Origin of the sequence: Streptomyces fulvoviolaceus (assembly GCF_000718165.1) — a bacterium.
GTDB lineage: Bacteria > Actinomycetota > Actinomycetes > Streptomycetales > Streptomycetaceae > Streptomyces > Streptomyces fulvoviolaceus.
In genome coordinates this window covers 1-51,059 of the sequence record NZ_JOEY01000058.1, presented here as the reverse complement: position 1 = coordinate 51,059, position 51,059 = coordinate 1, and the positions used below count along the sequence as shown (strand labels likewise).

The 51,059-nt window shown below is 70.1% G+C and carries 46 protein-coding genes and 2 pseudogenes; 26 read left to right on the top strand and 22 right to left on the bottom strand.

Features of this window, described 5'->3' with window-relative positions; translation table 11 throughout:
- Positions 1-155, top strand: a pseudogene (locus IG08_RS61845) (transposase); the annotation flags it as partial.
- A gap of 125 nt (positions 156-280) precedes the next feature.
- Here IG08_RS61845 and IG08_RS0144180 read toward each other — a convergent pair.
- The 3 genes from IG08_RS0144180 to IG08_RS0144170 form a co-directional block, all read right to left on the bottom strand.
- Entirely contained in the window at positions 281-1,645 is a 1,365-nt protein-coding gene (locus IG08_RS0144180) for an FAD-dependent oxidoreductase (RefSeq protein ID WP_030617261.1), read from the bottom strand.
- 182 nt (positions 1,646-1,827) lie between these two features.
- On the bottom strand, positions 1,828-4,614 hold the full coding sequence (locus IG08_RS0144175) for a SpoIIE family protein phosphatase (protein ID WP_199821046.1): 2,787 nt from the start codon (positions 4,612-4,614) through the stop codon (positions 1,828-1,830).
- An 88-nt stretch (positions 4,615-4,702) separates the two neighbouring features.
- Complete coding sequence (locus tag IG08_RS0144170; RefSeq protein WP_030617256.1) at positions 4,703-7,222, bottom strand: SpoIIE family protein phosphatase; 2,520 nt, start codon at positions 7,220-7,222, stop codon at positions 4,703-4,705.
- 469 nt (positions 7,223-7,691) lie between these two features.
- Here IG08_RS0144170 and IG08_RS0144165 point away from each other — a divergent pair, with 469 nt between their 5' ends.
- From IG08_RS0144165 to IG08_RS0144150, 4 genes are all read left to right on the top strand, one after another.
- On the top strand, positions 7,692-9,119 hold the full coding sequence (locus tag IG08_RS0144165) for an alkaline phosphatase family protein (RefSeq protein WP_030617253.1): 1,428 nt from the start codon (positions 7,692-7,694) through the stop codon (positions 9,117-9,119).
- A gap of 99 nt (positions 9,120-9,218) precedes the next feature.
- Positions 9,219-9,581 carry an ArsR/SmtB family transcription factor gene (locus IG08_RS0144160; RefSeq protein WP_043456655.1) on the top strand — a complete coding sequence of 121 codons (363 nt, stop codon included), beginning with the start codon at positions 9,219-9,221 and terminating at the stop codon, positions 9,579-9,581.
- The gene (locus tag IG08_RS0144155) at positions 9,574-10,206 is read left to right on the top strand and encodes an SRPBCC family protein (protein ID WP_030617247.1); all 633 of its coding nucleotides are present in this window, start codon (positions 9,574-9,576) and stop codon (positions 10,204-10,206) included. The genes IG08_RS0144160 and IG08_RS0144155 overlap by 8 nt, the downstream gene beginning before the upstream one ends.
- Positions 10,207-10,463: 257 nt before the next feature.
- Entirely contained in the window at positions 10,464-11,792 is a 1,329-nt protein-coding gene (locus tag IG08_RS0144150; RefSeq protein WP_030617244.1) for a glycoside hydrolase family 10 protein, read from the top strand.
- Between the two features lie 53 nt (positions 11,793-11,845).
- Here the strand turns inward: IG08_RS0144150 and IG08_RS0144145 are convergent, their stop codons facing one another.
- Positions 11,846-12,526, bottom strand: coding sequence for a lipoprotein (locus IG08_RS0144145; RefSeq protein WP_030617242.1), 681 nt, complete (start codon positions 12,524-12,526; stop codon positions 11,846-11,848).
- Between the two features lie 63 nt (positions 12,527-12,589).
- Entirely contained in the window at positions 12,590-13,030 is a 441-nt protein-coding gene (locus tag IG08_RS0144140) for an NUDIX hydrolase (protein ID WP_030617239.1), read from the bottom strand.
- 275 nt (positions 13,031-13,305) lie between these two features.
- On the opposite strand from IG08_RS0144140, the gene IG08_RS0144135 reads away from it, so the two are divergent.
- Both IG08_RS0144135 and IG08_RS0144130 read left to right on the top strand, forming a co-directional pair.
- A complete protein-coding gene (locus IG08_RS0144135) occupies positions 13,306-15,216 on the top strand; it encodes a DUF1996 domain-containing protein (protein WP_030617235.1) in 1,911 nt (636 codons plus the stop codon).
- A 121-nt stretch (positions 15,217-15,337) separates the two neighbouring features.
- Positions 15,338-16,519, top strand: a complete 1,182-nt coding sequence (locus IG08_RS0144130) for a serine hydrolase domain-containing protein (protein ID WP_030617232.1) — start codon at positions 15,338-15,340, stop codon at positions 16,517-16,519.
- 13 nt (positions 16,520-16,532) lie between these two features.
- Here IG08_RS0144130 and IG08_RS0144125 read toward each other — a convergent pair whose 3' ends face one another.
- A complete protein-coding gene (locus tag IG08_RS0144125; RefSeq protein WP_030617229.1) occupies positions 16,533-17,459 on the bottom strand; it encodes a GNAT family N-acetyltransferase in 927 nt (308 codons plus the stop codon).
- A gap of 107 nt (positions 17,460-17,566) precedes the next feature.
- The gene (locus IG08_RS60360; RefSeq protein ID WP_158812343.1) at positions 17,567-17,740 is read right to left on the bottom strand and encodes a hypothetical protein; all 174 of its coding nucleotides are present in this window, start codon (positions 17,738-17,740) and stop codon (positions 17,567-17,569) included.
- Between the two features lie 231 nt (positions 17,741-17,971).
- On the opposite strand from IG08_RS60360, the gene IG08_RS0144115 reads away from it, so the two are divergent.
- Both IG08_RS0144115 and IG08_RS0144110 read left to right on the top strand, forming a co-directional pair.
- On the top strand, positions 17,972-19,663 hold the full coding sequence (locus tag IG08_RS0144115) for a tetratricopeptide repeat protein (protein ID WP_030617227.1): 1,692 nt from the start codon (positions 17,972-17,974) through the stop codon (positions 19,661-19,663).
- A gap of 116 nt (positions 19,664-19,779) precedes the next feature.
- Positions 19,780-20,553, top strand: coding sequence for a class I SAM-dependent methyltransferase (locus tag IG08_RS0144110; protein WP_158812342.1), 774 nt, complete (start codon positions 19,780-19,782; stop codon positions 20,551-20,553).
- A 48-nt stretch (positions 20,554-20,601) separates the two neighbouring features.
- On the opposite strand, the gene IG08_RS0144105 is transcribed toward IG08_RS0144110, so the two are convergent.
- Positions 20,602-21,354 (bottom strand): metallophosphoesterase, encoded by a 753-nt coding sequence (locus IG08_RS0144105; protein WP_234343126.1) that lies wholly within the window; start codon positions 21,352-21,354, stop codon positions 20,602-20,604.
- A 233-nt stretch (positions 21,355-21,587) separates the two neighbouring features.
- On the opposite strand from IG08_RS0144105, the gene IG08_RS0144100 reads away from it, so the two are divergent.
- On the top strand, positions 21,588-22,565 hold the full coding sequence (locus IG08_RS0144100; RefSeq protein WP_030617217.1) for an ABC transporter substrate-binding protein: 978 nt from the start codon (positions 21,588-21,590) through the stop codon (positions 22,563-22,565).
- Positions 22,566-22,570: 5 nt separating this feature from the next.
- Here IG08_RS0144100 and IG08_RS0144095 read toward each other — a convergent pair whose 3' ends face one another.
- A complete protein-coding gene (locus IG08_RS0144095) occupies positions 22,571-23,551 on the bottom strand; it encodes a phosphotransferase enzyme family protein (RefSeq protein ID WP_030617215.1) in 981 nt (326 codons plus the stop codon).
- Between the two features lie 162 nt (positions 23,552-23,713).
- Here IG08_RS0144095 and IG08_RS0144090 point away from each other — a divergent pair, with 162 nt between their 5' ends.
- The gene (locus IG08_RS0144090) at positions 23,714-24,289 is read left to right on the top strand and encodes an ATP/GTP-binding protein (RefSeq protein ID WP_030617208.1); all 576 of its coding nucleotides are present in this window, start codon (positions 23,714-23,716) and stop codon (positions 24,287-24,289) included.
- Here IG08_RS0144090 and IG08_RS0144085 read toward each other — a convergent pair.
- The gene (locus tag IG08_RS0144085; RefSeq protein ID WP_052425131.1) at positions 24,282-24,680 is read right to left on the bottom strand and encodes a cytochrome P450; all 399 of its coding nucleotides are present in this window, start codon (positions 24,678-24,680) and stop codon (positions 24,282-24,284) included. The two genes, IG08_RS0144090 and IG08_RS0144085, sit on opposite strands and share 8 nt — an antisense overlap.
- A gap of 392 nt (positions 24,681-25,072) precedes the next feature.
- Positions 25,073-26,308, bottom strand: coding sequence for an epoxide hydrolase family protein (locus IG08_RS0144080; RefSeq protein WP_030617203.1), 1,236 nt, complete (start codon positions 26,306-26,308; stop codon positions 25,073-25,075).
- 277 nt (positions 26,309-26,585) lie between these two features.
- Between IG08_RS0144080 and IG08_RS63210 the strand changes: the two genes are divergently transcribed.
- Together IG08_RS63210 and IG08_RS61840 are read left to right on the top strand one after the other, a co-directional pair.
- Complete coding sequence (locus IG08_RS63210; RefSeq protein WP_420823316.1) at positions 26,586-26,897, top strand: hypothetical protein; 312 nt, start codon at positions 26,586-26,588, stop codon at positions 26,895-26,897.
- Positions 26,827-27,537, top strand: coding sequence for a recombinase family protein (locus IG08_RS61840; protein ID WP_078655978.1), 711 nt, complete (start codon positions 26,827-26,829; stop codon positions 27,535-27,537). The genes IG08_RS63210 and IG08_RS61840 overlap by 71 nt, the downstream gene beginning before the upstream one ends.
- Positions 27,538-27,544: 7 nt before the next feature.
- On the opposite strand, the gene IG08_RS0144065 is transcribed toward IG08_RS61840, so the two are convergent.
- The 3 genes from IG08_RS0144065 to IG08_RS0144055 all read right to left on the bottom strand — a co-directional run bounded on the left by IG08_RS0144065 (position 27,545) and on the right by IG08_RS0144055 (position 30,299).
- Positions 27,545-27,871 (bottom strand): hypothetical protein, encoded by a 327-nt coding sequence (locus IG08_RS0144065; protein WP_030617199.1) that lies wholly within the window; start codon positions 27,869-27,871, stop codon positions 27,545-27,547.
- 95 nt (positions 27,872-27,966) lie between these two features.
- Positions 27,967-28,155 carry a YbdD/YjiX family protein gene (locus IG08_RS0144060; protein WP_030617196.1) on the bottom strand — a complete coding sequence of 63 codons (189 nt, stop codon included), beginning with the start codon at positions 28,153-28,155 and terminating at the stop codon, positions 27,967-27,969.
- Positions 28,152-30,299: a carbon starvation CstA family protein gene (locus IG08_RS0144055; protein WP_030617193.1), complete on the bottom strand. Its 2,148-nt coding sequence runs from the start codon at positions 30,297-30,299 to the stop codon at positions 28,152-28,154. The genes IG08_RS0144060 and IG08_RS0144055 overlap by 4 nt, the downstream gene beginning before the upstream one ends.
- A 299-nt stretch (positions 30,300-30,598) precedes the next feature.
- Here IG08_RS0144055 and IG08_RS0144050 point away from each other — a divergent pair, with 299 nt between their 5' ends.
- The 10 genes from IG08_RS0144050 to IG08_RS58000 all read left to right on the top strand — a co-directional run bounded on the left by IG08_RS0144050 (position 30,599) and on the right by IG08_RS58000 (position 38,802).
- A complete protein-coding gene (locus tag IG08_RS0144050; protein WP_030617191.1) occupies positions 30,599-32,161 on the top strand; it encodes a sodium:solute symporter family protein in 1,563 nt (520 codons plus the stop codon).
- 35 nt (positions 32,162-32,196) lie between these two features.
- Complete coding sequence (locus IG08_RS0144045) at positions 32,197-32,745, top strand: SigE family RNA polymerase sigma factor (protein ID WP_234343127.1); 549 nt, start codon at positions 32,197-32,199, stop codon at positions 32,743-32,745.
- Between the two features lie 65 nt (positions 32,746-32,810).
- The gene (locus tag IG08_RS0144040; RefSeq protein ID WP_390898684.1) at positions 32,811-33,128 is read left to right on the top strand and encodes a hypothetical protein; all 318 of its coding nucleotides are present in this window, start codon (positions 32,811-32,813) and stop codon (positions 33,126-33,128) included.
- A 111-nt stretch (positions 33,129-33,239) separates the two neighbouring features.
- Complete coding sequence (locus tag IG08_RS0144035; protein ID WP_030617185.1) at positions 33,240-33,962, top strand: VOC family protein; 723 nt, start codon at positions 33,240-33,242, stop codon at positions 33,960-33,962.
- A gap of 29 nt (positions 33,963-33,991) precedes the next feature.
- Positions 33,992-34,534, top strand: coding sequence for a TOPRIM nucleotidyl transferase/hydrolase domain-containing protein (locus tag IG08_RS0144030; RefSeq protein ID WP_030617183.1), 543 nt, complete (start codon positions 33,992-33,994; stop codon positions 34,532-34,534).
- 157 nt (positions 34,535-34,691) lie between these two features.
- A complete protein-coding gene (locus tag IG08_RS0144025) occupies positions 34,692-35,099 on the top strand; it encodes a YciI family protein (protein WP_030617180.1) in 408 nt (135 codons plus the stop codon).
- Between the two features lie 8 nt (positions 35,100-35,107).
- Positions 35,108-36,253 carry an RNA polymerase sigma factor gene (locus IG08_RS0144020; RefSeq protein ID WP_030617178.1) on the top strand — a complete coding sequence of 382 codons (1,146 nt, stop codon included), beginning with the start codon at positions 35,108-35,110 and terminating at the stop codon, positions 36,251-36,253.
- A gap of 58 nt (positions 36,254-36,311) precedes the next feature.
- Positions 36,312-37,097 carry a hypothetical protein gene (locus IG08_RS0144015; protein WP_030617173.1) on the top strand — a complete coding sequence of 262 codons (786 nt, stop codon included), beginning with the start codon at positions 36,312-36,314 and terminating at the stop codon, positions 37,095-37,097.
- Entirely contained in the window at positions 37,094-38,449 is a 1,356-nt protein-coding gene (locus IG08_RS0144010) for an alpha/beta hydrolase (RefSeq protein WP_030617171.1), read from the top strand. The genes IG08_RS0144015 and IG08_RS0144010 overlap by 4 nt, the downstream gene beginning before the upstream one ends.
- Before the next feature lie 125 nt (positions 38,450-38,574).
- Complete coding sequence (locus IG08_RS58000) at positions 38,575-38,802, top strand: hypothetical protein (protein WP_420823315.1); 228 nt, start codon at positions 38,575-38,577, stop codon at positions 38,800-38,802.
- Between the two features lie 55 nt (positions 38,803-38,857).
- Here IG08_RS58000 and IG08_RS0144005 read toward each other — a convergent pair whose 3' ends face one another.
- The 6 genes from IG08_RS0144005 to IG08_RS0143980 all read right to left on the bottom strand — a co-directional run bounded on the left by IG08_RS0144005 (position 38,858) and on the right by IG08_RS0143980 (position 47,951).
- A complete protein-coding gene (locus IG08_RS0144005) occupies positions 38,858-44,068 on the bottom strand; it encodes a family 43 glycosylhydrolase (protein ID WP_030617167.1) in 5,211 nt (1,736 codons plus the stop codon).
- 264 nt (positions 44,069-44,332) lie between these two features.
- Positions 44,333-45,241 carry a squalene/phytoene synthase family protein gene (locus IG08_RS0144000; RefSeq protein ID WP_030617164.1) on the bottom strand — a complete coding sequence of 303 codons (909 nt, stop codon included), beginning with the start codon at positions 45,239-45,241 and terminating at the stop codon, positions 44,333-44,335.
- 24 nt (positions 45,242-45,265) lie between these two features.
- On the bottom strand, positions 45,266-45,895 hold the full coding sequence (locus tag IG08_RS0143995) for a DUF6629 family protein (protein ID WP_043456651.1): 630 nt from the start codon (positions 45,893-45,895) through the stop codon (positions 45,266-45,268).
- 159 nt (positions 45,896-46,054) lie between these two features.
- Entirely contained in the window at positions 46,055-46,201 is a 147-nt protein-coding gene (locus tag IG08_RS60870; protein ID WP_199821041.1) for a hypothetical protein, read from the bottom strand.
- Positions 46,202-46,265: 64 nt separating this feature from the next.
- Complete coding sequence (locus IG08_RS0143985; RefSeq protein ID WP_030617155.1) at positions 46,266-46,913, bottom strand: hypothetical protein; 648 nt, start codon at positions 46,911-46,913, stop codon at positions 46,266-46,268.
- A gap of 159 nt (positions 46,914-47,072) precedes the next feature.
- Entirely contained in the window at positions 47,073-47,951 is an 879-nt protein-coding gene (locus IG08_RS0143980; protein WP_052425129.1) for a fructosamine kinase family protein, read from the bottom strand.
- A gap of 135 nt (positions 47,952-48,086) precedes the next feature.
- Here IG08_RS0143980 and IG08_RS0143975 point away from each other — a divergent pair, with 135 nt between their 5' ends.
- Positions 48,087-48,572, top strand: a complete 486-nt coding sequence (locus IG08_RS0143975; RefSeq protein WP_030617142.1) for a MarR family winged helix-turn-helix transcriptional regulator — start codon at positions 48,087-48,089, stop codon at positions 48,570-48,572.
- A gap of 63 nt (positions 48,573-48,635) precedes the next feature.
- On the opposite strand, the gene IG08_RS0143970 is transcribed toward IG08_RS0143975, so the two are convergent.
- On the bottom strand, positions 48,636-49,286 hold the full coding sequence (locus tag IG08_RS0143970; protein ID WP_030617140.1) for an FMN-dependent NADH-azoreductase: 651 nt from the start codon (positions 49,284-49,286) through the stop codon (positions 48,636-48,638).
- 147 nt (positions 49,287-49,433) lie between these two features.
- On the opposite strand from IG08_RS0143970, the gene IG08_RS0143965 reads away from it, so the two are divergent.
- Positions 49,434-50,099, top strand: coding sequence for a nitroreductase (locus IG08_RS0143965; protein WP_030617137.1), 666 nt, complete (start codon positions 49,434-49,436; stop codon positions 50,097-50,099).
- 29 nt (positions 50,100-50,128) lie between these two features.
- Positions 50,129-50,857 carry an SDR family oxidoreductase gene (locus tag IG08_RS0143960; protein WP_030617134.1) on the top strand — a complete coding sequence of 243 codons (729 nt, stop codon included), beginning with the start codon at positions 50,129-50,131 and terminating at the stop codon, positions 50,855-50,857.
- A gap of 16 nt (positions 50,858-50,873) precedes the next feature.
- On the opposite strand, the pseudogene IG08_RS61835 reads toward IG08_RS0143960, so the two are convergent.
- Positions 50,874-51,059, bottom strand: a pseudogene (locus IG08_RS61835) (IS200/IS605 family accessory protein TnpB-related protein); the annotation flags it as partial.

The window sequence follows — 51,059 nt, the reverse complement described above, 5'->3', positions numbered from 1 at the left end:
GTGAGGGACCCCGCCCTCCCGTTCCCGGACCACGGACACGATCCGTGCCGCCGGACCGTGGAGCGAACGCGGGCAACCAGAACGCCCAACACCGTTCGGGGCGTTCGGCTGAGCATGACTCCTGGCAACAGGACTCACCCCCGCTCAGTCTTTAGGAACGGTTCCACGGACCGGCGGAGGTACCTGCCGTCGCGCAAGCCCGCCCCGCCGCTCCCGCGGACACAGAACGCCGGCCGTACCGCGCAGCCTCGGCGGCGCGGCACGACCGGCGTCCGTTACGTCAGGCGCCGCTCTCGCGGAGCATGTCCTCACGCTCGACGAGCTTCACGCGCTCACGGCCCTGCGGCTCGCCCAGCGCCTTCTCGGCGGCGTCCAGCTTGTACCAGCCCTCCCAGGTGGTGAAGCGGACGTCCCGCTCGGCGAGGAACGCGTCCACGGCCTCGGGTTCGGGCGAGGCGGGGGTCTGCAGACGGCCGTTCGCGTGGTCGTTCAGCAGGTTCGAGACCGTCTCGTTGGCGTCGCCCTTGGTGTGGCCGATGAGGCCCACGGGGCCGCGCCGGATCCAGCCGGTGACGTACGTCGACTGCAGGTGCTCGCCGCTCTCCTGGATGACCCGGCCGCCCTCGTCCGGGACCGTGCCCGAGTCGATGTCCCAGGGCAGCTTGGGGAGCTTGTCGGAGAGGTAGCCGACCGCGCGGTAGATCCCGGTGACGTCCCAGTCCTTGAACTCGCCGGTGCCCTTGACGTTGCCGGTGCCGTCGAGGGCGGTGCGCTCGGTGCGCAGGCCGACCACCTTGCCGTCCTCGCCGAGGATCTCGGTGGGCGACTCGAAGAAGTGCAGGTACAGCTTGTGCGGGCGGTCGCCGACGTCGCGGATCGCCCAGTTCTCCAGGGTCTTGGCGACCATGTCGGCCTGCTTGTTGCCGCGCCGGGTCTCGATCGAGCCCTCGTCGTAGTCGATGTCCTCGGGGTCGACGATGACCTCGATGTTGGGGGAGTGGTCCAGCTCCCGCAGCTCCATCGGGGAGAACTTCGCCTGCGCCGGGCCACGGCGGCCGAACACGTGGACCTCCAGGGCCTTGTTGGCCTTGAGCCCCTCGTGGACGTTCGGCGGGATCTCCGTCGGGAGCAGCTCGTCGGCGGTCTTGGCGAGGATGCGCGCCACGTCGAGTGCGACGTTGCCGACGCCGAGGACGGCGACCTTCTCGGCCTCCAGAGGCCAGGTGCGCGGCACGTCCGGGTGACCGTCGTACCAGGAGACGAAGTCCGCCGCGCCGTACGAGCCGTCGAGCTCGATGCCCGGGATCCGCAGTTCGCGGTCGGCCGTCGCGCCCGTGGAGAAGACCACGGCGTCGTAGAACGCGCGCAGGTCGTCCAGGTTGATGTCGGTCGGGTAGTCGACATTGCCGAAGAGGCGTATCTGCGGCTTGTCGAGCACCTGGTGGAGGGCTGTGATGATGCCCTTGATCCGGGGGTGGTCCGGGGCCACGCCGTAACGGATCAGTCCGAACGGGGCCGGCATCCGCTCGAAGAGGTCGATGGAGACACCGGGTTCGGTGGCCACATCGGACTTGAGCAGCGCGTCGGCGGCGTAGATCCCGGCGGGGCCGGCTCCGACGATGGCTACCCGCAGGGGGCGGGGCATGATCAGGTTCCCTTCGAGTGGCGATAGATCGACTCGACGGAAGCCTAAACTAAGGCAGCCCTAAGTCAGTACGCGGGTCCGATCAATGACCTCATAAACCGAGCTTATGACTTGTGCCCCGTCGGCCGGGCACACCGATCTTCGGCCGGGCGCACCGAGCCGAGGCAGGGACTGCTCCGCGACTACGGCAGGTTCTGCTCCGCCCAGATCACCTTGCCCGCCGGTGTGTACCGGGTGCCCCAGCGCTCGGCGAGCTGGGCGACGAGGAACAGGCCGCGTCCGCCCTCGTCCGTCATCGCCGCGTACCGCAGATGTGGCGAGGTGCTGCTGCTGTCGAAGACCTCGCAGATCAGGCTGCGGCCGTACAGGACACGGACGTGGATGGGGTCCCCGCCGTACCGGATCGCGTTGGTGACGAGCTCGCTGAGGATCAGCTCGGTCGTGAACGAGAGGTCGTCCAGCTCCCATTGGGCCAGCTGCCGGGTCACCCGGGCGCGCACCTCCGCGACGGCGGCCGGATCGGCGGGCACCTGCCACTCGGCGAACCGGTCGGGGGCCAGCGCCCGGGTGTGGGCCACGATCAGCGCGATGTCGTCGGTGGCCCGGGCCGGAAGCCGGGCGTCGAGTACGGCCTGGCAGGTGTCCTCGGGAGACCGGCCGGCCCCCTCCAGCGCCGAGCGCAGCATTTCGAGGCCGACGTCGATGTCCCGTTCCCGGTCCTCGACGAGCCCGTCGGTGTAGAGGACGAGACGGCTGCCCTCGGCGAGTTCGAGGTCGGCCGTCTCGAACGGCAGGCCGCCCAGGCCCAGCGGGGGACCGGCGGGCACGTCGGGGAACTCGACGCTGCCGTCGGGGTGGACGAGGGCGGGCGGCGGATGCCCGGCGCGGGCGATCGTGCACAGCCGCGACACCGGGTCGTAGATCGCGTACAGGCAGGTCGCGCCGGTGACGGGTGCGTTGCCGTCGTCCTCCGTCTCGTCCTGGTCGATGCGTGCGACCAACTCGTCGAGCAGGGAGAGGAGTTCGTCGGGCGGCAGGTCGAGGGCGGAGAAGTTGTGCACCGCGGTGCGCAGTCGTCCCATGGTGGCGGCGGCGTGCAGGCCGTGGCCGACGACGTCGCCGACCACGAGGGCGACGCGGGCGCCGGACAGTGGCAGTACGTCGAACCAGTCGCCGCCCACGCCGGCCTGTGCGGGCAGGTAGCGGTAGGCGATGTCCAGGGCGTCCTGCTCGGGCAGGTTGCGGGGCAGCAGACTGCGCTGCAGCGTCACCGCCATGGTGTGTTCGCGGGTGTAGCGGCGGGCGTTGTCGATGGAGACCGCGGCGCGGGCGACCAGTTCCTCGGCGAGGGCCACCTCGTCCGTGTCGAAGGGGTTCGGCTTCTCGGAGCGCCAGAAGTTGACCACGCCGAGGACCAGGCTGCCCGCGCGCAGCGGCACGGCGATCAGCGAGTGGATGCCGTACTCCACGATCTGCGCGGAGCGCTCGAGGTCCTGGGCGCGCCAGCCGCGGGCCTCGGTGAGGTGTGGCTCGACGACCGCCTGGCCGCTGCTGAGGCTGCGGGCCTGCGGAGTGGAGTCGACCAGGCGGATCTGCTCGCCGACCTGGTAGAGCGGGGCGTCCTTGCGGATCCCGCTGAACGCGGCACGGCGCAGGGTGGTCGCCGCCTCGGGCTGTCCGCCGCTGAGCACGGCGTCGAAGAGGTCGACGGTGGCGAAGTCCGCGAACCGCGGAACGGCCAGCTCCGCCAGCTCCTCCGCGGTGCGGGTGACGTCCAGGCTCGTGCCGATGCCCACCCCGGCGTCGTACAGCATGTCGAGGCGTTCGCGCGCAGTCTCGGCCCGGCCGGACAGGGCGCGCAGCTCCGTCGAGTCGCGCAGCGTGGCGACGCTGCCCGGCGGGCCGCCCTGGATGTCCGTGGGCCGCTGGTTGACCGCGAGGAGCCGGTCCTTGACCCGGTGCACCTCGTCGGTGGCGACCCGGCCGGAGGCCAGCAGGCCGGCCGTGTCGGGGGCGAGGCCGAGGTCGAGGGCATGCCGGCCCTCGGCGTCGGCGGGCAGGTCGAGCAGCCGGTGCGCCTCGTCGTTGGCGAGCAGCAGCCGGCCCTCGCCGTCGACGATGAGGACGCCTTCGCGCACGGCGTGCAGCACGGCGTCGTGGTGCTCGTACATGCGCGTCATCTCGTGCGGGCCCAGTCCGTGCGTCTGACGCAGCAGCCGTCTGCTCACCAGCGCCGTGCCGCCCGTGGCCAGGGCGAGTCCCACGGCGGCGGCGAGCAGGAGCAGCGGCAGTTGCCGGTCGGCGGTGCCGCCCAGGTTCGCGGTCGTGATGCCGGCCGACACCAGGCCCACGACCTTCCCGTCGTCGTCCTTGATCGGAACCACGGCCTGCACCAGCGGCCCGATGGTGCCCGTGATGTCCTCGGTCACGACCTGACCGGCCAGGGCGGGGGCGATGGTCCCGACGAACTTCTTGCCGATGCGGTCCGGCTTGGGATGGGTGTAGCGGATCCCGTCGGTGTTCATGACGACGATGAAGTCCACCTCCGTCGCCTCACGGGCGGCTTCGGCGCGAGGCTGCAGGACCGCCGAGGGGTCGGGGCTGCGCAACGCCTCGATGGTGCCCGGTGCGTTGGCGAAGGCCTCGGCCACGGCGACCGAGCGGTTGCGTGCCTCCGTCGTGGCGTCGTGCCGCACCTGCAGCACGAGAGCGACCACGGCGGCCACGACCAGCAGCAGCACGATCACCACTTGGAGGACGAACACCTGCCCGGCCACGCTGCGGCCGCCGAGTGCCGACCGCAGGGGGGCTGCGGGCGTCCGCCGCGACCGACCCGCATCCCGTTGTACTCGGGTCGACGAGGCGCCCGGCACTTGGGCCTCTTGGGCGCGATCGGGCGCGCGCCGCGCGCGCAGACCGCCGGAGCGAAGGGTCGACCGGGCCCCGGATCGACCCAAGAGTCGGACCATGAGCCCATGTCTACACTGCCGGGCCTCAGGAGGCGAGAGGCGTCACACGGCGTGACAGATCATCGACAGGCCGGCCAGGCCGCGGATCTCACGAGCGCCGGGTGGCGAGCAGCAGTGCGATGTCGTCGGGCCGGTCCAGGGCGTGCCGGGCGATCGCGGTGAGCCGGTCGGCCACTCCCGCGAGCGAACGGCCGCCCGGGCGCGCGGCGGGCGCCCCGGCCTTGGCCAGCGCCACGCGCAGCGCGGTGATGCCCTCGTCGATGTCGCCGCCGGGCCGTTCGACCAGTCCGTCCGTGTAGAGCGCCAGGATGGCACCGGGCTCCATCTGCAGCTCCGTCACGGGATAGCGGGCGCGCGGGTCCACGCCGAGCACGACCCCGCCGGGCAGGTCCAGGACCGTGGTGCGGCCGTCCGCGCGGCGTAGCAGCGGCGGTGGGTGCCCGGCCCGGACCGCCAGGGCCAGCCCGGTTCCGGGGTCCAGCCGGATGTAGCAGCAGCTCGCGAACAGGCCGGGATCGAGGTCGACGAGGAGATGGTTGGTGTTGCTCATGACCTCGTCCGGCGGCCGGTCGCCGAGCGCGAAGGCCCGGACCGCGGTACGGAGTTGACCCATCGTGGCCGCCGCCTGCACCCCGTGCCCCTGTACGTCGCCGATGACCAGGGCCAGGCCGTCGCCGGCCTCGACGACGTCGTACCAGTCCCCGCCGACGTCCATGCCCTCGGTCCCCGGCAGATAGCGCCCTGCCGTCTCCACCTGTGGGTGCGCCGACAGCCGCCGGGGGAGGAGGGCCTGCTGCAGGCCGCGGGCGAGCGCGGTCTCGGTCTCGTAGCGCTGCGCTTTCTCCATGGCGTGGGCGATGAGCCCGGCCAGCGCGGTGAGCACCGTGCGTTCCTCGGTGCTGAACCTGCGGGGGCGGTCGAAGCCGAGGATGCAGGAGCCGACCGGCCGCCCGGAGGCGATCAGCGGCAGGAAGGCACGGGCGCCCTCGGTAGCGTCCAGCGCGATCCCGGGATAGGCGGTGGTCAGTTGCTCCATCGAGTCGAAGAACATCGGGCGGCCGGTGGTGAGGGTCTCGACGCCGGGTAGCCGCGCGTCCAGCCCGACGCCCTCGAAGGGCGCGAGGAACCCCTTCGGGAAGCCGGTCTCCCACGCCAGGTACAGATGCCGTTCCTGGAGCAGGTAGATCGCGAGCCGGCGGCCGCCGAAGGCGGGCAGCAGCTCACGCATCACCACGGCGGACACCTGCCGCGCGGTGGCCGCCTCCGTCAGGGCGATGGCGAGGATGATGGGCCGGTAGCGGGACGAGGTGACACCGGGCGTGACCAGGCCGGACTCCGGCGCCTCGGCGACCTCGGCCGCCTCGTGCCCGGACGCGTCGGCAGGACCGTTCGCGACGCGACTGGCGGGGCGGACCGTGCAGGTCAGCCGGTCGGGACCGGGATGGACGGACAGGGCCAGCCAGTCGCCCTCGTACGGCCGCGGCGCGGACTCGGGGGCGTGCGCGGCAGGCCGTACGGCATGGAAGTGCACCGGATCCGGTGACAGCAGGGCCGCCCGCAGATGGTCCTCGAAGTCGGGCCGGGCGAGCCACGGCACGGCCTCCCACAGGGCACGGCCGACGAGCTCGGCGCGGGGCACGCCCAGAAGCTGTGCGGCGCGGGGATTGGCGTAGACGACGAGTCCCAGCCGGTCCAGGCAGAACACGCCGTCCGGGAGCAGGTCGGCCGCCGCGTCGGCCGTGGCGCCGGGTCCCGGATCATGGACGATGCCCCGCACCGCCGGCTTGGCGGGCGGCTCGTAGGCGCTCCAGAGGTCCAGCAGCCGGAGCGCCCCGTCCGCGGCCCGCAGATACAGGGGCAGCGGTGGCGGGCGCCCGCCGGACGTCTCCTGCAGCGCGGCCAGGATCCGGTGCGCGTCGGAGGGCGCCACGGCGTCCGCGAACGCCTCCGCGGTTCCGGCGCACTGCGTCGGCGCCACGCCCAGCAGGGCCTGCAGATCCTCGTCCAGGGTCAGGACGGCCGTGCCCGGATCCCAGGCGAAACGCCCGATGCGCCCGACCGACGGGGGAGTGGACGGCGGCCGCAGGCACAGGGGCTCGCCGTCCCAGGCGACCGGGGGCGCATCCCCGTCCTCCAGGCCCCGCAGGGCCGCCCCCAGATCCTGGGCCAGCCGCACCACGCGATCTCGGTCGGGCAGCACCTCGGCGGCGTCCGCGACGGCCGGGCGCAGCACGGTCAGCACGCCGAAGGTCGTCGATCCGCTCACGACCGGCACGTACAGGGACCCGAACTGGAACGGCAGACCGGCCGCGAACTGGGGGTAGCGGCGCATCGTCTCCGTGGCGTTCGGAAGCACCACCTGCACGCCCAGCCGATAGGCGTCCGCTACCGGGAAAGGGCTGTCCGTGTGCAGCCGCCACCAGGGGCGGAACAAAGGTCCCGGCAGCCCCGAGAGCACGGCCAGCCGTAGCAGTCCGGGCGTGCCGGAGCGCAGATAGACCCCTCCCGCGTGGCCGCCGGCCGTGCTGATCGCCTCCGTCGAGGCGTCGATCAGCAACGCCGCCAGCCGCCCGGGCGTCGGGTGTGCGTCCTCGACGCTCCCAGTCATCGGCCCTACCTCGTCCATACGCCGTCACGCGGGCGACACAGCAAGAATGCGCCACCAGGGGCCCCGACCGCACCTGGACGGGCGAGATCGCGTGTATACGGCCGCGCTCTCACGGGACGGGTGCGCACAGGCATCCGCTCTCGGGGATGAGGCGACCGGCCGCCCGAATGCCGGGAAGCGCGCGGACCGAGCCGCGTCCCGGCCAGGAAAGGCGGGCCGCCGCGCGAAGCCGTCGGGCCCTCCGATCCATGAAGCCGCCGCCTTTCTCCCAAGGCGGGGCAACCCCCCGGCAACGACGCGACCACGCAGGTCATGGCTTGGCCAACCCCTTTCCGCGCGTTGGCCACATGTTCATCACGTGCCCCTGATGCCCTGCGCCGGGCCGGGCGGAGAGTGATCGGCGGTCCGCTTCTCAACGCGGGCCGACCGCCACCGAGAAGAGCTTCTCTCCGCTCAAGAAGGGGCAATCATGGCCGAGTTGACTCGTCGTAGACTCCTGGGCTCCGCCGCGGGGGCGCTGGGCGGCGCCGCGGCACTCTCCCTCCTCCCGCCCAGTGTGCAGAAGGCCGTCGCGGCCGAACCGCCCAGGCACAGTTCGCTGCAGGACATCGAGCACGTCGTCCTGCTGATGCAGGAGAACAGGTCGTTCGACCACTACTTCGGCACGCTGTCCGGCGTCCGCGGCTTCGCCGACCCGGACGCGCTGCGGCTCGACAACGGACGGTCCGTCTTCTACCAGCCGGACGCCGAGAACCCCAAGGGCTACCTCCTGCCCTTCCACCTCGACACCCACACGTCGAGCGCGCAGGCCATCCCGTCCACCTCGCACGCCTGGTCCGTGCAGCACGAGGCGTGGAACGGCGGCAAGATGGACCAGTGGCTGCCGGCGCACCGCAAGGCCGACGGCGTCAACGGCCCGTACGTGATGGGCTATTACACGCGCGAGGACATCCCGTTCCAGTTCGCCCTCGCCGAGACCTTCACCGTCTGCGACAACTACTTCTGCTCGGTGTTCGGCCCGACCTGGCCGAACCGCCTGATGTGGATGACCGGCAGCATCGACCCCGGCGGCACGCAGGGCGGTCCCATCCTCAGCAACGTCGCTCCGACGCCGTACCGCTGGACGACGTACGCCGAAAGGCTGCAGGCGGCCGGTGTCAGCTGGAAGGTGTACCAGCAGGACGACGACTACGGCTGCAACATGCTGGAGCAGTTCGCGACGTTCAAGAACGCGCAGCCCGGCTCCGACCTGTACGAGCGGGGCGTGCGGCCGCAGCCGGAGGGCACCTTCGAGGACGATGCACGCAACGACCGTCTCCCGGCGGTGTCGTGGATCATGCCGACCAGCTACCAGTCGGAGCACCCCGACTATCTCCCGGCCGCGGGCGCCGACTTCGTGGCGTCGAAGATCGAGGCGATCGCCTCGAACCCCAAGGTGTGGCGCAAGACCGCGTTCATCCTCAACTACGACGAGAACGACGGCCTGTTCGACCACGTGGCCCCGCCGACCCCGCCCGCGGGCACGCCGGACGAGTTCGTCCAGGGGCTGCCGATCGGCGGCGGCTTCCGTGTCCCGGCCATCATCATCTCGCCCTGGACGGTGGGCGGTTGGGTCGCCTCCGAAGCCTTCGACCACACCTCCGCCCTGCAGTTCCTGGAGCGGTTCACGGGCGTCGGCGAACCGAACGTCAGCGACTGGCGGCGCTCGGCCTTCGGTGACCTTTCCTCCGCCTTCCGCTTCGCGGACACCCGCCCGCGCCCGCCCCGCCTGCCCGACGACACGGCGGAGCAGCTGGAGAAGGCGAAGGAGGAGGTGGCCACCCTGCCGAAGCCCACGCTGCCGGGAGCGGACCAGACCTTCCCGCGCCAGGAGCGGGGGCACCGGCCGCACGTGTGAGACCGAAGGACGACCCGGGGCCGCACAACCTCTCTCTGCTCTCTGCGCGGCACCGGCGTCCTGTTTAAGCCTTGCCTTATATAAGCGAGCGGTGGCACAGTGGGTCACGTGCACGCCTTCGACGTACTCGGGGATCCGGTCAGGCGCCGGATATTGGAGCTGCTCGCCTCGGGCGAGCAGGCGTCGGGCGAGGTCAGCGCCGTCATCCGTCAGGAGTTCGGGATCTCCCAGCCGGCCGTGTCGCAGCACCTGCGGGTGCTGCGGGAGAGCGGCTTCGCGTCCGTCCGGGCGGAGGGGACCCGCCGGTTGTACGCCGTCGAGGCCGCCCCGCTGCGCGAGGTGGACGCCTGGCTGGACAGGTTCCGGGGCTTCTGGGAGCAGCGGCTCGACGCGCTCGGGACGGAACTCGCGCGAGGCAGGCGCGAACGCAGACTGAGAGAGGAAGGAGCCGGCGATGAGTGACATCGTCGACGAGATCAACCGGCTGCACCGGGAAGTCGGCATCCGGCAGGTCGAGGCGGGCGAGGCCCGCACGGTGCTGCTGCGCCGGACCTACGACGCCGAAGTCGCCGACGTGTGGGACGCGGTGACCTCGCCCGAGCGGATCCCGCGGTGGTTCCTGCCGGTGAGCGGCGAGTTCAAGGTCGGCGGCCGCTACCAGCTCGAGGGCAATGCGGGCGGCGAGATCCTCGAGTGCACCGAGCCGACGCGGCTGCGGGTGAGCTGGCTGTACGGACCGGACCCGGGCTTCAGCGAGGTCGAGCTGCGCCTCGCCCCGGAGGGTGAGGAGCGGACGGTGCTCGAACTGGAGCATGTGGCCGTGGTGCCGGAGGAGTTCTGGGGGCAGTTCGGGCCCGGGGCGGTCGGTATCGGCTGGGACCTGGCCTTCCTCGGCCTCGGCGAACACCTCGCGGGCGGCGACATCACCAAGGGGGACGCCGAGGCCTGGCAGAACTCCCCCGAGGCAAAGCAGTACATGACCAGGTCGGGCGAGGAATGGGGTGCCGCGTACGCCGCCTCGGGTGCCGACGCGGAGACGGTGGCGGCCACGACCGCGGCGACGATCGGGGCCTATACGGGCTCGTAGGTCTCGGCGCAGAGGCTTCGAAACATTCGAAGCTGTAGGCGAATGTTCGCCGAATCTAAGCGGGGCGAGCCGGTAACGCAAGAGGCGTCGCGAGACCGTCGCTTCCCATTGGGTCTCCTTTGGCCAATTGCGATGGACCATGACGCACTCCGTTGACGCTGTGGGACACCGCTCGTAGGGTCTGCCGCGCAATTCCGGAATTGGTTCGAAACTTTCGAACCCTCAGCAGACCCCACCACCGGAAGAAGGGGGACGAGATGGTCACCCGCAAGTCCCTGGTCCTCGGCATGGCCGGCCTCCTCGCCGCGACCGGCCTCAGCGTCCTGTCCGGCACCGCCGAAGCCGCCAGTACCCTCGGCGCCGCAGCAGCGGAGAAGGGCCGCTACTTCGGCGCCGCGGTCGCCGCGAACCACCTCGGCGAAGCCGCGTACGTCTCCACGCTCGACACCGAGTTCAACTCGGTCACGCCCGAGAACGAGATGAAGTGGGACGCCGTCGAGAGCACCCGCAACTCGTTCAACTTCACGGCCGCCGACCAGATCGTCAGCCACGCACAGAGCAAGGGCATGAAGATCCGCGGCCACACACTGGTGTGGCACTCCCAGCTGCCGAGCTGGGTCTCGGGTCTCGCCGCCGCCGACCTCAGAACGGCGATGAACAACCACATCACCCAGGTCATGACCCACTACAAGGGCAAGATCCACTCCTGGGACGTCGTCAACGAGGCCTTCCAGGACGGCAGCAGCGGCGCCCGCCGCAGCTCACCCTTCCAGGACAAGCTCGGCAACGGCTTCATCGAGGAGGCCTTCCGCACCGCCCGCACCGCCGACCCGGCCGCCAAGCTCTGCTACAACGACTACAACACCGACGGCGTCAACGCGAAGAGCACCGCCGTCTACAACCTGGTCAAGGACTTCAAGGCACGCGGCGTGCCCATCGACTGCGTCGGCTTCCAGTCCCACTTCAACAGCGCCTCCCCGGTCCCCTCCGACTACCAGGCCAACCTGCAGCGCTTCGCCGACCTCGGCGTCGACGTGCAGATCACCGAGCTGGACATCGAGGGCTCCGGCACGGCCCAGGCCACCAGCTACAGCAACGTCGTGAAGGCCTGCCTGGCCGTCTCCCGCTGCACCGGCATCACCGTGTGGGGCGTCACCGACAAGTACTCGTGGCGCGCCAGCGGCACACCGTTGCTGTTCGACGGCAACTACGCCAAGAAGGCCGCCTACACGGCCGTACTGACGGCGCTCGGCGGTTCCAGCTCCGGCGGTGGCGGTACGGCGGCCTGCTCCGTGTCGTACAGCAAGCAGGAGGAGTGGAGCGACCGCTTCAACGGCAAGGTGACCGTCACCGCGGGCAGTTCCGCGATCAGCACCTGGACCACGACCGTCACCGTGACGTCCCCCCAGAAGATCTCCGCGACCTGGAACGGCACGCCCACCTGGGACAGCAGCGGCAACGTCATGACCATGAAGCCGAACGGCAACGGCACCCTCGCCGCCGGAGCCTCGACCAGCTTCGGGTTCACCGTCATGACGAACGGCAACACCGCGGCCCCCACGGTCGGTTCCTGTACGGCGTCCTGACCGCTCGGCGACACATCGTGCCCGGCACCGACCCGTGGTGCCGGGCACGGCACCTAACCGACGCTCAGACTGCTCTTCGCGAGCTCGAACGCCGGGAGCATCGCCTCGTGCTCCTCGCTGTCCAGCCCGCCGAGATGGAGGACGACCGGGCCCTGCGGCGTGGTGACGGCGAGCGCGGTCTCCTGCTGCGTCTCCTCCAGAAGCTCGCTGGTGTAGAGGTAATCCACCTCCACACCCTTGAGATCCCCCGTCTGGAACGAGCGGTACTGCTCCTTGCTCACATCGCCCTCGGCCGCCACGAACTCCTCCAGCACCGTGCGCGCGTCGGCGTCGCCCGGCTCGCCGGTCCACACGCGGAGGTAGCCGATGTTGCCCGCGGGCTTGGCGTCGACCTCGCACACGAGGGCGACCGGTCCCTGACGCAGGACGAGGTCGGCGAGTTCGTCCTCCGTCTCCCCGGTGCCGTCCGAGGAGGGACTGTTCTCGACCGCCTCAGCCGTCCAGTCCTCGGCGATGTCGAAGGTGACGGGGAGTTCGCACGCCGAGCCGGCGGCACCGATGGTGCCCCCGCTTCGGGCCTTCCCGTCGCTCCGACCGCTCGCATCAGCCGTGGCCGACGTACGGGAAGAGGTTTCCGCCTCCCCCTCAGAGGCCTCCGAGCACCCCGTCAACACACCCGCCAACAGCGCCACATGGGCCCATGGGCGCCAGGTGTTCCCCACCCTGACCTGCATTGCAGTCTCTCCCCTTCGAACAGCGAATCTCAGAACCGTCAGAGTAGGCGGGGGAGAAAGGGGTCATGCAGCCAGGGCGTTCCTGGAGCGGAGCAGCGGCACGACATGGTCCCGCACCGCGGGCGCCAGCGTGAGATCGGCCTCGCGTCCCGTCACCCAGCGCATGCTCGCCAACTCGGCGGCGGGGCGCGGAACGCCGGCGATGGTCGTCTCGTACACCGTCATCGTCATCGGAACCCCCTCGAGCGCCGCGACCGCCTCGACCACCTGCAGGAGACGCCAGTCGACGGGAACGAGACCGAGCTCCTCCCGCAGCTCGCGCAGCAGCGCCGCCTCCAGGGTCTCGCCCGGATCGGGCTTGCCTCCCGGCAGGTAGTAGACGTCCGGCGCCGCCTTCTTGCTGACGACGAGCAGGCGGCCGGCGTCGATGATCACAGCGGCGGCCACGGTCAGGGAGGAGGCCGGGGCGCTGTCGCCGACTCCGGGCACGGATTCGTGTGTCATGCGGCACAGAGTGACAGAAGCCGCTCGCGCTCCACGGCGCCTGGATTGCCTGGCCACGGCGCCGAAAGGGCCCGGAGGCGTCCGAAGACACCCGAATCTCATATGAGGGTGCTGTGAATTTCTGATTCGGTTGAACACTCGGGGTCTCGCGTCCGTATGGGGCGAGGGATTTCCATGCCCGGACGGCCGACACGCGCAGGAGTACTTCCGTGGGACGCAGCAACCGCAGACGCCCAACAGGCGCACGACGTGCGACCTTTGCCGCAGTAGCCCTGATGCTGGGTGGTGGTGGGCTGGTGGCTGCCAATGTGTACGCCTCGGCGACCGAAGGCGGCTCGGACGCCTACACGACCCGGCAGGCGGACGACGGAGCCTCTTCCGCCTGGGGAACCACGATCGACTGCCCGGACGTCGGCACCGCGTTGACGACCGTGCCGGACGGCGCGAGGGCCGACGTCGACAAGGAACTGGCCCTGCTGGACCAGCAGATAGCCGCCGCCTACCAGCAACTGCAGGATCCGGCGCGGGCGGCGGAGCGCGACAGCGAGATCGTCGATCCGCTGAACGAGGAGCGGACCGCGACGATCGCACGCATCGCCGCCGCCCTCGACCGCGTGGGAGCCCGCCCCGAAGGCCTCGACGCCCTGGCCGCGTGCACACTGCGCGCATCCGAGAACCAGAACGGCGACGCGAACGACGCCCAGGACGGGCAGCAGGGCAACGACCAAGGCGAGGACGGACAGGGCGACGACGAGCAGGGCGGGAACGAGCAGCAGTCGGGCAACGGCGGGCAGGCCGGCAACGGCCCCGTCGCCGCCGACTTCGCCGACATCACCACCGTCCAGCCGAACGTCCAGAACCCGGCGCCCGAGGGTGACGCCTCCCGCGGCACCTTCGTCACCAGCTGCGGCGTGAACGCGAACGGCGTGTTCAACTCGGACAACGTGATCGTCGCCCCGGGTGTCTCCAATGGCGCCCACCACTTCCACGACTACGTCGGCAACCAGGCCAACGACGCCTTCGCGAGCGACGAGGACCTGGCCAACGGCGACACCAGCTGTGTGGACCAGGGCGACAAGTCCTCGTACTTCTGGCCCGTGTTGAGGCTGCAGAACGGGACACAGGAGCAGGACGCGAACGCGCCCGGCGGCGCCACCGAGGGCAACGCCGGTGAGATCGTCACGCCCGAGCAGGCGACCCTCACGTTCGTGGGCAACCCGCAGAGCAAGGTCACGGCCATGCCGCGGCTGCTTCGCATCATCACCGGCGACGCCAAGGCGTTCGTCAACGGAACCGCCAACGCCAACGCGTCCTGGAGCTGCACCGGCTTCGAGGACCGGCAGCTGAAGGACAAGTACCCGCTCTGCCCGCAGGGCAGCGACGTGGTCCGCACGTTCAGGTTCCAGAGCTGCTGGGACGGACGCAACATCGACAGCGCCAACCACCGCACGCATGTGGCGTTCGGCCAGGCGGACGGCGCCTGCCCGGCCGGATTCCAGGCCATCCCGCAGCTCGTGCAGCGCATCGTCTACGACGTCGACGCCCCGAGTCTCGAGGACGGCGGCCGCACCGTGCCGCTCTTCGCCGTGGACTCCTTCCCCGAGCAGCAGCACAAGCCCGTCACCGACCACGGCGACTTCATCAACGTCTTCGACGAAGACCTCATGGGCGAGATGGTCGACTGCGTCAACGACGGCCGCCAGTGCGGCGCGGGCTCGGACCAGGAGCCCGGTTCCGGCGGGGGCCCGGACAATGGCTCCGGTTCCGGCTCGGACGAGGACCCCGGATCCGACGACGAGCCGCAGGAGCAGCCGACACCGACCTCCGAGGCCCCGACCGGCGGGAACGACGAGCCGCAGCCCGGCGGCTCCGTCGGCGAGCCGACCGCGCAGCCCGAGACCGGCACACCGGCCTCCACCCCGCCCGGCGACGACGCTCCCAAGAGCGACACGACGCCCTCACCCGCACAGAGCATCGCCTCGCCTTCCCCCTGGACCCGCCCTCAGGACGACAGCGAGTCGACCGGTGCCGTGGCGCAGCCTCCCGCCGGTGCGGAGACCGCACCGCAGGGCAGCCAGGGCAGCCTCGCCGAGACCGGCACCCAGCTGTGGCCGGCCGCGATCGGAGCGGTCCTCCTCATCTCCGGTTTCCTGCTGCTACGGCGCACCAGGCGCGGACACATGTGAGTGCGCCCGGCGTGCGTTCACCCTGAATGCACTGGGCCGTATGCAGCAGCACGAGGGGCACGAGGCTTTCCCGGGCGGTGAGCTTGATCTGCCACATCGCCCACCCCCCCCGGGAGCCTCGATGCCCCTCCGTCACACCCTCCGGCCACGACTGCGGGCGGTGTCCGTCGTCGCGGTCTGTCTGTCCGCACTGGCCCCGGCCGCCGTCGGCAATGCCGCCGATGGCGGAGCGGAACCGGCCGGCGACCACGCGCTGCAGCAACAGATCGACCGGTTCGTACGGAGTCCGGGAGGCCCGCCCGGACTCATCGCCGTGCTGCGGCGCGGCAAGGAGAGCCGAGTCCTACGAGCCGGAGTCGCCGATCTCCGTACGGGCCGGCCGCCCCACGCCGACGACCACATGCGCATCGCGAGCACGGCCAAGGCCTTCAGCGGCGCCGTGGCGCTCACGCTGGTCGACCACCGCGCCCTGCGCCTGGACGACACCCTGCGCAAGCGCCTGCCACGCCTGCCCGAAGCCTGGGGTGACGTGACCCTGCGCCAGCTCCTGAACCACACCAGTGGCCTGCCGGACTTCTCAGAGGCCCCCGGCTTCCTGAAGGAGCTGAGAGCCGACCCGCGCCACCACTTCGACTCCCGCCGCCTGCTGGACTACGTGGCCGACGAGCCCCTGCGCTTCACACCGGGCTCCCGGTACCTCTATTCCAACTCGGACAACATCGCCGTCGCCCTGATGGCGGAAGCGGCCACCCGCACCCCGTACGAAGAACTGCTGCGCAAGCTGGTCGACGCGCCGCTCCGCCTGCGCGCCACCAGCCTTCCGCAGGGCTACCGGCTGCCCGAGCCCTACCTGCACGGCTACGACGTGGACCCGCCCGCGCCCGCGGAGGACGTCAGCGAGATCCTCAGCGCCTCGGGCGTGTGGGCGTCCGGAGGCATCGTCTCCACGCCCGCCGACATGACCCGCTTCGTTCGCGGCTACGCCGGCGGACGGCTCTACGGCAGGGACGTCGTACGGGAGCAGCGGCAGTGGATCGAGGGCGCGTCCGAACCCGCCGGACCTGGGCGCAACACCGCGGGACTGGCGATCTTCCGCTACGAGACGCGGTGCGGCGTCGTCCTGGGCCACACCGGCAACTTCCCGGGCTACACGCAGCTGATCGCGGCGACCCCGGACGGCCGGCGTTCCCTGACGTTCTCCGTCACCAGCCAGATCAACGAGTCCCGGGACGCCCCACGCCTGCGGAAGCTGCGCGCCATTCAGGAGAACTTCGTGTGCGCGGTGCTGCGCGGCGACCACTGAGCGGCCGCCGTCCTCAACTCACCACGATCTCCCAGGTGTCGACCGCGTAGTGGACGGTCATTCCGTTGCGCGCGTACAGCTCGGGGGCCCCGGTCGCGTTCGAGGTGTCCACACCGAGGCCGACGGTGTCCCGGCCCCGGGCGGCGAAGGCCGCGAAGGCGTGCCGCAGCAGAAGCCCGCCGAGCTGCCGGCCGCGTGCCTCGCGTACGACGCCGATGCTCCGGATCCACCCCATGGCCTCGCGATCGTCGCGGGCGATCAGGAACCCCACATCCCCGAGATCCTCGGTGCCGACGATCCACACCAGGGACCAGTCGAGCAGGTCGGCGCCGACGTCGTGCAGCCACGGCCGGTACTCGCGCGGCTGGAAGTCGAAGTGCTCGGCGAAGGAGGACTGGTACAACGCGTGCACACGCTCTCGGTCCGCCTCGCTGCCGCACGCCCGCACCCGAACCCCCGCGGGCGGCTGGGGAGCCGGCTCTTCACCGGACCGCAGAGCCCGCTGCAGCACGTGATAGCGCCGTACGACGGACCAGCCCCGCCCGCGGAGCAGCGCGAGGTCGGTCGTGGGCTCCGCATTGAGGTGCAGATGCACCACCGCCCGCTCCGCGCCGTTGGCTCGCGCCTTCTCCAGTGCCCTGGCCTCCATCGCCTCCAGAATGAGTTCCCCGGCCCGCTGATGGTCGGGCAGCACATAGTGGTCTGCGTCGATCCGCTCGCCCTGCGAGTCGTCCCACAACAGTCCGTACGCCACGAGCCGTTGTCCCTCGAAAGCGAGCCAGGAGTCGCGTTCGAGGTCGAGCTCGGGATGCTTGAGGTCGGCCTCCACCGTGTGCAGATCAGTCTCGGCCCGGCCGATCTCGATCCGGTCGATCTCGTTGAGGAGGTCGGTGACGACCGGGGCGTCGGTGAGAGCGGCAGGGCGCAGGAGAGGGGACATGGGGTCAGGGTCCCGGGGCGGTTCCGACATCCGCAAACGAGTTTCCCGAGTAGCGCCGGCGTACGTGCGGCGACGCGGACCCGATCGGCGAGCGGGTCCGCGCCGGTTCAGGAGGTCCCGTCCACTCCGTCGGTGAGACCGGCCGAGTCGGACGTATCTCCGCCGGTGCCCCCGGCGCTGTCGCCGTCGACGCCCTCGGACGTGCCCGCGTCGACTCCTTCGGAGGTCCCCGCGCCGGGCGTTTCGGCGCCCCCGGCGACCGGCAACCCGGTCCCCACCACGAACCGCCTACCCCAGCAGCCGGCGCAACGCCGCACCGCTCAACTCGCCCCACGCCAGAAACCCGCGCACCGGAGACGCCCGCAACCGCGGCCCGTACACCGCGGCATCCCGCCCCCTCGCATGCGCAATGTGGGCCGACGGTCAGTGGGACCGACACTTTTCCACAGGAACCGTCAGAGAAGCCCGCCTTCAGGAAGAATCAACTCCAAGACACGAGTCAGGAGCGGCCCATGGAGTACTACGACCTCGGCTCCCACAGCCGCTTCGTGACGACCTCGTCCTCCGACGCCCAACTGTGGTTCGACCGCGGGCTGGTGTGGACGTATGCCTTCCACCACGAGGAGGCCGTCGCCTGCTTCGAGGCGGCGGCCGCCGCCGATCCCGACTGCGCCATGGCCCACTGGGGCATCGCCTACGCGCTCGGCCCCAACTACAACAAACCCTGGGAGTTCTTCGACGACCAGGACCTGGCGAGGACCGTCGACCGCACCCACGCCGCCGTCGAACTGGCCCACGAGAAGGCCGCCGACGCCACCCCTGTGGAACGTGCACTGATCGGCGCGTTGCGTGCCCGCTATCCGCAGGCGAAGCCGGTGAAGGACTGCGCGGTGTGGAACGGGCCCTACGCCGAGAGCATGCGAGCCGTCCACGAACTCGCCCCCGACGACCTGGACGTCGTCACCCTGTACGCCGACGCGTTGATGAATCTCACCCCCTGGCAGCTGTGGAACCTGCACACCGGCGAACCCGCCGACGGATCCCGCACGCTCGAGGCCAAGGCCGTGCTGGACCGCGCGCTCACCACCGACACCGGCCGGGAGCACCCGGGCATCCTGCACCTCTACATCCACCTGATGGAGATGTCGCCCACCCCCGAGGCGGCCCTGTCCGTCGCCGACCGGCTGCGCGGCCTGGTGCCCGACGCCGGCCACCTCCGCCACATGCCCTCCCACCTGGAGGTGCTCTGCGGCGACTACCGGCGGGTGGTGTCGGACAACAGCGTGGCGATCGTCGCCGACGAGAAATACCGGGCACGGGCCGGCGCCATGAACTTCTACACGCTCTACCGGTCGCACAACTACCACTTCAAGATCTACGGTGCGATGTTCCTCGGCCAGTCGAAGGCCGCCCTGGAGACCGCCGCGCAACTCGAGGCGTCCATCCCGGAGGAACTGCTGCGCGTACCGAGCCCGCCCATGGCCGACTGGCTGGAGGGCTTCCTCGCCATGCGGGTCCACGTCCTGATCCGCTTCGGCCGCTGGGCCGACATCCTGCGGCTGCCGATGCCCGCCGACCCGCAGCTGTACTGCGTGACGACCGCGATGCTCCACTACGCCCGCGGCGTCGCCTTCTCCGCCACCCACCGCGTCACCGAGGCGGAAGCCGAACGAGCCCTGTTCCGCGAGGCGGTCGCCCAAGTCCCCGAAACCCGCATGCTGTTCAACAACACCTGCGCCGACATCCTCGCGATCGCCTCGGCGATGCTCGACGGTGAACTGGAGTACCGCAAGGGCCACTTCGACGCGGCCTTCGCCGCCCTGGAACGGTCGATCGAACTGGACGACAACCTCCCCTACGACGAGCCGTGGGGATGGATGCAGCCCACCCGCCACGCCTACGGAGCCCTCCTCCTTGAACAGGGCCGCGTCGTCGAGGCCGAGGCCGTCTACCGGGCCGACCTCGGCCTCGACGACACGCTGCCGCGAGCGTTGCAGCACCCCGGCAACGTCTGGGCCCTGCACGGCCTCCACGAGTGCCTCGTACGCCGGGGTGGGACGGGAGAGGCGCAGATCGTCGCCCAACAGCTGCGCATCGCCGCCGCGATGGCCGACGTACCGATCGAGGCGTCGTGCTTCTGCCGCCTCGACACCGCCTCCGAGGCGCCCGGTTGCTGCGGCGGGGCAGAGGCGCCGACCGGCTGAACCACGAACTGCCGTATGTCTGAGGTGAGTTGGAAGACGCGGACCTCGCTAGCATGACCGTGCGCCACCCTGTCCGAAGCCCTCTGGAGCGGACCGCCAAGCAGGAGGAGCACAGCATGGACGAGGCCCACGGCACGGACTTCGACGACCTGGCCGAGGCCTACGAACGCATGGCCACCGCGCTGCCGCTGCGGGAACACATCGAGGCCCACACCCTGTTCGCGCTCCTCGGCGACATCAGGGGCAGGGCCGTCCTCGACCTGGGCTGCGGCAGCGGCCTGTACACCCGCAGGTTCCGCGAGATCGGAGCCTCGACCGTCACCGGCATCGACGGCTCCGGCGGCATGCTCGACCACGCCCGGCGCCGTGCGGCCGCCGAGCACCTCGACATCACCTACCTGGCGCGTGAAGCCACCGACCCGCCCGCCGAAGGCGACCCCGAACTCGACGGCCGCTTCGACCTGGTGTCCTCCGTTTACGTGCTGTGCTACGCGCCCACCCGCCAGGCGCTGACCGGCTTCTGCCGCACCGCCCGCCGCGCCCTGCGCCCCGAGGGCGGCCGGTTCGTCTTCGCGACGCTCAACCCCGACGTTGCCGTCGAACCCGGCTGGTACACCCACTACGGCATCGACTTCACCATCGGCCCGGCCACCCAGGACGGCGCCGAGGCCCCGGCGGTGATGAAGGTACCCGGCTTCGACGAGTTCCCCCTGCGCCCCTTCCGCTGGTCGCGCCGGACATACGAGGACGCCCTGAACTCGGCGGGCTTCACCACCGTCACTTGGGTCCACCCCCGGGTCTCCGCCGAGGGCGTCACCGCGTACGGCGAGGCCCACTGGGCCAACTACCTCAAGATCCCGCACGCCCTGTACGTCGAGTGCACCGTGTGACGCACAAACGGCCGGCAGGTCGCGCCCGACAGGCCCCGGACACACGTCTCACAGGATGACGCGCGTGTGCGAGACGAGACGGTCGCCGTCGAAGACATGCAGCGTGATGGCGGGCGGCAGGTCGAAGTTCAGGGCGTCGTCCTCGGTCCAGTCCGCCGGCAGCACCAGCTCACTGGGCATCATCAGCGTCGACACCACTCCCGGCGCGACCACCAGGGGAAGTCCCGCGAAGACCGCCGAGGCCGCTGTGTGCGCATGCCCCACCAGTACGGCCTTCACCCGGGGATGGGCGCGAACGACCCGCTCCAGCCGCTCCGGAGCGGTCAGCCTGATCGCGTCCACCGAAGGCAGGCCCAGCGCGATCGGCGGGTGATGCATCCCGACGAACACGGGCCCGTCGCCCCGGGAGAGTTCCGCCTCCAGCCAGCCGATCGTCTCGTCGTCCAGGTAGCCGTCGTGCCGCCCGGGAATGCTGGAGTCGCACAGCAGGATCGTGAGCCCGTCGAGCTGCAGCGCCCGGTTCACCGGCCCGGCCTCGTCCGACTCGCTCTCGCCTGCCGGGTCGAGGAGCACCTTGCGGAACTCCGGCCGTGAGTCGTGGTTTCCGGGACAGACGACGGTGGGTGCGTCGTAGCGCATCGCCTCCCGCGCGATCTCGTACTCCTCCACCAGGCCGTGATCGGCGATGTCCCCGGTGACCACGACGGCGTCGACGGGGGAGGGGAGCCCGTTGAGGTAGTCCCGCACCCGCATGGCCCGTTCCGCGCTCTGCTCGCTGCCGCCGATGTGTATGTCGCTCACGTGGGCTATCAGCACCGTCATCTCCAATGCCGGGTCGGGGCGCGGGTGTTGATCATTCTGTCAGAGGTGGATCGGCCGCGGACGAGCAGTGCGCAGAGCCGTCGCAACCACCCTTGTCCGGAGTACTGACAGCGCAAAATTAGGCCTGTAGATTGCGGCCGTCACGAATATGCACAACATCGACTCGGCTGTCTTGTCGCACCTTTCACAAGCACTTTCCGTCAGGAGGGCCCATGCAAAGGCGCATTCTCGGGCTTGGCGCAGTACTGATCACCGTTGTCGGTGTGGCCGGATGCGGGTCTTCGGACTCGGGCACGAGCGGTGCGTCGGCCTCGGGCGGAAGCAAGACCACGACGGTCAAGGTCGGCATCATTCCGATCGTCGACGTCGCCCCGCTCTATCTCGGGCAGGAAAAGGGGTTCTTCAGCAGCCGGGGCCTGAAGCTGGAGATGGTGAGCGCCCAGGGCGGCGCGGCGATCATTCCCGGTGTGGTGAGCGGGCAGTTCCAGTTCGGGTTCAGCAACACGACCTCGTTGATGGTGGCCCAGGTCAAGGGAGTTCCGGTCAAGTCCGTGGTCAACGGCGCGGCCTCCAACGGCAAGGTGGGCGGCGACGTCACCGGCATCGCGGTGAAGAAGGACAGCCCGATCAAGACGGCCAAGGACCTCGTCGGGCGCACGGTGGCGGTGAACACGCTGCAGAACATCGGCGACACCACCGTGCGCGAGTCGGTCCGCAAGGCGGGCGGCGACCCGTCCAAGGTGAAGTTCGCCGAGATCCCGTTCGACCAGATGCCGGCCGCTCTCGACGGCGGGCAGGTGGACGCCGCCTGGATGGGCGAGCCCGCGCAGACCATCGCCAAGGCGCAGGGCGCCCGCATCGTGGCCTCGCCGTTCGCCGAGACGGACCCGAAGCTCACCGTGGCGACGTACTTCACCGCGACGCAGACCGTGCAGCAGAACCCCGAACTGGTGAAGAAGTTCACCGAAGCGATGACCGAGTCCCTGCAGTACGCCTCCGACCACCCGGACGAGGCCCGCCAGGTCCTCACCACCTACACCAAGATCAGCGGCGACGTCCTGAAGAACCTCACGCTGCCCAGCTGGCCGGCCGAGGTCGACATGGCATCCCTGGAGAAGCTGGCCGCGCTCGGCGAGGAGGACGGTCTCTTCGGCGGCAAGAAGCCCGACTTGGACGCCCTGTTCTCTTGAGCCGGTCACCACTCGGCATCGAGGGCCTGGGTCAGCCGGGAGACGGCGGTCAGCTCCGGCAGGCTCTGCAGGGAGGCGACGACCTGGTCGCTTCCGAACGCGCGCTGCGCATCGGTCACGGCCGGGTCGACGGCGCATTCGGCCTGTACGTAAACGAAGTTGAGAGCTGTCGCGAAAAGCATCGAGAAGGAGTCCACGCCTTTGATGACGGCGCGGCCCCCGGCATCGAGATACGCGCGCACCAGTTGCCGCGCGGAATCGGCACGGAAGTCATTCCCGCCCGACCACATGTACACGGCACGCGCGAGCTCGCGCTCTGCCGATATGGGCCCGGCGTTGTCCCAGTCGAGGAGAACCGGTCCGGCCGAACCGACGAGAACGTTCTGGGGCTGCATGTCGAGATGCGACGTCACCGCATCACCGGGAGCGGACGGCGTGACATGAGCCGCCAGCTCGGCCGCCGGCGTGGCGATGAACCGGCCCAGCGCCTCTGACCACGGCATACCGGCCCGGCGGACCTCCTTGTGCAGCGTTTCCCATTCGGCCGGCTGGGGACAGCGCTCGTACCAGGAGCTCGGCTGCATGTTCGCGCCCTCCCCGGCCCTGTGCAGGATGGCCAGGGTCCGCCCGCACCAGCCCAGGATCTCCGGATCGGACGGGTCCGCCTGAGTCCCGTCGATCCAGTCGTACAGCTTCACGAACGACCCGCCCAGCGAGGAGGGGAGCTGTGCGACATGGGCGCCGGTGCGATCCGGGAAGAGCCGGGGAGCGGAAACACCCAGCTTCTCCGCGGCGTTGCGCAGTGCGGCTTCCCGCTCCACCTGCCGCTCGTCACAGCCGAACAGGAGCTCCTTCACCGCCCACGAGGAGCCGTTCGCGGACAGCTTCCAGATCTGCCCCAGAGCGCCGCGCGTGACGGGGGCCATCGTCCACAGTCCACTGCCGAGCGCATAGGTGTCCGCGATGAAGTCCCCCGTGCTCTGCATGTGGATGCCTCTCCAACTGCTCTAAGATTGAGCCCTGTTCCCTCTGTGTCACGGGACATCTCCGGCATGAACGCCGTTCGAGGACCCTATCCCTGACTCGCCTCTTTCCTTCACTCCCAGCTCAACCGTGCCCGTCCTCCAGCGCACGAAAGGCTCCTGACCATGCGACGATTCGTTCTCACCGGCACACCGGGCGCGGGCAAGACATCGATCCTGCGCCGCCTGGCCGATCTCGGCTATCCGGTCGTCGAGGAGGCGGCCACTGCCGTCATCGCCCGGGCCCAGACGCAGGGCGACATGGAACCGTGGGAAAGGGCGTCCTTCATCGACGACATCGTCGTGCTGCAGCGACAACGCCAACGGGAAGCGCACCCCTCCACCACGGCCCCTGCCCAGGTGTTCGACCGTTCGCCGATCTGCACGCACGCACTGGCCACCTACCTCGGACTGCCGGTATCCCGCGCCTTGACGGCGGAGATCGAGCGGATCACCGCCGAGGAGACCTACGAGCGGCAGGTCCTCTTCGTTCGCCATCTGGGATTCTGCGAGCCCACCAGCGCGCGTCGCATCAGCTTCGAGGAGTCGCTGGTCTTCGAGAAGATCCACGAACAGAGCTACCGCCTGTTCGGCTACGAACTCATCGACATCCCTGCCGACGACCTGTCCCGCCGCGTTTCGGCCGTCACCTCGGCGATCGCACGGCACGCGTCATGGGTCGCCGACGCGGGAGTCAACTGACGCGCACCGGCAGGTTCCGGAAGCCGCGCGTGATGTTGCTGAGGGCGGGGACCGGCTCGCCGGCGAGTTCGATGCGCTGCACTCGGGCGGCCATGGCCTTGAGGACGGCGTGGACTTCGAGGCGGGCCAGGCCCTGGCCCGCACAGCCGTGGTTGCCGTAGCCGAAGCCGAGGTGGTCGACGGGGTTGCGGGTGATGTCGAAGCGGTCGGGGTCGGGGAAGTGCCGCTTGTCGCGGTTGGCGGCGCCGTAACTGTGCAGGACGCGGGCGCCCGACGGGATGACGACCTCCTCGCCGAGGTCGACGTCGCGGGTGGTGACCCGGGAGAAGACCTGGACGGGGCTCTCGATCCGCACGATCTCGTTGAGGGCGGAGGGGGCGCCAACGGACAAGCGCCTCGACCGGGGGCCGGCTGCCGCCGTGCCCCGCCCCCGCCCCCCGGCGGACACCGCCGACCGATCGCGTACGGAGACGCAGTGAAGGACTTCCAGGACCTCACCGACCGAGGATGAACGAGGCCCCGTGGCGGGCACGGCTGACGGGAGGGCCTTGGCCGCCAGAGCGGTGAGCAGGAGCAGCACGGCGTTGATGGTGAGGCCCGCTGACGGAACGGTCGGGCGGTGGGCATGACAGGGCTCCCGCGAGGGTGGCGGCGAGCGGGTCCCCGCAGGGAGACCGGCTCAGGCAGACGGCGTGGCGGGCGGTGCGGGCCGGTCGGCCGACGCGCACGCCCCCGCCAGGCAACGCTCGCCTGGCCCCTCGCCGGACGAGCCCGCAGGGTCGCTCAGGGCCTGCGGCCGTGGAAGGTGCGGCGCAGGTCGCTCACCCAGGCGTCGGGGTTCTCCCAGGGGATGAAGTGGCCGCCGTGGTCGTGGGCGTTGATGTTGACGTGGTTGAACCAGTCGGCCAGCGGGCCGGTCTTGAACGCCCGGACGCGCTCGTCGGCGGTGTGGATGCCGGGCGGGTTCTCGTACGTGACGAAGGTGAGGCCGACCGGGGCCTGCACGACCGGGGTGCGGTCGTGGGCGGGAGCCCAGGGGTAGCGGTTGGCGTTGGCGTAGTAACGCATCGACGTGGCGATGGAGTTGTTCACCCAGTAGATCGTGGCGTGGGTGAGCAGGTCGTCCTTGGCGAAGACGGACTCCACGTCACCGCCGTTGTCGCTCCAGGCGTTCCAGCGCTCCAGCAGCCAGGCGAGCAGTCCGGCGGGCGAGTCGCTCAGCCCGTGGGCCAGGGTGGCGCCGTCGAGCATGTGCACGGCGAGGTGGGACGCCCAGCGGTGGTCCAGCTCGATGATGCGGGAGCGGACGTCGGCGGGCTGGTCGTCGGTGAGGGGTTGGTTCCGGGCGAAGTCCCAGGCGCGGGGACCGGTGAAGAAGGTGAGCGGCAGCCCGGAGCCGATGTGGATGCCGTACAGCTCGTCGGCGTATTTGTGGCCGAGCTGGCTGGAGACGATCCCGCCGATGTCGCAGCCCCCGGCGGCGTACTTCTCGTATCCAAGGGTCTCGGTCATCAGGGTGTGCCAGAGGTCGGAGACCTTCCAGAAGTTGACGTCCGAGAAGCCGGTGAGCGGGCCGGGGAAACCGAAGCCGGGCAGGGACGGCACGATGACGTCGAACGCGTCGGCGGGGTCACCGCCGAACGCGGCCGGGTCGGCGAGCGGGTCGATCACCTTCGACCAGTGCCAGAACGTCCACGGCCAGCCGTGGGTGAGGATCAACGGGATCGGGCGGGGGCCGCGGCCGGGCTTGCGCATGAAGTGCACCGGGACACCGGCGACGCTCACCTGGTAGTGCTCGTGGACGTTGATGGCGGCCTCGGCCTTGCGCCAGTCGTAACCGTCCCGCCAGTAGGCGACCAGCTCACGGAGATAGCTGTCCGGGACGCCGTAGGACCAGTCCGCATTCCCTTCGTCCAGCGGCGGACGGGTCAGCGTGAGACGGGCGCGCAGGTCATCGAGGACCTTGTCGGACACGTGGATCGGGGTGGGCTCCAGGGGGAAGGCGCGAGGGGTGGCCATGGCGTGGTTCCTTACTGGGTAGAGGAAGCGGTGTCGTCGGCCTGTCGGGTGGTTGGGCGGTGAGCCGGGCCATTTCGAGGAGTGCGGGCAGCGACGCGGCGAGCGCATGCCGGTGGTGCGGGTCGAGCTGACCGGCCAGGGCGACCAGGGGACCGATGCGCTCCTTTCGCCGCGACTCGAACACCTTGGCAGCGGCGCGGACACTCAACGGCTCTGACGATAGGACGCTTCCACATCCGCCCCGGCGGGCTCCCCGTGCCGGACCGGCAAGGGCAGGGTGGCGGTTCAGTACCACACCGCCCGGTTCCGGCTCGTGCCTCAACTCGCCAAAGTGTCGAACGTGCCGACCCCGGCCGTGCGCAAGCCGGGGTCGGCGTGGATCGAGCTGCCCCGGCCGGTGAGCGCCGGCACCGAGCCCGTCGGGCACGTCCGCCTCGGGTACGCGTGCCTCGACCGCACAGCAGTCCCTGGACGCGCAGCTCGACTCCCAGCTTGCCGGGGAGATCCGTTCCTCCGGCGTGCGCGTCACCCTCGTCGTCCACGAACACGAACGACTCGGCCGCGGCATCGAACTCGCCATGCCCGCTGAGGAGCTGAAGGCGAACGACGTCGCCCTGGAGTTCCTCACCGGGGAGCTGAAGGGATCACACGACCTCTCCGGCATCGTGTTCACCGTGCTCGCGGCCATGTCCGGTATGGAGCGCGAGGACTTCCGCGACCGCACCCTCGAAGGCCACGAGTCGGCCCGCGAGCGCGGCAAGACCATCGACGGCGCGGGCGTCACCGACGAGTCCATGCTGTCCATGGCCCTCCACCTCCGCGATCAGGAGATGAGCCTGCGCGACATCGCCAAGCGGCTCGTCATCACCACAGGCGCGAAGAAGGGCCGGTACCCTCCGGGAAGAACAGATCCACTACGAGGCGATCGGACGCTCGGACAGAAGGGCGAGCTCGGCGAAGAAGGCACGGTAGAGGGGCTCGTCGGTGGTCTGGATCTCGACGGTGACGAGCAGATGCCTGGAGCTCGTCGTGCTCGCGTAGATCGGTTCGTCGAGCTCCTCGACGTTGCCGAAGTGCAGCCGGGTCAAGCCGCCCTTGCGCGCCTCGGCGCGTACCTTCACCCAGCTCAGCGGAGTCCGGTACGACCCGATGATGCGATTCCGCCGGAACAGCTCGAAGATCCCGTGATCGACCCGCATATGGACGCTGTCGTGCTCGAAGATCTTTGATTCCACGTCAGACCACCCGCCGGTCGGCGAGCGCGGCCACTTGGGCGAAGTGCTCGCGGAACAACGGCTCGTCCCCGGGCGGTACCCGGACCGCCTGCGAGCTGCTGAACTTGAAGGCGACCCGGTCTGTGCCGTAGAGCGCGGCATCCGGATCGCGTACGACGCCGAAGAGCAACTCGCCGGGCTTGTCCGGCTTCTTGTAGTGCGCCAACACCCCGAGCCGGCGCAACGGAACCCGGAACGTGTGCTCGGCGGCGTCCAGGTCGAACAGCTCGAACACCCCGCGGTCCACGCGCAGGTGCAGGTTCTCGTAGTCGAATGCGAGTGGATCCATAGCGGAGAAGATAGCCCGGCGGTGATCACGACGGGCTTGGCGCCGGCGGTCGCTGTCACACACAGCCCCGCCGGCACCTCCCGGTCTCCATGCGGTCAGCAGCAGCGGCCTTGGGGATGGGTCTCCCGATGGCGTGTGCGCTGTACCTCGTACTCGCGGCGGGTCGGTACCGGTGCGAGCGGGTGGTGGCGTCGGTGCCGCTCGCAGTGGCGGTCGTAGTCGGCCTCGCCCGTCAGTTCGCGCAGGTACCAGCGCACCGCCCGTGCCCACTGCCGGGCGTTCACAGGCGGGCTCCCGCCAGCGGCTCGTCGGCTTGCTCGGGCATGTCGATGCGTGACTCGACGTACGGCGTCTCGGTGGTCGGCAGCGGAGAGCGGGACCGTACGGCACGCACGCACACCACCGCGGCGTTGACGATCACGACCGTCACCAGCAGCAGGAAGAGGGTGATGAGGACACCGTCGACGGTCGAGTTGGTGACCACGGTGTGCATGTCGTCGAGGGTCTTGGCGGGCGGCAGGACCTGACCGGCGTCCAAGGCGTCGGCGTACCGGGCCCGTTGGGCGAAGAAGCCGACCTTCGGGTCGTCGGAGAAGACCTTCTGCCAGCCCGCGGTGAAGGTCACCGCGACCACCCAGACCAGCGGGGCGCCCGTCACCCAGGCCCAGCGCAGGCGGCCGGACTTGACCAGGATCGTGGTGCAGACGGTGAGGGCGATGGCGGCGAGCAGCTGGTTGGCGATGCCGAAGAGGGGGAAGAGCTGGTTGATCCCGCCCAGCGGGTCGGTGGCGCCGGTGTAGAGGAAGTAGCCCCACGCGGCGACGACGAGTCCGCTGCACAGCCAGATGCCCGGCTTCCAGTTGACCCGGCCGATGGGCTTCCACACGTTGCCCAGCATGTCCTGGAGCATGAAGCGCCCGACCCGGGTGCCCGCGTCGACCGTCGTGAGGATGAACAGCGCCTCGAACATGATCGCGAAGTGGTACCAGAAGGCCTTCATCGCCGTGCCGCCGAAGATCCCGGAGAAGATCTCCGACATGCCGACCGCGAGGGTGGGCGCGCCGCCGGAGCGGGCGATCAGGGTCTGCTCCTCAACTGCCTTGGCGGCCTGGGTGAGTTGGTCGGGTGTGATGGTGAAGCCGAGCCCGGCCACGGCGTGCGAGGCCGACTCCGCCGTAGTGCCGAGGAGTCCGGCGGGTGCGTTCATCGCGTAGTACAGGCCGGGTTCGAGGGTGGCCGCGGCGATGAGCGCCATGATCGCGACGAACGACTCCATCAGCATGGCGCCGTAGCCGATCATCCGGACCTGGGACTCCTTCTGGATCAGCTTCGGGGTGGTGCCCGAGGCGACCAGGGCGTGGAAGCCGGACAGGGCGCCGCAGGCGATGGTGATGAAGAGGAAGGGGAAGAGGGATCCGGCGAAGACCGGACCCGCGCCCGAGGTCGCGAACTCGCTGACCGCGTCCGCGCGCATCACCGGGGCGGCGACCACGACGCCGACCGCGAGCAGTGCGATGGTCCCGATCTTCATGAAGGTGGACAGGTAGTCACGCGGCGCGAGGAGCATCCACACCGGCAGGACGGAGGCGACGAAGCCGTATCCGATCAGACAGAAGACGAGGGTCGTCGGGCTCAGGGTGAAGGTGTCGGCCAGCGAGGAGTTCTGCACCCAGCCGCCGCCCGCGATCGCGAGCAGCAGCAGTGCCACGCCGATCAGGCTGGTCTCGACGACCCGGCCCGGCCGTATGCGGTGCATCCAGAAGCCCATGAACAGGGCGATGGGCACGGTCATCGCGACCGAGAAGGTGCCCCACGGGGAGTGGGCGAGGGCGTTGACGACGACCAGCGCCAGCACCCCCAACAGGATGATCATGATGGTGAAGACGGCGATCAGAGCGGCGCCGCCGCCCGCCCGGCCGATCTCGTCGCGGGCCATCTGCCCCAGCGACTTGCCGTCCCGCCGCATCGACAGGAACAGCACGACCATGTCCTGCACCGCTCCGGCGAAGATCACCCCGGCGACGATCCACAGCGTGCCGGGAAGGTATCCCATCTGCGCCGCGAGCACGGGTCCCACCAGCGGCCCGGCGCCGGCGATCGCGGCGAAGTGGTGGCCGAGCAGGACCCGGCGGTCCGTCGGCTGGAAGTCGACGCCGTCGTCGAGGCGTTCGGCGGGGGTGGCCCTGCGGTCGTCGGGCTTCAGCACGCGGCGGGCGATGAAGCGCGAGTAGAAGCGGTAGGCGATGGCATACGAACCGAGCGCGGCCACCACCAGCCAGATCGCGGAGATCTCCTCCCCGCGGGCCAGCGCGAGAACGCCCCAGGCGACGGCGCCGAGCAACGCGACAGTGGTCCACAGCACAATGGACCGCATTCGTGACTTTTCCGGCACTTCGGGGCCGGTTTCGGGCAGGACTGACGTAGGCATGGCGGCTCCTCGCCTGGGGATGGTGTGCAACAGGAAGTGCGTGAAGATCAGCGATCGGGGAAGAACGGCCCTCCCACGAACCGCGCGGCGCCCACGACGCGCCGTAGCCGGTGATGACCGGTCCGTGCCGTGACCTGCGCTCCTCTCCCGCTCGCTGTGGGTCTGTGCAAGAGTTGCCCACCCGCCGGAACCGGTTGACAGCGAATTTCCAGAAGATTTCCCGCCCGTTTTCCGTCAACCGAACCGGCCGTCCGCGCAACTAGTCGGCGAGGGCACAGGCACACCAAGGACGGTGACCCATGGCCGACGGAGCCATGACCGCGACGTTCCTCGCCGTGATCGGCGGGGCGTCGCTGCTCGCCGTGACCGCGCGCCGCCTGCACCCCAGCGACCGGCTGCCCTCCCTGGAAGGCTGGGCACTGGCCGACCGCAGCCTCGGCCCCGTGTGGACCTGGTTCCTGCTCGGCGGCACGATCTTCACCGCGTACACCTTCACCGCCGTCCCCGGACTGGCCTACGGAAACGGCGCCCCCGCGTTCTTCGCCGTGCCCTACACGATCATCGTCTGCCCGCTCGCCTTCGTGCTGCTGAGCCGCCTGTGGACGGTGGCCCGCCGGCACGGCTACATCACCGCCGCCGACTTCGTCCGGGGCCGCTACGGGTCGCCGCCGCTCGCGCTGGTGGTCGCGCTGACCGGGATCCTCGCGACGATGCCGTATCTGGCGTTGCAACTCCTCGGCATACGAGCGGTGTTGACGGCCGGGGGCGTGTATCCGCGCGGCGCGGCCGGAGACCTGGTGCTGGTGGCGCTCTTCGCGGGACTCGCCGTGGCGACCTACCGGCACGGGCTGCGCGCCCCCACCGTGATCTCCGCGCTCAAGGCGGTGGCCGTGTTCGTCTCGCTCACCACCGTCTGCTGGCTGGTCCTCGACCGGCTCGGCGGCCCCGGCCCCGTCTTCGAGGGAGCCGCCCGGCGGCTCGGCGGGACGGATGTGGCGCACTCCGCACTGCTGTTGTCCCCGGCCCAGCAGCCCGCCTACGCCACGCTCGCCCTCGGATCCGCGCTGGCCCTGCTGATGTACCCGCACGTCCTGACCGCCGGGTTCGCCGCCGACGGCCCACGCACCCTGCGCAAGGTCTCCGTCGCGCTGCCCGCCTGGACGGGGCTGCTCGCGCTCTTCGGCTTCCTGGGCATCGCCGCACTCGCGGCGGGCGTGCGCGCACCGAAGGGCGGCGCCGAGGCCGCCGTACCGATGCTGGTCGACCGGCTGATGCCGGCACCGCTGGCCGGCCTGGTGTTCGCCGCGATCACCGTGGGGGCACTGGTCCCGGCCGCCGTGATGTCCATCGCCGCCGCCACCAGCTTCGTACGGAACGTGTACGTCGAGTACGTCCACCCGACCGCCACGCCCAAGCGGCAGGTGCGCATCGCCAAGGTGGTGTCGCTGACGGCGAAGGTGGGAGCGGTCGCGTTCGTGTTCGGACTGCGCGACCAGGACGCGATCAACCTCCAACTGCTCGGCGGCGTCTGGATCCTGCAGATCTTCCCGGCCGTCGCCGTCGGGCTGTTCACCGGGCGACTGCACCCCCGGGCGCTGCTCGCCGGATGGGCTGTGGGCATGGCGACCGGAACGGTCCTCGTGGTGCGAGAGGGCTTCTCCTCCGTCGTACCGGTCGGCCTCGGCGACCGGCCGGTCGAGATCTACGCCGGCCTCGTCGCCCTTCTGCTCAACCTGACCGTCGCCGTGATCGCCACCGGGGCCCTGGAACGCCTGAGGGTCCCGCGCGGCGCCGACCTCACCGACCTACCGACCCGCCTCGCCATCAGGCGGCGCCCCGAGACGGGAGCGAACAACCCGTGAGACGCAGACCGGACACCCCCCTCACGCTGCCGCCCGTGCCGGGGCCCGCAGCCCCGGCCGATCCCCTCGCGCCCGCTGTGAGCGACCCGGCCGACCTGGAGCGGGAAGCCGCCCTGGCCCGCCTGTTCGAGCTGCACTACGCCTCGATGCTGCGGCTGGCCGTGCTGCTGGGCGCGGACGACCCGGAGAACGTGGTGGCCGAGGCGTACTACCAGATCTACCGCAAGTGGCGGCGGCTCAGGGACATCGAGGCGGCGGAGGCCTACCTGCGCTCCACCGTCTGCAATCTGACGCGGATGCGCATACGTCACCTCCAAGTGGCCCGCAAGCACGTGGAGAACCCGCCGGAGGAGAGCGTCGCCTCGGCCGAGAGCACCGCCCTCCTCCACGACGACCAACGCGTCCTGATCGACGCACTCCAGCAGTTGCCCGCCCGGCAGCGCGAGGCGCTCGTGCTGCGCCACTGGCTCGGGCTGAAGGAGAGCGAGATCGCCGCCGCGATGGGCATCTCCTGCGGCTCGGTCAAGACCCACACCTCCCGCGGTATCGCCGCCCTGAGCCATGCGATGGAGGCCCGGCGATGAACGACACCGGTCGGGGCCGTACAGACGACGAACGCACGGAGAAGAACCGTACGGAGAAGAACCGCATGGAACACGAGCGCGGAGGGATGCCGGACGGTCTCACGGACGTGGGCCGCACGGAGCGGGAACTGCGCGAGGCCCTGGAGGCGCTGGCCGGGGGAGTGCAGGCCGCGCCCGACGCCTACCGCACGGCCCGCGGCGACTGGCTGCGCCGCGAACGCCGCCGCCGGCTCGTCCTCGCCGTCCTGATCGCCGTCGTCTTCACGCTGGCCACGCTGATCGGCCTCTGGGTCCTCAACCAGGCCCCGGCCGACCCCGGCGTCATCTTCTCGGGCGCCGAGAAGACCGTTGCTCTCGGCGGGGGGACTGCGGGCCGGGGGTGATTAATTTGCGTTGCGTGGCAGTTCCCGGGCACTTAGCGTTGCTGTCTTCATGGGCGGGGAGGACATGCCCTGTCTGCGGCTGTGAGTCAGCAGATCGGAGATGCCGAGGCGATGACTTCTCACCTTCACGCGCTCTGTTTCGATGCGAACGACCCCCAGGGTCTCGCGCGTTTCTGGGCCGGCGTCCTGGGCTGGGAGTCGGTCGACGACCCCCATGACGGCATCGCGCTCCTACCGAGCGACGACACCGGGTTCCGGATCCGATTTCTTCCGACGCAGGAGGAGAAGACGGGCCAGAACCAGATGCACTTCGATCTGACGAGCACGTCTCTCGACGACCAGCAGGAGGTTGTGGCGAGGGCGCTCGGACTCGGCGGCCGGCACATCGACATCGGTCAAGGCCCGGATGCGGATCATGTGGTGCTCGCCGACCCCGAGGGCAATGAGTTCTGCGTCATCCCGCCGGGGAACAAGTTTCTTGCCGACTGCGGATTCGTCGGAGCCCTCGCGTGCGACGGTTCGCAGGAGGTCGGGTACTTCTGGAGCCGGGCGCTGGGCTGGCCGTTGGTCTGGGACCAGGACGAGGAGACCGCGATCCGCTCGCCGCACGGTGGTCCGAAGGTCACGTGGGGCGGTCCGCCACTGGCACCGAAGACCGGGAAGTACCGGCTGCACTTCGACCTCGCTCCACCTGCGGACGGTGATCAGCAGGCGGAGGTCGACCGTCTCGTCTCCCTCGGGGCGACTCGCGTCGACATCGGCCAGGGCGAGGTCAGCTGGGTGGTGATGGCCGATCCCGACGGCCATGAGTTCTGTGTGCTGACCCCCCGATGACGCGGCCGATCCGGGTGAACGGTGGTGCTGTGCAGGCGACGACGGTGCTGGTCGAGGGCGAGAGCGACCGGGTGGCGGTCGAGACGCTGGCCCGTCGCGTCGGCCGTGATCTGGCAGCCGAGCGGGTGACGGTCGTGCCGATGGGCGGTGCGACCAGCATCGTCCACTTCCTGGACCGCTACGGCCCGGGCGGTGCGGACCACCGGCTGCTCGGCCTGTGCGACGCGGGGGAGTCGAGTGTCATCGCCCGTGCGCTCACCCGGGCAGGTGTCGGGTCCGGTTCCCTGGCCGAGCTGGGGTTCCACGTCTGTCACGCCGACCTGGAGGACGAACTCATCCGCTGCCTCGGGGCCGACGCCGTGCTCGACATCATCGCGGCTCAGGGCGAGCTCGCCTCGTTCCGGATCCTCCAACGCCAGCCGGCACAGCGAGGGCGGCCGACAACAGCGCAGTTGCGCCGGTTCTTCGGGGGACGCAGCGGCAACAAGGTCCGATACGCGCGGCTGCTCGTCGACGCGTTGCCGGCCGGGCAGGCGCCCGAGCCACTGGCCCGCCTCGTTGCGTCCTTCTGATCGCACCGTTCTGGAATGTGCTCCAGGGCCCGTCGCCCGAGCCGCAGAGAGGGTCTTCAAAAAAATTTCGGACGGTGATGTCGAGAACCCGTGCCTGGCTCCGTCCCCGCAGTGAACGCGACCACAATGGGTCGCACCAGCACCGAGGAGAACCACCATGGCCAAGTACCTGCTGCTCAAGCACTACCGCGGCGCGCCGGCGGCGGTCAACGACGTTCCCATGGACCAGTGGAAGCCGGAGGAGATCACGGCCCACGTGCAGTACATGAACGACTTCGCGGCCCGGCTCGAGAAGACCGGCGAGTTCGTCGACGGTCAGGCGCTCTCCCCCGAGGGGACGTTCGTCCGGTACGACGGCGAGGGTCGCCCGCCGGTCACCGACGGACCGTTCGCCGAGACCAAGGACCTCATCGCCGGCTGGATGGTGATCGACGTCGACAGCTACGAGCGCGCCGTCGAGCTGGCCGGGGAACTGTCGGCCGCCCCCGGGGCGGGCGGGAAGCCGATCCACGAGTGGCTCGAGCTGCGTCCCTTCTACGGCGTGCAGCCCACGGTCACGGAGTGACCGCTGAGGTGAACGAGGTCCTGCTGAGGAGCCTCACGCCGAGTGTGCTCGGGATCCTCGTCCGCCGCGGAGCTGATTTCGCGGCGGCCGAGGACGCCGTGCAGGACGCGCTGGTCGAGGCGGTCCGCGTGTGGCCGGCCGACCCTCCGCGTGATGCGAAGGGCTGGCTGGTCACCGTGGCCTGGCGCAAGTTCCTCGACGCGACCCGGGCGGACACTGCCCGCCGCCGGCGTGAGGATCTCGTCGACGAGGAGCCGGCGCCCGGGCCCGCGCCCACGGTGGACGACACGCTCCAGCTATACTTCCTGTGCGCCCACCCCTCGCTGACGCCGTCCTCCGCGGTCGCGCTCACCCTGCGCGCCGTCGGCGGACTCACCACCCGCCAGATCGCCCAGGCCTACCTGGTGCCCGAAGCGACCATGGCGCAGCGCATCAGCCGGGCCAAGCGCACCGTCTCCGATGTCCGGTTCGACCAGCCCGGCGACGTCGCCACCGTGCTGCGCGTCCTCTACCTGGTCTTCAACGAGGGCTACTCCGGCGACATCGACCTCGCTGCCGAGGCCATCCGGCTCACCCGGCAGCTCGCGGCCGCGATCGACCACCCCGAGGTGGCGGGACTGCTCGCCCTCATGCTGCTCCACCACGCCCGGCGCGCCGCCCGGACGGCGCCCGACGGCAGCCTGGTGCCGCTCGCCGAGCAGGACCGCGGCCGATGGGACACGAAGTCGATCGCTGAGGGCGTCGAGATCCTGCAGGCGGCCCTCGCCCGCGACCGGCTGGGCGAGTTCCAGGCCCAGGCCGCCATCGCCGCCCTCCACGCCGACGCACCCACCGCCGAGGAGACCGACTGGGTGCAGATCGTCGAGTGGTACGACGAACTCGCGCGCCTGACCGACAGCCCGGTCGTCCGGCTCAACCGCGCGGTGGCCGTCGGCGAGGCCGACGGACCGCGCGCCGGCCTCGCGGCACTCGCGGTGCTGGACGACGCACTGCCCCGTCACGCCGCGGTGGCGGCGTACCTCCACGAGCGCGACGGCGACCTGGCGACGGCGGCACGGCTGTACGCCGAGGCGGCCCAAAAGGCACCCAACCTCGCCGAACGCGCCCACCTGACGCGCCAGGCCGCCCGCCTCAACGCCCGCCGGAGTCGCTGACGGGTCGCACCCGGACCTGCCTGTGCGACCGCTGTGACGGATGTTGCAGACTGACCGCATGACGCGCACGAGGAAGATCGCCGCCGCTCTGTTAGCCACATCGGCCGCCCTGCTCGCGATACCCCCCACCGCCTCCGCCACCCCCAACCCGACACCGCACACAACCCTCTTCAGGGAAAGCTTCGACCGCCTCCCTCTCGGCCCGGTGACCGCGGGCCGCGGCTGGACCGCCGACACCGCCGACGGTTCGCTGACCGTCGAACCCAGCACCGCCGGCCACGGCCGCGAACTACGGCTCCACACCGAGGGCAACGGCCGGGCCTTCCTCGCGCTGTCCGACCTCGCGCCTCCCGGCAACAGTTTCTGGGCCCGGTTGCGGCTGCGCGTGGACGACTTCCCCACGGCCCCGGACTGGGCGCACTGGACTCTCGCGGAGGCCTCCGGTTCCGATGTCCCCACGCTGGTACGCCCGTTGGGCGGCCAGTACGTGCCCACCTCGCAGGCCAACTTCTGGGGAGTCGGCTCCGACCTGGGCCCCACCGGGGACTGGACCGCCTGGAAGACCTCCGCTCCCGCCACGGCCGCGACATGGCAGTGCGTCGAGTTCCACCTCGACGCGAGTGACAACCGGGTCACCGTCTACCTGGACGGCGAGGAACAGCCCGAGTTGACGGTGTCCACGAAGGAACACGGCGGTACGGCCGACGACTTCGTCTTCCCGCGCTTCGACACACTCAAGCTGGGCTGGCAGTTGTACCAGTCCGACCCCACGCCGTCGTCGTACGACGTCCGCATGGACGACGTGGCGCTGAGCACCGAGCGGGTGGGCGGGTGCGCCTCATGACGGGAGGCCTGCCCCGCAGGGCGGTGCTGGGCGGGCTCGTCGGCGGGCTCGCCCTCACGTCCCTGCCGGTCGGTCCGGTTGTCGCCGCCGGGCGGGATCGCGAGCCGTACGTGCCGCTGGCGGTGTCCGGCGGGGGTGGTCCGGCAGGATCGGACCGGGTCCACGTGCTCCGGGTCGGTCCGGACACGGCGCACACCGTGATGGTGCTGGTGCCGGGGATGTTCGGGGCCGCGGGCGACTTCCGGCTGCTCGCCCGGGACCTCGTCCGGGCCGTGCCCGGTGTGCAGGTGTGGGCGTTCGACCGACGCGAGGAGAACCTGGCCGACCGCTCGGGCTTCACCACCGCGGATCCGGCCGCCTACTACCTGGACGGCCACTACCGCACGCAGGACCCCGCAGCGTCCGCCTTCGCCGCCCGTTGGGGCCTTGCCCGCACCGTGGAGGACCTGCGCACGGTCGTCCAGGCCGCGGCCCGCGGCGGCCGGCGGCGGGTGGTGCTCGGCGGCCATTCCTGGGGCGCCACCACCGCGATGGCCTACGCCGCCTGGGACTTCGACGGCCGCCCCGGCCACCGGGACCTCACCGCGCTCGTCCTCGTCGACGGTGGCGTGCGCGGGGCGTTCGAGGGAACCGGGCAGCCGGTGCACAACGCACCGGAGGAGGTCCGGGAGCGGCTGGCGGCCATCGGCGACGGGGCGGTCTTCGACATGACCCTGAGCGGAGTCGGGCTGGGCGCCCGGGCGGAGAGCACACAGATCTGGTACCAGCTCGCCGGCTGGTACGCACGCCACGACCCGGACGGCCGCTCGGTCCTCCAGCCCCGGATGCCCGAAGCGCTGCGACCGCCGTATCCCGTCACCAACGCCGGGCTGCTGGGCACCTTGGTGGACACCGGATTCGGCTGGCCGAATGACATCAGCGTCCACTCGGGGCACCTCGCCGACAGCGGCGACGTGCGCGGCTGGGTCGACACGGGCATCACCCCCATCAGCCGGGTCGCCACGGCGTACGCGGGTGGCCCGGAGCCGGCCGTGTGGGAGTGGTACTGGCCGTCCCGGTTGTCGGTGGACCTCGACGTCGTCGATCCCTACGCCGACACCGACCTGGCCCGCTCACTGGGGCTGCGACTGCGGCACGCCGCGGACCTGGACGTTCCGCTCTACGCCTTCGAGACGAGCTACGCCAAGGGGACGATCGTGTCGTCCGCCCGCGAGGTCGCGGCCAACTCCCGTATCCCTTACGGGAGATACGAGACGGACGACGGGATGAACCATCTCGACCCGCTGTTCGCCGCCGCCCGGCACAACACCCTGACCCACACCCTCGCACCGTTCCTCACCGGACTGCGGTGACGAGTGTCGACAGGCATCGGCGGGGCATCGCACGGATGCCCCGCCGATGACGGGTCGGGCTATTCCCCCGAAGGTGAGGTCAGCTGTAGACCGGCGCGGACAGCACTCGCCGGGTGCCGTCGACGGTGACCCGGCCGGCCCCCGCCGACCGCCTCCACCCGGTCGTCGACCTGGGCGGACACCTACGGCGTGGCGCCAACGTGATCGAGGTCGAGGTGGCGACCCCGCTCATCAACCGCCTCAGGGTCTCCCAGCGGGCCGTCTTCGGCGTCTCTGCCCGCCAGGCATACGGGCTCATGCGGCCCGGTACGGCTGGTGCCGTACGTCCAGGACGTGGTGCAGGGATGACTTGACCCCTGGTGGCGGTATCCGCCCCCAGGGGTCAAGTCACTGTCTACATAACCCAGTTCACCGTCGGCGATCGCCGATCGTCACGATGCCGGTGAGCTTGGGGCTGGTGATGTTGTCGAAGACGACCTCTCCGCCGGACTTCTTCCAGATCTTGATGCGGAAGGTGTCCGGGGTGTCGGCGGCGGTGACACGGAAGCCGTAGCCGCCGGTGCCGTTGACCGTGCCGGATCCCTGGTACACGGCCTGGGAGCCGGTGACCACGAGCCAGTCGGAGCCGGTCGAGCGGAACTTCAGCTTCGCCGGACCGAAGTCGAAGGACACGTTTCCGACGGGAAGCGTTGCCCCCTTCGGGTAGGAGGCGGTGAAGGAGAAGGCGGCCTTGCCGGTCAGGTCCGGCTTGGCGGGAAAGGCACCGGCCGGGGAGGTGAAGACGCCGGTGCCGAGTGCGGGCCCGGCGGAGCGGTCGTAGACGATCAGCTCGGGGAGCGTCTCGCTGTCCGAGGCGCCGTCGTCGTCGGTGAGGGTGATCACCGGGTGACGGATGCCCGCCTTGGTGTAGGTGTGTTCGGCCTCGCAGCCGGTGCCGGTGACCGTGCCGTCGGTCGGCTCCGTGCCGTCCTTCCAGTCGACCGCACAGGTGTGGGTGTCGCTCGTGCCCGGGTCGGTGAACTCGGCCGTGACGACCGCCCGCTTGCCCACCGCGACCGGGGACTTCGGCCCTGTGGCGGACGTGAGGGCCGGCGCCGCGTTGGCGACCTCGACGGTCGCCGTGTCGCTGCTGCGGCTGCCGGTCAGGGTGACCTCGTAGGTGCCGTCGTCGGTGCAGGTGACCGTGGTCTTCGCCGCTCCGGCGTCGGCGAAGGTGCAGGGCGCCCCTTCCTCGGCCGTCCACTTCGGGCTGCCCGCTCCGGAGAGCGTGCCGTTCAGCTGGATCGCGTCGCCCTCGGTGCCGTCCGCGTCGGGGCCGGCGTGGACGATGGTGACCGGGTCGATGCTCGTCAGTGTCGGGACGACCTTCTTGATGAGACCGTCGGCGTCGAACTCCAGCTTGTCGATGGTGGTTTCGCGGTGCATGCCGTCACCGCCGGGGATGGCGAAGCGGTGGTAGACGATGTACCAGTCGTCGGTGTTCGGGACGTGGACCACCGAGTGGTGGCCGGGGCCCTTGATGCCGAGCGAGAGGTCCTTCTCCAGGATCACGCCCTGCTTGGTCCAGGGACCGGTGGGCGAGGAGCCGGTGGCGTAGGCGACCTGGTAGTTCTCGTCACGTGTGTCGTTCTCCGACCACATGAAGTAGTAGGTGCCCTTGCGCTTGATGACGAAGGAGCCCTCGTTGTAGTTGCTCGGCGTGATGTCGGTGACCTTCGAGGCGTCGAAGGAGACCATGTCGTCGTTGAGCGGGACCACGTAGGCGCGGCCGTTGCCCCAGTACAGGTACGACGTGCCGTCGTCGTCGGTGAAGACGGCCGGGTCGATCATCTGGCCCGTGTGGTCACCGGCCTTCAGCAGCGGCTTGCCGAGCGCGTCCGTGAACGGGCCGGTGGGTGAGTCGGAGACCGCGACACCGATGTTCGCGTCGGCGCAGAAGTAGAAGTAGTACTTGCCGTTCCGCTCCTCCATGGCCGGCGCCCAGGCCCTGCTGTCCGCCCAGGAGACGTCCGGACCCAGGTCCAGGATGACGCCGTGGTCGGTCCAGTGGACCAGGTCCTTGGAGGAGTACGCCTTGAACTGCGTGCCGCTCCAGCCCTCGAAGCCGTCGGTGGTCGGGTAGATGTAGAAGGTGTCGCCGAAGCGGACCACGTTCGGGTCGGCGTTGAGACCGGGCAGGACCGGGCTCTTCATGACCGCCGCCGAGACCGTCCAGGTGCGCTTCTTGCCGTCCGACCCCGTGACCTCGTATGTCACCGGCTTGGTGAAGTCGCGCAGGGTGCCGGAGGCGGGGCTGATGCTCGCGCCGTGGGCGAGGGTGAACTCCGGTGCCAGGGCGGTGACATCACTGCCCGGGGTGAGCGGCAGGACGATCTTGCTGCTCTTGTCGGTGATGATCGCGTCGGTCTTCAGCGCCGGGTGGGTCGCCCCCGCGATCCCGGTGGTGTTGCCGCTGATCTCCAGGACCTCGGCGGGCGTCAGGGCCCGGTTGTAGATCCGGAAGTCGTCGACCTCGCCACCGAAGTACGGGTCGGGGGAGTAGAGGGACTTGCCGATGTAGCCGGAGTAGTCCTTCGCCGAGTCGTACAGCTCGGACGGCTTGACGGTGACCCCGTTGACCCGGGCCGCCTCGGCGCCGTCCACGTAGAGGATCGCCGTCTCGGTCGCGCCGTCCAGGGTGACCGTGAGGTGCTGCCACTCGCCGGCGGTGAGCCGGGAGCCGCCGATCATCTGCTTCTCGCCGGACCAGGTGGCCTTGGTGATCGCGGAGAACAGCTTGCCGGCGCCGTTGGACGGGGTGGCGAACAGGTACTTGTTGCTGTCCGGGCCGAGTCCGAACAGCCACTGGAAGTTGTCGCCGCCCTTCCACTTGACGTACGTGGAGACGGTGACGCTGTTCGTGTCCTTCAGCACGCCGCCCGGGATCTTGACGTACGGCGAGCTGGAGCTGCTGTTGCCGCCGGACATCTTGAACGAGCCGCCCTCGACACCGGTGCCGAAGTCGGGCGTACGGACGTAGGTGCCGTGGTAGCCGTGGCCGCTGGAGTCGCGGGCGATGCTGCCGCCGGTCTCGTCGAAGTCGTAGTGCAGGAGCAGGTCGGCCGGGACGTCCGGGCCCTCGGCGGAGACCGTGACCTCGGCGCTGACGTCGATCGCGGAGTCGCCCGCCAGGTCACCCTTCACCGGGAAGGTGCCGGCCTGCGCGTACTGCGATTCGGCCACGTCCTCCCAGGTGACGGCGACGGGCCGCTTCACACCGTCCGCGGACTCGGCGATGACGGTGGCAGGCAGGACCGGGGCCTGGCCGATGCGCGTCTCGACCTTGACGTCCTCGACGCCCGTGATGATCTGGTCCGGCTGGTACGTCTTCAGCAGCCGGTCGTACTCGGCCTGGGTGACCGGGAGCACCGTGCCGTGCCGGGGCTTGGACGGCAGGTCGTAGCCGGTGGACGGGGTCCAGACCCCGGAGGCCAGATCCGTCGTCTCGAAGGGGATGTAGCCGCGACCGCCGAACTCGTCGAGGAACGCGTACCACTTCTCCTCGGTGTTCGACTTGAACACCAACGGGCCCTCGGCCGCGCTCATCTCACCCTTGCCGATGCCCTCGGCGACCGAGGTCCAGGAGAGGTTGCGGAGCGAGTCGCTCTTCTCCTCGAAGATGAACTTGCTGTTGGGCGTGGAGGAGGTGTTGTTCCGCTCGTCCTTGGAGAGGCGGAAGTACGTGCCGTCGTGCTGGATGACCGTGGAGTCGATGACCGAGTAGCCGCGGTCGACCCAGACCTTGGGCTCGCTGAAGGTGTAGAAGTCACGGGTCGTCGCGTACATCATGCGGTTGTACGTGTCGCCGGAGTGGGCCTCGTTGTCGTACAGCTTCGACGCCCAGAAGACCACGTACTCGCCGAGCTGCGCGTCGTAGAACGCCTCCGGCGCCCAGGTGTTGCCCGCGCTGTCGGGGGAGACCTTGACCAGGCGCTGGTTGGTCCAGTTCACCAGGTCGGTGGACTCCCAGACCATGATGGACTTGCTGCCGGTGCGCTGCGAGGCGTCCCAGTCGCCGTTGCCGTAGATCCTCAGGTCGGTGGCGATCTGGTAGAACTTGTCGCCCTCGGGGGAGCGGATGATGAACGGGTCGCGCAGGCCCTTCTCGCCGAGCGTGGAGGTCAGGACCGGCTTGCCGTCGTTCAACTCCCGCCACTTGAGCGGGTCGTTGCCCTTGCTGAGCGCGGCGTAGAGCTGCTCGCCGTCCGAGGTGCCCTCGCCGGTGAAGTAGCTGAACATATAGCCCTTGAGGGCTTCCTGCTGGGGGAGTTCGGGGACCTTCGCGGTGAAGGCGCGGGTCGTCTTCGCGTCACCCTTGGTGACGGTCGCGGTCAGCTCGACGGTCGTGGTGCCGTCGCCGTGCGCGGGGCGGTGGACCACGCCCTCGGCGGAGACGACGTCCGGGTTCGCCGAGGTCCAGGCGACCTCCGTGTCGTACGAACCGGTCGCCGGGAGGGTCAGGTTGCCGCGCACGTCGTCGAGGTTGTGGACGGTGAGGGCCTGGGCGGCCTGGTCGGTGGCCGTCTCGTCGTCGAAGTCGGGCAGCACCGTGACGTCGAAGGTCTTGGTGGCGGTCACGGTGCCCTTCGTCAGGGTCGCCGTGAGCGTGGCGTGGCCGTCCGGTTCACCGGCGGCGGGGCGGGTGACCTTGCCGCTGTCCGACACCACGGAGGCGTTGTCGCTGGCCCAGCTGATCGTGGACCCGCCGGCCGTCCCGGTCTTCGGCAGGTCCAGGTCGGCCGTGACCGCGCTGGTGTCGCCGAGGCTCAGCGCCTCCTTGTCGTCGGCGACGCCCTGCGTGGCGACCGGGAGGGCCAGCTGCTCGACCTCGGAGGAGTCCAGGGCCCGGTCGTAGACCCGGAAGTCGCGGATGCTGCCCTTGAAGAGCTTGTCGCCGGAGTAGACCGACTTGCCTATGTAGTTGGCGGTGGTGGCGCCCGAGCCGATGTCGCCGGGCGTGATGGTGACCGCCGTGTTGCGGGCGACCTCGACGCCGTCCTCGTACAGCACACCCGTGGTGCCGGTCTGGGTGTAGGTGAGGTGCTTCCACACCGCGCGGGTCAGGTTGTGCGAGTCGGCGGGCTTGGTGGTCTGCTCAGTCGACCAGTTGCCGGTCGCGATCGAGGTGCGCAGGGAGTTGCCGGTGGTGAACAGGTACCCGTTCCCGCTGCTCCCGCTGGAGTTGCCGAAGCCGTAGACGAAGTACGGCGTGCTCTGGGCGGAGTCGATCAGCACGTCCGTCGAGACGGTGATCGCGTCCATGCCCTTCATGACGTCGTCCGGCACCTTGACGTAGGTGTCGGAGCCGTTGAAGGCGAGCCCCTGCCCGGTGTCCGACCAGCCGGCGGTCCCGTTCACCGTGCCGTCGCGGCCGTTGCCGGAGGCGTCGGTGACGGTGCTGCCGGAGGCGCCGTCGAGTTTGTACCAGAGGGCCAGCCCATCGGTGACGTCCGCGGTGTCCGCCGCCTGCGCGGGGACGACAGGTGCGGCGAGGCCCAGGAACAGCGACGCGGCGGTCAGGCCGGCGAGACGGCCCGCCCAGCGTCTCGCGCGGCTGCGCGGACGTGCGATGTACGTCATGTGGGGTTTCCCTGCTGAGGCATGGCTGACGGGGGACGTGGCAAGGCAAGGGGGAGTGGGCCGAGAACGGGCGCCTCGGCCAAGGGCGCCCGTCATTTCGGCTGTGTGACGTCGTGTTGCGAGAGTGTCAAACGGGGTGCGGTGCAGCGTCAAGAGGTTTCGAACAATGTCCGACAGGTCGAACGACCTGCTGGTCTGCTGTGCTGTTCACCCAACGGTCGGAGCGCGGGAGGCTTCCCTGCCAGCAGCGGCAGGGCGAGCTGATCAGCGCTCCTTGCGTGCCCGTCGGCGGGCGCCCAGCAGCAGCCGCACCGTGCCGACCAAGGGTGGCGTCGCCGAGCCACGCAGCAACGTGGCGCCCCGCGCCAGTGCGGCGTCCGCGGTCAGGAGCTCGATCTCGATCAACGCCCCGAGCAGTGCCCTGTTGGGGGCAGGGGCGAGGGCGGGCAGCCTCTTGGCCGCCTGCAACGCGGTGCGGGCCGTCTCGACCTGGTCCTCCACCAACTTCCGGACGCCCGCTGTCTCACGGCCTGCCGCCAGGTCCTCCCACGTGACCGAGAAGCGTTCCAGTGTGTCCTCGGGGATGCCCAGCCGCCCCTCCCTCAGGTCCTCGGCCAGGTCGTTGACGAAGTCCAGCCGCTGGCTGCCCTCCATGAGCGTGCGGCACGCGGCCCGGAAACGTCCGTCGTCGGCTTCCGGTCCCAGCAACGCGCCGACCAACAGGAATGCGGGCAGTGAGTAGGCATCGACATAGGCTTGGAAATCGGCTTCCGTGGCGAAGCCGTCGAACTCCAACTCGGTTGTGGCGGTGGCCAGATACGCCTCCATCACCGCCCGAAGCCGCGGATACGCGGCAATGGTGTGCAGCAGCGTGCGGATCAGTGGATCATCGCTCAGCCCGGTGACCAGGGCCTTGCGTACTCGCTGCTCCCAGTCCGCCCACGCCGCTTCGCGCTGTGCCTTCGGTCCGGTGTCGAGCAGGTTGTCCCCGTGGTGCATCACGGCCGTCGCCGCCACCACGTGGGGCAGCACCGGCCGTGGCAGCAACACCCGTCCTGCCAGGTATGCGCCACGGCGGAAGCGCGTCACCAGGTGCCGCTGGCTGTCGTAGTCACTCCGCAACTCCGGCTCACGGATTCCCGCTGCGGCCAGGCTCTGATTCCACGCGCTCATGGGCCGCATCGTAGGCGTACGAGATCATCGACCCGCGCTGGAGACCCGTTGCCGTGCGAGAACCCAACGGAACAACACCACCGAGCACATGGCCGCGAACGCGCACCACGTCGAGACGAACTCCAGCCGCCACAGAGCCCAACAGCCCAATCCGCCCACGGCGACCAGCACCCCCAGCACGAGCAGCCGCCGGTCACCGGACAGCAGCAACGAGCCCACTGTCGCCACGAGGTAGCCCGCGATGAGCAGCGACGTGTGGGGCAGGGTGAACGCGTAGCCGACCGTGTGACCGCGGATATCGGCCGTCACCGGGCCGGTGGCGAGCCCGTACGCGAGCATCGAGGCCGTCACGGCTCCGAGGGCGAGCAGGAGGCTCAGCCGGAGCCGGGCGTGCGGCGGGGCGGCACACAGCACTCCCGCCGGCACCCACACCGCCAGCAGCGGCAGCGCGATGACGGCCCACGCATGGGTGGCGGAGCCGCTACCACCCCCCGATTCCCAGACGACCGCCTCGACGATCTGATGGGTCCCGAGCAGCAGCGGCAGTGCGGCAAGCGGAAGGTCCCGGCCACTGCGCACGCGCGCCACACAGGCCACCCCCACACCGGCGATGGCGGTGCCCGCCACGAGATCGGCCGTCGCACTCCAACACATCACGCCACCAGGGGATTCGCCGTCGCGTGTACTGGCGTACGCCGCACACCAAGCTACGTCCGGCTCCGCCGGTGATCCGGGCAACACGACGGCCGTACCCCGGGTGACGAAAACGACCGTCGTGAGGACGCCGGGCGAACTCGTCGGGGTGGGATGAGGTCAGCGGCGGCCGCGGAGCCTCCCCATCAGGCGCTGGGCCTGGGCCCGGCGTCGGGGATCGGCCGCGGCCCGCCGGGCCTGCTCGACGGTGCGTCGCCCCTGCGGGCTCCTCGCGAACCGCTTGATGCGTTCCAGGATGCCTGACATGTGATTCCTTCCCTCGGGCCGGCGCGTGTGCCTGCCTGATGACGCCTACCCTGCGTGGGGCGGCTCAGCCGCGGTCCGCACGGCCGGACCGCCCGTGACGGGTCGTCAACCACACGCTCGCGCCCGGCACGAGGGGGACTTCTCGCGGCCCGCGGAACCCGAGCGGCCGCAACTGGTTCGCGTGGTGGGCGGAGAGCGTGATCGCGACGGCGGTGGCGTCCTCGCCGTCCACGGCGCCCAGTCCCGTGGTCAGCAATTCGGCGACCACGGTACGGTCGCAGGCTTCCGCGTCGTCCGGCGCGCAAACGGTGACCAATGTCCAATGCGGTGCGTCGGGTCCGGCTGCCCCCAGCGCCGTGGACAGGACCGGGCGCTCGGGCAGGGAGATGTCGAGTTCACGGGCGAGAAGGCTGCTGATGCGTGGGTCGGGAGACCCGGTCCCGATGTCGGGCGGCAGCCAGATCGCGGCCGAGAGGAGCGCGCCGTCCGCGCGTTCGGCCACCCACACCTGGCCCTCTTCGAGTGCGTGGTGGGCCAGCATCAGCCGCATGGCGCGCTGAGCCTGCTCCCAGTCGACGGCGGGGCTGTCCGGGTCCGACACGGTCAGCCGGGGCGAGGCCGGGGGCGGCGCGAAGAGACGTACAACGGCTGGTACGTCCACCAGTCCCGCCGCGCGCACGGTGGTGCGGGGGTGCAGCTGCAGAGTTGTCATTGCGTGTTCTCCCGGGTGGGCCGCGGGCCCGGTACTGGGGGTGCTGTCCGGTGCGGCGCGGCCGGGGCGCACATCGATACGAAACGGTTTCGTACCTATACGTTACGTGGGGCCCGAGCGAAACGCAAGCGTTTCTTTAAGGTGGGGCCGGGGTCCGGCTCAGGTGTAGACGTCCAGGACTTCGGTGATCCTGTGGAGCGTCTCGTCGTTGTCGCCGAAGTGCGCCAGCACGCTGAGGAGTTCACGCAGGTGGAGGATGGGCAGCCGATCCCGCCAGCCGTCTTCCAGCGGGTGGAGCTCCTCATACGCGGCCGAGAAATCCTCCGGAACCGGGCCGCATCCGTACAGCATGCTCAGCTCCGCCTCGGGCCAGCCGTAATGCACGGCCGGATCGCACAGGGAGGGCGGCCCGTAGTGGCTCGGGAGGATGTTGGCGTGCCACAGGTCGCCGTGGAGCAGCGCGGCGGGCTGCCGCGGGATCAGGTCGGGGAGCCGGTGCGCGAGGCGTTCCAGGCGTGCCCGGTTCTTCTGGCCCAGTGCCTGGGCGCAGGCGGGTGCGTCCAGCCAGGACAGCAGCCGGTGTTCGGCGAAGAAGGCGTGGCCGTCGTCGGTCCAGGGATTCCGCTGCACCATCCGGCCGATGTAGTTGTCGGTGTCGTAACCGAAACGCTCGCTCGTGACCTGGTGCTGCCGGGCCAGCCCCCGGCCGAGCTGTACCCAGGTGTCACGGGTGAAGGCGTGGCTCCCGCGATCCTCCAGGAGCAGGTACTGCTCTGCGCACAGCTGCGTCTTCGGTATGGGCAGGGCTCCGGCCGCGGCGAGACGCCGTAGGCCCTCGGCCTCCCGGCGGTAGAGGTCGGCGGGGGCGTTGGCGGACTGCTTGAGGACCCAGCTCGTGCCGGAGGAGCCGGTGATGCGGGTGGTGGAACTGATGGCCCCGCCGTGCAACTGCTCGATGTCGGTGGCCTTGCCGTGTCCCGTGACCTGCAGCCATTCGGCAACGGCCGGAGGAATGGACGGTGCGGTTCGCTGCGGCACTTCGGGGTTCCTCCGCGACCTGATCGAACGGCTGCCGGCTCGGTGATCTTCTGGTCTTCGATCTCCCGGATGACGCGTCGCCGCTAGTGTCAAACGATACCGTATCGAATGAACGGACGGCGGTAGTCTGACCTCATGACCGCCGACGTTCCTCGCCACACCACAGCCCCGCGTGCGACCGACCGCCCCGGGGATGAATCGCCCTTCGCTCTCGGCCTGCTGCTGCGCCGGGCGCACTGGCACGCGGCCACGGTGATGACGGAGGCGCTCCGGCCGCTCGGCGTCGAGCTGCGGCATTTCGCCGTGCTGATCGTGCTGGTCAACCAAGGGCCCACGGTGCAGCGGGACCTGGCGACGGCGACGGGGTCGGACAAGGCGGGAATCATGCGGGTCGTCGACGACCTGGAGCGTAAGGGGCTGGCCGTACGCAAGGCGGTTCCGGGGGACCGGCGGGTGCGCGCGGTGGAGATCACGCCGCAGGGACTCGAGCTCTTCGACGCGGCTCATGTGGCGGCGGAGCCGCTGGCCGAACGTCTGGCTGCCGGACTGGGGCCCGGTGAGCCCGAGCGGTTGATGGATCTGCTGACGCGGTTCGCCCATCCTGCAGGCGGCGAGGAGTAGGCGCGCAGCCGTGTGACGCCCTGGGGGAAGGGGCGTCACACGGTGTCCATGGCGGCCCGGAGGCTACGCGGCGACGCGCTCCGCGAGTTCCTTGGCCTTGGTGGCCGCGTCCGCGAAGGCGCGCTCGCGGGAGGCCTCGTAGAGCGGGATGAGTTCGGACATGGCCGGGTTGCGGGGGGCCATGGTGAGTTCCGGGACGATGAAGTCGAGGTCCAGACCGAGGGTGCCCTTGAGGACGGCCTCGAGGTAGTTCTGCACGAACTCGTAGCCCTCGCGCGGCGTGCCCGGCGCGTAGGAGCCGCCGCGACTGGCGACGACCACGACCGGGGTGCCCTGGGCGGAGGGCGTCTCGCCCGCGGTGCGGCCGAGCAGGAGCACGTTGTCCAGCCATGCCTTGAGGGTCGAGGGGATCGAGTAGTTGTGCATGGGGGCGCCGATCAGGACGGCGTCCGCCTGCTCCAGCTCCTCGATGAGCTGCACGCGCGCGGCGAACGCGGCCGACTGTTCCGGGGTGCGCTCGGACGGGGCGGCGAAACCGGCGGACCAGGCGACAGCGGTGATGTGCGGGACGGGGTCGGCGGCGAGGTCGCGGTAGATCACCGTGCCCTGCGGGTGCTGCTCCTCCCAGGCCTTGCGGAAGGCGTCCGCGACCGAACGGGACGAGGACGCCTCGCCGGGGAGTACGGACGAGTCGATGTGCAGCAGCGTGGCCATGGCTTTCTCCAAAGAGCAGTGCCCGAGGCGGGGAGCCAGGGGGTGAGGATTGGCCCTCGGTGATAGTTAAACACGAGATGGTATTGAGTGATACTATCTCGAGTGTAACGACGATGGACGCATCGAGCACATGGGAGGTAGGCGGTCTTGGACGTCTATGAGGCGGTCACGAGCCGACGGGCGGTGCGCGGATACACCGACCGGCATGTCCCGAGGGAGACGCTGGAACGTGTGCTGTCCACCGCGGCCTGGGCGCCGTCCGGATCGAACATCCAGCCGTGGCGCGCCTACGTGCTCAAGGGCGCGCCGCTGGCCGAACTGAAGAAGCGCGCCGGCGAGCGCCTGACCGCCGGCGACCCATGGGACGAGCCGGAGTACGAGATGTACCCGCCTGCCCTGAAGTCCCCGTACCGTGAACGCCGATCCGCCTTCGGCGAGCAGCGCTACGGCGCACTCGGTATTCCGCGCGAGGACGTGGAGGCGCGCCAGCGGGCCGCTTCCGCGAACTGGGACTGCTTCGGCGCGCCCGCCGCGCTGTTCTGCTACATCGACCGCGACCTGGGCCCGGCCCAGTGGTCCGACGTCGGCATGTTCCTGCAGACCGTCATGCTGCTGCTCCGCGCCGAAGGGCTGCACAGCTGCACGCAGATGGCGTGGGCGAAGTACCGCAGGACCGTTGCGGAGGTCCTGGCACCCCCGGACGAGCTCCTCCTCTTCTGTGGCATGTCGATCGGGTTCGAGGACGACTCGGTGGGTCACGCCCGCACGGGCCGGGCTCCGCTCGACGAGACGGTCACCTTCATCGACGGTTAGATTCGAACAATCCTGACGAAAGGCATGCCATGAAGTTCGCAGTCATCGGCGGCACCGGACTGATCGGGTCGCAGGTCGTCAAGAACCTGAACGCCGCAGGACAGGAGGCGGTACCGCACTCGCAGTCCACCGGCGTCGACGTCATCAGCGGCCAGGGACTGGAAGAGGCGGTGGCGGGAGCCGACGTCGTCGTCAACCTGACGAACTCCCCGACCTTCGACGAAGCCTCCCCGGCCTTCTTCCAGGCCTCGATGGACAACCTGCTGGCCGCGGCCCACAAGGGCGGCGTCGGCCACTTCGTCATCCTCTCGATCGTCGGCGCGGACCAGGTGGCGGAGCTGGACTACTACCGGGCCAAGGTGCTCCAGGAGGACCTCCTCGCAGCCGGGCCGATCCCCTACTCGATCGTCCGGGCGACGCAGTTCATGGAGTTCATCGACGCCGTCCTGTCCTGGACCGCCGACGGCGACACCGTCCGGCTGCCCGCCACGCCGATCCAGCCGATCGCGGCCAAGGACGTGGCCGCGGCGGTGACGGACGTCGCCGCGGGCACTCCGCTGAACGGCATGCGCAACATCGGCGGCCCCGAGGTCTTCGCCCTGGACGAGCTGGGCCGGATCACCCTGTCCCACAAGGGCGACAGCCGTACGGTCGTCACCGACCCCACCGCCGGCATGTTCGCCGTCGTCAAGGGTGACGTCCTCACCGACAAGGACGCTCACCTCGCCCCCACCCACTACGCCGACTGGCTCTCCTGAAGGACGCGCACCGTTCCTAAGGACTGAGCGGGAGTGAGTCCTGTTGCCAGGATTCATGCTCAGCCGAACGCTCCGAACGGTGTTGGGCGTTCTGGTTGCCCGTGTTCGCTCCGCGGTCCGGCGGCACGGATCGTGTCCGTGGTCCGGGGATGCGGGGGCGGGGTCCCTCACGCCCGAGGGCACGCCGGTCGGCCTGGACGGT

What these genes read in the sequence shown, in the direction of transcription:
- IG08_RS0144180 (WP_030617261.1), bottom strand. Translation starts at nt 1,645, where the DNA reads ATGCCCCGCCCCCTGCGGGTAGCCATCGTCGGAGCCGGCCCCGCCGGG.
- IG08_RS0144175 (WP_199821046.1), bottom strand. Translation starts at nt 4,614, where the DNA reads ATGGTCCGACTCTTGGGTCGATCCGGGGCCCGGTCGACCCTTCGCTCC.
- IG08_RS0144170 (WP_030617256.1), bottom strand. Translation starts at nt 7,222, where the DNA reads ATGACTGGGAGCGTCGAGGACGCACACCCGACGCCCGGGCGGCTGGCG.
- IG08_RS0144165 (WP_030617253.1), top strand. Translation starts at nt 7,692, where the DNA reads ATGGCCGAGTTGACTCGTCGTAGACTCCTGGGCTCCGCCGCGGGGGCG.
- IG08_RS0144155 (WP_030617247.1), top strand. Translation starts at nt 9,574, where the DNA reads ATGAGTGACATCGTCGACGAGATCAACCGGCTGCACCGGGAAGTCGGC.
- IG08_RS0144150 (WP_030617244.1), top strand. Translation starts at nt 10,464, where the DNA reads ATGGTCACCCGCAAGTCCCTGGTCCTCGGCATGGCCGGCCTCCTCGCC.
- IG08_RS0144145 (WP_030617242.1), bottom strand. Translation starts at nt 12,526, where the DNA reads ATGCAGGTCAGGGTGGGGAACACCTGGCGCCCATGGGCCCATGTGGCG.
- IG08_RS0144140 (WP_030617239.1), bottom strand. Translation starts at nt 13,030, where the DNA reads ATGACACACGAATCCGTGCCCGGAGTCGGCGACAGCGCCCCGGCCTCC.
- IG08_RS0144135 (WP_030617235.1), top strand. Translation starts at nt 13,306, where the DNA reads ATGCTGGGTGGTGGTGGGCTGGTGGCTGCCAATGTGTACGCCTCGGCG.
- IG08_RS0144130 (WP_030617232.1), top strand. Translation starts at nt 15,338, where the DNA reads ATGCCCCTCCGTCACACCCTCCGGCCACGACTGCGGGCGGTGTCCGTC.
- IG08_RS0144125 (WP_030617229.1), bottom strand. Translation starts at nt 17,459, where the DNA reads ATGTCCCCTCTCCTGCGCCCTGCCGCTCTCACCGACGCCCCGGTCGTC.
- IG08_RS0144115 (WP_030617227.1), top strand. Translation starts at nt 17,972, where the DNA reads ATGGAGTACTACGACCTCGGCTCCCACAGCCGCTTCGTGACGACCTCG.
- IG08_RS0144110 (WP_158812342.1), top strand. Translation starts at nt 19,780, where the DNA reads ATGGACGAGGCCCACGGCACGGACTTCGACGACCTGGCCGAGGCCTAC.
- IG08_RS0144100 (WP_030617217.1), top strand. Translation starts at nt 21,588, where the DNA reads ATGCAAAGGCGCATTCTCGGGCTTGGCGCAGTACTGATCACCGTTGTC.
- IG08_RS0144095 (WP_030617215.1), bottom strand. Translation starts at nt 23,551, where the DNA reads ATGCAGAGCACGGGGGACTTCATCGCGGACACCTATGCGCTCGGCAGT.
- IG08_RS0144090 (WP_030617208.1), top strand. Translation starts at nt 23,714, where the DNA reads ATGCGACGATTCGTTCTCACCGGCACACCGGGCGCGGGCAAGACATCG.
- IG08_RS0144080 (WP_030617203.1), bottom strand. Translation starts at nt 26,308, where the DNA reads ATGGCCACCCCTCGCGCCTTCCCCCTGGAGCCCACCCCGATCCACGTG.
- IG08_RS0144065 (WP_030617199.1), bottom strand. Translation starts at nt 27,871, where the DNA reads ATGGATCCACTCGCATTCGACTACGAGAACCTGCACCTGCGCGTGGAC.
- IG08_RS0144055 (WP_030617193.1), bottom strand. Translation starts at nt 30,299, where the DNA reads ATGCCTACGTCAGTCCTGCCCGAAACCGGCCCCGAAGTGCCGGAAAAG.
- IG08_RS0144050 (WP_030617191.1), top strand. Translation starts at nt 30,599, where the DNA reads ATGGCCGACGGAGCCATGACCGCGACGTTCCTCGCCGTGATCGGCGGG.
- IG08_RS0144040 (WP_390898684.1), top strand. Translation starts at nt 32,811, where the DNA reads ATGGAACACGAGCGCGGAGGGATGCCGGACGGTCTCACGGACGTGGGC.
- IG08_RS0144035 (WP_030617185.1), top strand. Translation starts at nt 33,240, where the DNA reads ATGACTTCTCACCTTCACGCGCTCTGTTTCGATGCGAACGACCCCCAG.
- IG08_RS0144025 (WP_030617180.1), top strand. Translation starts at nt 34,692, where the DNA reads ATGGCCAAGTACCTGCTGCTCAAGCACTACCGCGGCGCGCCGGCGGCG.
- IG08_RS0144015 (WP_030617173.1), top strand. Translation starts at nt 36,312, where the DNA reads ATGACGCGCACGAGGAAGATCGCCGCCGCTCTGTTAGCCACATCGGCC.
- IG08_RS0144010 (WP_030617171.1), top strand. Translation starts at nt 37,094, where the DNA reads ATGACGGGAGGCCTGCCCCGCAGGGCGGTGCTGGGCGGGCTCGTCGGC.
- IG08_RS0144005 (WP_030617167.1), bottom strand. Translation starts at nt 44,068, where the DNA reads ATGACGTACATCGCACGTCCGCGCAGCCGCGCGAGACGCTGGGCGGGC.
- IG08_RS0144000 (WP_030617164.1), bottom strand. Translation starts at nt 45,241, where the DNA reads ATGAGCGCGTGGAATCAGAGCCTGGCCGCAGCGGGAATCCGTGAGCCG.
- IG08_RS0143995 (WP_043456651.1), bottom strand. Translation starts at nt 45,895, where the DNA reads ATGTGTTGGAGTGCGACGGCCGATCTCGTGGCGGGCACCGCCATCGCC.
- IG08_RS60870 (WP_199821041.1), bottom strand. Translation starts at nt 46,201, where the DNA reads ATGTCAGGCATCCTGGAACGCATCAAGCGGTTCGCGAGGAGCCCGCAG.
- IG08_RS0143985 (WP_030617155.1), bottom strand. Translation starts at nt 46,913, where the DNA reads ATGACAACTCTGCAGCTGCACCCCCGCACCACCGTGCGCGCGGCGGGA.
- IG08_RS0143975 (WP_030617142.1), top strand. Translation starts at nt 48,087, where the DNA reads ATGACCGCCGACGTTCCTCGCCACACCACAGCCCCGCGTGCGACCGAC.
- IG08_RS0143970 (WP_030617140.1), bottom strand. Translation starts at nt 49,286, where the DNA reads ATGGCCACGCTGCTGCACATCGACTCGTCCGTACTCCCCGGCGAGGCG.
- IG08_RS0143960 (WP_030617134.1), top strand. Translation starts at nt 50,129, where the DNA reads ATGAAGTTCGCAGTCATCGGCGGCACCGGACTGATCGGGTCGCAGGTC.